The following is a 55,379-nucleotide window of genomic DNA, read 5'->3' as shown; positions in this document are numbered from 1 at the left end:
GCGGGCCGCGAAACTGCGTGCGGAGGCGGGGCGGTCGGGCGAGTAGCCGAGGCCGGAGCGCGCCCGGCCCTCAGGACGCTGTCGAGGTCGGGGAGGCGTCTGTCCGGGACTTCGAGCGGGCGCCGTCGCACACGAGGTTGACAGTGATCGTGACCGCAGCCCTGGGGGACGCCGCCGTGGTGGGCGGGAGGCCGGCTGCCGCCGTCCAGTTGCCCTTGCGCAGGGTGAGTGACGCGCCGCCCATGTCCGGACCGCTCTTCCAGCCGTGGTCGGAACGGGCACGGGCGAAGCCGGCCTTCAGTGCCGCGCCGGCCTTCGCCGACTCGCCCCGGCCCGTCAGCCGCTCGGTGCACTCGATCACGATCTGATCCTGCGGCGCCCGATCGAGCGTGACGCCCTCCGCCGCCAGCGCGGACGTCAGCTCGCGCACCGCGGTGTCCGCCGACAGGCGCGGTTCCGCGGATCGTGACGGAAGCGGGCCCTTGTCGTCGATGAGGCGGGTACAGCCCGTCGCGGCTGCCGTCGCGGTCACCGCCATGACCAGTGCCACGATGTGCGTCGTCACCTGACGGCGTCGCATGATCCCGTCCATCCCCTCGAAGCCCCCAACGGCAGACCAGTCTCCCATCCACGCGCTGCGGGGCTGCGGGGGCCGGTCCTGCGACGCGGTGAGCGTGTGTCCGAGGGGAATAGAGGCATCGGATCGGGACTTGGTTCTGTATATGACCGACACTTCGTTCAACCCGCGCACGCTCCTCGCCCAGAGCCGACTCGGTGTTCTCGCCACGATCAAGTCGGACGGCCTGCCTCAGCTTTCCCCCGTCATGCCCTTCTACGACGAGGAGGCCGGTGTTCTCGTCGTCTCGATGACCGAGGGGCGGGCCAAGACGGCGAATCTGCGGCGCGACCCGCGCGCCGCGCTGGAGGTCACCAGCGCCGACGGCTGGTCGTGGGCCACGGCCGAGGGCCCGGTGACGCTCGTCGGACCGGGAAATGACCCGAACGGCCCTGAGGTCGACGCCCTCGTCAACTATTACCGCGCCGCGTCCGGAGAGCATCCCGACTGGGACGAGTACCGGTCGGTGATGGTGGCGGACCGCAGGGTGCTCATGACGATGAATGTCACGCGCGTGTACGGGTCCCAGGCAGGCTGACGCGCCTGTCGGGTCACACCTCGTGAGCGAACTCCTCGCTATTGCTGCCCTCTGTGAATCCCCGGCCGGCGCTTCGCCCCCGATTACGCACAGTGCTACAAAGGGGATATGACGCAGTCCCTCGGGCGGCCTGCCGCCCGACAGGGGGGCGCTGTTTCCGGGGATCCACAGCCCTCCTGGGGACAGAGCCTCCGCTCCCTCGTCAGCGTGCACAGCGTCGCAGGCCAGGTGTTTCTGCTGCAGCTGACACTGACCGTGCTGCTCGTCGTCGCGGCCGGCACGGCACTCGTGCTCCAGGCCAGGGACTCCGCCATGAGGGAGGCCAGTCAGCGCTCGGTCGCGACCGCCGAGTCCTTCGCCCACTCCCCGGGGACGCTGGCCGCCATGAAGTCCGCCGACCCCGGCGCCGTGCTCCAGCCCAGCTCGGAGGCGACCCGCAAGGCGACCGGTGTCGGCTACGTCGTGACGTTCAGCCCGGAGGGCATCCGCTGGTCCCACCCCGACCCGCGTCTGATCGGCAAGCGCGTGGTCGGCTCGTTCGAGCCCGCGCTCGCCGGCCATACGGTCACCAGCACCTTCAACACATCCATCGGCCCAGCCGTGAACACGACCGTCCCGGTCACCGACACCGACGGCTCCGTCGTCGGTCTCGTGAGCGTCGGGATCACCGTGGAGAACGTGAACGCCGGGGTGTCGGACAGACTGCCCCTGCTCGTGGGGTCCGCCGTCGGCGCGCTACTCGTCGTGACGGCCGGTTCGGTCCTCGTGAGCAAGAGGGTGCGGCGTCAGACCCACGGCCTGGACCCCGCCCAGCTCTCGCGCATGTACGAGCACCATGACGCGGTCCTGCACGCCGTGAAGGAAGGCGTGCTCATCACCAGCGGGGACGGCCGCCTGCTGCTCGCCAACGACGAGGCGAAACGGCTCCTCGGACTGCCCCCGGGTGCGGAAGGGCAAGCCGTCGCGGAGCTCGGCCTCCCCCCGCACATGGCCGAACTCCTCGTCACGGAACGTGTCGTGACCGACGAGGTGCACCGCGCGGGCGACCGCCTGCTCGCGGTGAACGTGCGGTCGACCGCCATGTACGGAGGGCCCGCCGGCAACGCGGTGACACTGCGGGACTCCACCGAGCTGCGGGCCCTCGCGGGCAGGGCACAGGCGGCCAGGGAACGCCTGCAACTCCTGTACGACGCGGGCGTGCGCATCGGCACGACCCTGGATGTCGTCCGCACGGCGGAGGAACTGTCCCAGGTCGCGGTCCCCCGCTTCGCCGACGTCGCCTCCGTCGAACTCCTGGACGGTGTCATGCGGGGCGGTGAGCCCGGCGGAGACATCGCCGAAATGCGCCGCACGGCAGTGACGGGCATCTCGCGCAAGGACGTGTTCTACCCCGTGGGCGAACTGATCCGGTTCGTCCCCTCGACGCCGATGGCGAAGTCCATGAGCACCGGCCACGCGGTACTCGAGGAGGATCTGGGCGCGGCACGCGCCTGGCGCATGCAGGACCCCGAACGGGCCCGGCGCATTCTGGAACACGGCATCCGTTCACTGATCAGCGTGCCCCTGAAGGCGCGCGGCGTCGTGCTCGGCCTCGCGAACTTCTGGCGCGTGGAGGGCACCGGGTCCTTCGAGGCGGAGGACCTGTCGACCGCCGAGGAGCTGGCGGCCCGCGCCGCCGTGGCGATCGACAACGCCCGCCGCTTCACCCGCGAACACGCCATGGCCGTCACCCTGCAGCGCAGCCTGCTGCCCGGCGAGCTCCCCGAGCAGTCCGCGCTCGAGGTCGCCCACCGGTACCTGCCCGCCGAGGCGGGGGTCGGGGGCGACTGGTTCGACCTCATTCCGCTGCCCGGCGCCCGCGTCGCCCTCGTCGTCGGTGACGTCGTCGGGCACGGTGTGCGCGCGGCGGCCACGATGGGGCAGCTGCGCACCGCCGTCCACAACTTCTCGTCCCTCGACCTGACCCCCGACGAACTCCTGAGCCACCTCGACGATCAGGTCGCCCGCATCGACGCCGACGCGGCACGCGACGACGACAGCGAGGGCGACGGCGCCCGCATCGTCGGGGCGACCTGCCTCTACGCGATCTACGACGCGGTCACCGGACACGTGACAATGGCCTCGTCCGGGCACCCGGGCCCGGCCGTGGTCCTTCCCGACGGCATGGTCACCCTCCTCGACGTACCCGTGTCGCCGCCCCTCGGGCTCGGCGACAGCATGCCGATCGAGACTCTTGAACTGGTTCTGCCCGAAGGGTCCCAACTCGTGCTCTACACGGACGGTTTGATCGAGGACCGCCACCGCGATTTCGACACGGGCGTCGAGATGCTGCGCGCCGTCCTCTCCCACGGCGCGGACCGCACGCCGCAGGAGACCTGCACGCAGGTCCTCGACGCGGTGATGCCGGAACGGCCCGACGACGACGTCGCCCTGATGGTGGCCCGCACCCGGCTCCTCGACCCCGGCCGCGTCGCCGAACGGGATGTGCCCTCCGACCCGGCGGCTGTCGCACCCGTACGCTCCGGGTGCCTGCGCCAGCTCGAATCGTGGGGCCTTGACGAGATCGGGTTCTCCGCCGAGCTCGTCCTCAGCGAGCTCATCACCAACGCCATCCGCCACGGCACCCAGCCCGTCAAGGTCCGCCTGCTGTACGACCGCAACCTCATCTGCGAGGTCTCCGACGGCAGCAGCACGGCACCCCATCTGCGCCGGGCCGCCACCACCGACGAGGGCGGACGAGGACTGTTCCTCGTCGCCCACTACGCCGAACGCTGGGGAACGCGCTATTCGCCGCGCGGCAAGGTGATCTGGGCCGAGCTGTCCCCGCACGCCGCGGAGCCGGAACCCACAGCGGACCTCGGCGACGACTTCCTGGATCAGTGGGTCGAACCGGATTTCTGATTCGGTCAGTCGGTGTCCGTGGCGGCGAGGACGGCGAGCCGGCGACGGTCGGGCGAGAGCGCGGCGATGCCGTAGTCGGCGCAGACGTCGTTGTGGAACCACTCCGCGTCGGCCTCGAAGTGGAACCACGTGCTCTGGCTCGCGTGGCGCTCGACGTCCTCGGCGCTCGCGCCCTCGGCGGTCCCGCTGAGGCCTGCCAGCGAACGCCAGGCCCAGAGCCGTCCGTAGGCACCGTGTACGCCCTCGCCGTACATGCCGCCCATCGACGCCGTGGCGAAGAGCAGCCGCCAGATCTCGTCCACCGGGCGGGCCGCGATCTCGAAGCGGGCCGTGGGGCCGAGCCCGTCGACGCAGGGCATGGGAAGGGTCGGGAGGAGAGCGGGCACCTGCTCCGGCGTGATGGCCTCGTCGAGGCGGAAGACCCAGGCCCCGTGGCCACCCCAGTCCCCGGCCTCCGGGGCGGCGACGATGCTCGTGTGCACGGCCGTGGTGGCGACGTCCGGGAGCGCGGAACGCAGGGTCGTGCGCGGTGTGGGCGGATCCATCCGGCCCTCGGTGGGCAGGCCCGATCCGCCGCCTCTGGCGGAGCCGCGCAGTGAGCGGCTGGGGAAGTCGACGGCGGTCTCCATGGCGCGGAGCCGGTCGGGCAGCCACGCGAGGGCGGACCAGCCCGGCCGGACGATCGTCCAGGTACGCAGCGGCCGGAAGTCGTCGACGTCCACGCCGCGAAGGATCAACTCGTGGAAGAGACAGCCCCGCAGCTCGTCGAGACGGTCCGTGCGGGGGCGCTCGAACACGACGGCCGCCAGGTCGGCGGGCTCCTGGTGCTCGGCGAGGAGCGAAGCGACGATGCGCGGGTGGAGGCCGGTCGACGCCTCGTCGAGGAGCCGGAGCAACTGCGTGAGGCTGTCACGTCCGCGGGTGAGAGCAAGTACGCGTACGACATGGGCCAGATGGCGTCCGTACTCCCGTGCCCGCTCGGCGGCGGCCTCGTGCCGGTCGGCGAGCCGCGCCCCCAACTCCCGCAGATACGAGGTGTCACCGCGTGCCGCGCGCGCCTCGACCTGATCCCAGTCGAGGCGGACGGGGTCATCCATTACGTCTTCCACGATCGGTCACCCTACGGGGCGGGGTTCGCGCCGGGTCACGACGACCTGGACGTCGTCCTCGTAGACGACGTGGCCCGGGTCGGTGGACCGGACGACGCGGCATTCGACCCCGTGTGCGGCGAGGATCTCCAGGTAGCCGTCGACGCGCTCTATGAGGTGCGTCGCCGTCGGCTTGAACCAGGCGGTGGCCGTGGGGTTGACCGCCGGGTCGTAGACCGTCGGGTCCACGTTCGACGGGTCGGGGTACGCGAGGTCGTACCAGGCGTTGTTCTCGCGCCGGAAGAGTTCCTGCTCCTCGCTGAGCCTGCCCGCGCGGCCGAGGCGGTTGACCAGACCGAACACGCCCGTGAAGTGGCCCCGCTCGTTCGGCGTGACCGCCTGGAACCGTACGTACTCGGTGGGGCCGCCGCTGCCTTGAGTCGTCATCGGGCGATCTTCGCATGCCTGAGCCGACGGCTTCCGTGCGGCGGCCGGGCGGCTATGCCGGCCAGGCGGACAGGAACACGGGGGTCACGGACGCGGGGAAGCGGACCAGCGACCCGTCACGCGTCACCGGCACGGCGACCCCGAACGCGTCCACGGCGTGAGCCTCCGCATGCGGCCAGGGACGTTCGATCCGTGTGGGCGGCGCGTCCTCGCCGGTGAACACGTCCCCTGCCGTCCACACGACCTCCAGCGGGCCGCGCCCGGGCCGAGACACCTCGAAGACGTACAGGTGAGGACGGTCCCCGGCCGCGAGCCGGCGCACGCCGTCGGCGCCGTCCAGATGTCCGGCCAGACGGGCGAACGCGTCGGCCGAAGGATGGCGTACGGACAGCTCCGGTCCGTCGTAGTCGAGCAGGGCGAGCTTGCCGAACAGGAATCCCATCATGTTCAGCCGGTCGCGGTAGCCGGGGATCTCGGGCGCGAGGTTCCAGCACACGGTGCGGGTCACGCCGGCGGCCAGGGCGAGAACGTTGCGGGTCACGACCTGGCGGCAGTTGATCCGGTCCCTGCGCGCGGTGAGTTCCGGAGGGCAGTCCTCGAGGAACATCCGCAGAGAGTCGGGGAGTTCGGCCGCCCGGGCGTACAGCGCCCGCATGGTGCTGCGGTCCGGCGGCTCCGCCTGAGCACCGGTGGCGGGGGACGTGAACGCCGCCATCATCTCCCGCTGGAAGACGGCCTGCGCCTCGGGGAACTCGAACAGGGTCGGCCCGTTGTACTCACCGGCCACCACAGGCCGTTCGTAGCCGTGCCGGCGCATCATCGCGCGTACGGACTCCACGTGTTCCGGGATGTCGTGCGGGTCGCCGTACAGGTGCACGGAGAAGAGGTCGAACGCGTCGCGGCCGTGCTCCACCACGTGGTCGAAGAAGGCGCGCTCCTCGCTTCCGGGCGGGCTCGACAGCACGTCGTAGCCGCAGCCGCCGAGGACGATCCGCGCGCCGGGGTCGGCGTCACGCACCGCGCGCGTGAACGCCGTCAGCTGCTCGACGTACTCGGGCGCGGTGCCGTCCCAGAGGAGGCCCGTGTTGCTCGGCTCGTTGTTGCACTGCCAGTAGTCGATTCGGCCTCTGCAATGGGTCACCAGGTGGCGCACGAAGCGCGCGTACTGCGCGGTGTCACGTGCCGGCGAGGACGGGAGGAACGCCGAAGGGTTCCTGGTGGCCCAGGACGAGCTCGAACAGACCGTGACCCATGCCTCGTCGCCCGGGTCCAACTGGTCGAGGATCGCGTCCACCACGGTCCAGTCGTAGCGACCGGGCTCCGGCTCGACCTGTCCCCAGTAGACGTAGACACGCACCAGCGAACCGCCCAGTGCCCGGATCTGCGGGACGAAGGGATCCGGCTTGCCGAACATGCCGTAGCTGATCCCCCTGACGATGCCGAGCCGGATCCCGGCGGGTGCGGCGGTTGCCTCCATGACGCTCTCCTCACGCTTACGTTTATGTCATAAACACTAGCTGATGACATAAACTGTAACCATGAAGGACGAGCGGACAGCGGCCGGAGACTTCGGTACGCCCTTGATCTGGACCCGTGCGGAGCCGCCGAAGCGCCGGCAGAGCCCGCTGGAGCGGGACGACATCGTGCGGGCCGCGACGGCCGTCGCCGACGAGGGCGGAGCGGAGGCCCTGACCATGGCCGCGGTCGCCCGACGCCTCGGGCCGTACACACCGATGGCGCTCTACCGCCATGTGATGAGCAAGGACGGACTCGTCGACCTGATGCTCGACGCCGCCACCGCGGAGATTCCCGTGCCCGCGGAGCCGGGCCCCGACTGGCGCGCCGACCTGCGGGGGATCGCCACGGAGAGCTGGGCCATGGCGAAGAGGCACCTGTGGTTCGCGCAGCTCGTCCCGACCCGCCCCCCTCTGGGTCCCCATATGCTGCGCCGCACCGAGTTCCAGCTGCGGGTGCTCGTGGAGCGGGGCGCCGCACTGGGTGAGGCCGTCGCGTACGCCGCCCTGCTCGACCGCCATGTCTTCGGCGGCGCACAGCAGGAGGCCGAGGAACACGCCATGCGCCGCCGGCTGGGAATCGACACCCCGGAGCGGCTGACCGCGGCGGTCAACGCGGTCAGGGGAGTGGCGGAACAGGGCGGGCACGAACTGCTGGCGCGATGGATGGAGGAACCGTCCGGGCCCGACATGGACGAGCAGTTCGCCCTCAGTCTGACGTTCCTGCTCGACGGCATCGAGGCGCGTCTGCCGAACCCGGAAGCGTGTTAGGGGTCTGTGTCAGGGGTCTGGCGGGGGCGGGGCGTGGGGGAAAACCGGTGGACGGGTGCGGCGGCGAACGGCTGTGATGGCTCGGAACGCCTGCCGCTGAGGCGGGCCGGTGCGAGGAGCTGCGCTTGGCGACGACGGACTCCGCGGATGCCCGCCCCGCGATCGGCGAGGCTCTGGTCCGGAGTCTGGTCGACCGGGAGTTTCCCCGATGGGCGGGACTGCCGCTGAAGTTGGTGGACCCGGCGGTTCGGATCACGTGATCTACCGGCTCGGTGACGAGCTCTCCGTACGGCTTCCCCGGAGTGCGGGTGTCATCGGACAGGCCGCGAAGGAGTACGAGTGGCTGCCCCGGCTCGCGCCGCACCTGCCGCTCGCCGTCCCCGTGCCGGTGGGGGTGGGGGAGCCAGGGTTCGGCTACCCGTGGCCCTGGTCGGTGTCGAGGTGGCTGGACGGCGAGGTGGCGACCGTCGAGGCGTTGGCCGAATCGTCCGAGGCCGCGGTCCAGTTGGCGGAGTTCCTGCTCGCGCTTCAGCGGTTCACCCCACAGGCGGGACCGGCGGAGGGCGCCCTCGACGGTCTTCTGGACTGCTCCGGTGGCTCGTTGGCCGACCGTGACGCCGCGACGCGGGCGGCGATCGCGGAGGCCGGTGACGAGTTCGGCGCGGGAGCGATGACCGATGTCTGGGAGACGGCACTGAGCGCTCCGGCGTGGGACCGGCCTCCGGTCTGGTTCCACGGTGACTTCCACACCGGCAATCTGCTGACCGTCGATGGGCGTCTCAGCGCGGTCATCGACTTCGGCGGCTTCGGATCAGGTGACCCGGCCCGTGACCTCATGATCGCCTTCACTCTGATGTCGGCCGCGAGCCGGGCCGTGTTCCGCGAGGCGCTCGGCGTGGACGACGAGACGTGGACACGAGTCCGTGGGTGGGCCCTGGCCACCGGCCTGAACGCCTGCACCACGTACGCCGCCACGCATCCGAGGGTCGCCGTGCAGGCCACCCGTCAGATCGAGGCGGCCCTTCGGGGGTAGGGGCAGCATGCTGATTGAATCGGCGGGTTCGGGTGCGGGGGAGATGCGAGGGGGAGACGATGACGGCGTGTGTCGCCGACGAGCAGGAGCGGCTGCTGCGGGGGCCGAGGGACGACCTCGAGCGGGCTCGGCGGGATCCGGAGACGTGGCATGCCCTGGCATTCGCCGCGGACCGCACCGACGGAGGCCGCGTGATCGACCGCGGCTACGCCGCCCGCTCCGCGGTGCTGTGGGCGCTGCAGTACGACCATCGGCCCGAGGACCTGCCGCTTCTGCGGTTCCTCCTCCGACAACAGATCACCTTCTACCGGGAAGCCGTCCCCTGGGGTCTGGCGTCAGACCTGCTGCTCGCGGGGTTTCTGGTCGCCGAACAGCGGCAGGTGGAGGATCTGTGGCTGCACTGGAGCGCCAAGAGCATCAGCTTCGACACGGGCCTCGGCTACCGCATCCACCACCTGCTGACCGGCGGTGTCGCGGCGGCCGTCGAGGCGGTACGGGCCGCCGAACACCCCGATCGTGACCGCATCCTCGGCGACATCGCATCGGACTCGGGCTCGGGTCCGACCCGCTACACCGACACGGCAGTCGACGAGTGGCTCGATGAGCAACGCGCCCGGTTCCCGGCCACCCCGGCCGACGAGAGCCTCAAGGACTGGGCCTACCATGCCGCGCGCCTCGGGGAGCGCGAGGCGTCACGCCTCTTCATGACGGAGTGGGCCGCGGGCGAGCCACGTACCGGGGACGTGCTGAACACGCTGCAGTTCCACCTCGCCCAACTGGGCTTTCTCGCCGAAGCGGTTGAGGTGCAGCGCGAGGCCGTCGGGATCAGTGACGCGTCATGGCCGGGGGAGAGGGCCGGCCGGCTGCTCACCCTTGCCCGGCTGCAGCGGCGGGCCGACGACGCCTCGGGCGCGTGGGGCACACTCGAAGAGGCCACCGGCCACCTTCCGCCCGACAAGCAAGGGATGCGGCAGGGGCTGTGGCGGCTCTTCGTCAAGGAGTGCTTCCTCCTGGTTCCGCTCGCGCCCGACGACGGCACGGCTCGGCGGTGGCTCGCCGTCAGCGACCAGCACTTGGAGGGGATTCGCGGCTGTGGATGGACGGAGTCCTCGACGCGGCGCGGGCGGCCGCCGAACAGGCCGGAGATCCGCAGGCCCTCCATCGCCACCGCGCGCTGCGGCAGGCTGCGGATGCGGAGTACGAGAGGGAGACGGGCCGGCCCCCGCAGCGGACGTAACCCTCGGCCCCCCTGGCACAACAGCCCTGGACCTGCGCTAAAAAGGCGACAACGACTCATCAAGATTCCAGGGGCGAACGTGGCGGACCAGGGCATACCCGATGCAACTCTCGACGGTTACGTCCGTATCCTCGCCGCGGTCGCCGCCACCGGACGGCGTCTGACGCGCGACGAAGTCGAATCCCGCCGCGCCGTGGGCGAGCGCGCCGCCGAGGCGGGCCACGGTCTGCGCGCCCTCGTCGGCGCACACCTGGACGCGACGCGCACCCACTGGCCCGCCACCGCGGTGTCGCCCGACAGCGTGCTCGCCGCCGTCGCGCAGGCCGTGGACGCGTTCGCCGAGGGGTACGAAAGGGCGCAGCGCCTCGCCGTACGCCAGGAGGAGGCCGCACGGCGGGAGTTCATCGACGACCTGCTGTACGGGCGCAGCGACCTCGGCCGGCTCGCCCAGCGCGCCGAACACTTCGGGTTGCGCCTGTCGTTCGAGCACGCGGTGGCCGTCGCGCAGGGATCCGTCGCGTACGACGAAGGCGACGCGGTTCTCCGAGAGGTGGAGCGCGCGCTCATCGGCCGGTTCGGAGACCGCAGCATTCTGCTGACCACCAAGGACGGCCGTCTCGTCTGTGTCGCCCCGGGCGACCAGGACGAGGTCCTCACGTTCTTCGCCAAGCAGGCCTACGCCGCCACCGACGGGTGCCAGGTGGCGATCGGGCGCCCGCAGCCGGGAGCCGGTGGTGTCGTCCAGTCGTACGAGGAGGCGCTCAACGCCCTGGACCTCGCCGAACGTCTGGGACTCGACGCGCCCGTCCTGCGGGCCGCCGACCTCCTCGTCTACCCGGTCCTCACCCGCGACCGCCAGGCGATGGCCGACCTCGTGCACAGCGTGCTGGGCCCGATGCGTGACGCCCGCGGGGGAGCGCAGCCCCTCCTCGACACCCTCACCGCCTACTTCGACGCGGGCTGCGTCGGCGCCGAGGCGGCCCGCCGGCTGTCGCTGAGCGTGCGCGCTCTCACGTACCGGCTGGAACGTATCCACCACCTGACGGGCGCCGATCCCTCCGACCCGGTCCACCGCTACACGCTGCAGACCGCGGTGATCGGAGCGCGCCTCCTCGACTGGCCCTCCGTAGCCCTCTGAACCGTCCCTCACGGGCTACGCGTCGACGGATGCCCGCAACCGCGCCCTCGCCCGCGACAGGCGTGAGCGGACCGTGCCCGGTGCCACGCCCAGAATCTCGGCTGCGGCCTCGGAGCCCAGCTCCGACCAGCCGCACAGCAGGACGACATCGCGTTCGGCACGGTTCAGCCCGTACAGCGCCGTGCGCGCGGCGGCGACCTGCTCGGCGTCCGCGATGCGGTCGACCACCTCGTCCGCGAAGTCCGGCTGGTGTTCGCAGGCGGGCAGTCTGGCCAGGGCCGCACGGTGACGGCGGGCCGAGCGGGACTGGTTGCGCAGGACGTTCAGGCCGACCCCCAGAACGAAGGGCCGCAGCGGGGCGTCCTCGCGGCGCACCGTCTGCCGGAGCCGCCATATCTCCAGGAAGGTGAGCGAGACGACGTCCTCGGCCTGCGCCCAGTCGCCCGTCGCCCGCAGGGCCATGCGGTGCACCTCGGGGGAGGTGTCGTCGAAGAGCTCCGCGAAGGCGTCGGCGTCGCCCGCCCTGATCCGGGCGCGCAGTGAGTCCTTCATGACCGCATGTCTCCGTTCCGCGGCAGGTGTTGCGTGAGCCACGCCATGGTGCAGGGCGCCGGCGCAACACCGAACCACGCGGAGACGCCGTGACGGTGAACACCTGGTTGAGCGCTCAAAAAGAAGGGCGTGTGGCCGCAACACGAGAGGCCGACCGGACAGACCCAGACGTGACCAGGACTCCATACGCCGGAAATCGCGCAAGAACGTACACCGGACGGACAGCAACCGATGCCGCCGCGCAGTCGACGGGGACGGTGGAACAGAAGACCGCGCCCGGGGCCGGGCGCACCTCGCCCCCGCCCGGCGCGACCCGGTCCGGCCCTGCGCAGCGGCCGGACATCCAGGGGCTCCGGGCCCTCGCGGTCACGCTGGTCGTTCTGGGCCATGCCGGGGTCACCCGGCTGAGCGGCGGCTACGTCGGGGTCGACGTCTTCTTCGTGATCTCGGGCTTCCTCATCACGTCCTCGCTCCTGCGCGAACTGTCCGCCACGGACCGCATATCGATCCGTGCGTTCTACGCCCGCAGGGCACTGCGCCTGCTCCCCGCCTCGGCCCTCGTCGTCCTGGTGACCCTCGCCGGGTCGTGGCTGTTCCTGTCGAAGGTCCGCTTCGCCGAGTACATGAGCGACGCGTTCGCCAGCGCCCTGTATGCCGTCAACTTCCGCCTCGCGGCCACCGGCACCGACTACCTCGCGGAAGGCAGCCCTCCGTCCCCGTTCCAGCACTTCTGGTCGCTGGCCGTCGAGGAGCAGTTCTACCTGCTGTGGCCGCTGCTCCTGCTCCTGGGCCGGCGGCTGTCCCGGCGGCGCCGCGCGCTCCTGGCGACACCCCTGGTGGCGCTGTGCGTGGTGTCGTTCGGGCTGAGCGTCCACGTGACCGGGCGGTCCGCGCCCTGGGCGTACTTCGGGTCGCACACCCGCGCCTGGGAACTGGGCGCCGGAGCGCTGGTCGCGCTCGCCCTGCTCAGGCCTCCGCGCCTGCCGGCCGGCGTGGCCGTGGCGATGACGTGGGCCGGTCTCGCCTGCGTGATCGCCGCGGCGCTGCGTTTCGACGCCGACACGCCCTTCCCGGGAACGGCGGCGGTGGTACCGGTCGTCGGCGCCGCACTCGTCATCGTCGGCGGCACCTCGCCCGCGTGGCCGGGAGCGCGCCGGATGCTCACCGCGCGGCCGGTGACCTGGCTCGGCGGCGTGTCGTACAGCTGGTACCTGTGGCACTGGCCGTTCCTCGTCATCGGGCCGAAGGCGCTGGACAGGCCGGCCGGCACACACCTGGAGCTCGCCCTCGGTGCGGCCGCGCTGCTCCCGGCCTGGCTGACCCTGCGCCTGGTCGAGAACCCGGTGCGCTTCCACCGGGCCCTGCGCGGCCGCCCGGGCCGAGGCCTGCGGCTCGGCCTCGCCCTGAGCGCCGTCACCGCCTCCACCGCGCTGGTCGCCGCCGCCTTCCCGCCGTCGATCAGCTCCGGCGAGCCCGCCCCCGTACTCAAGGACGCCCTCGCCTCGGCCCCCGACCCCGGCGCGCGCCTCACACGGGCCCTCGGCACGACCGGTGTCCGCCTGCCGGACAACCTCACGCCGCCGCTGACGGGGATCACGGACGTACGGTCGGCCGTGTACCGGGACGGGTGCCACCAGAACTACGCCGCCACGAGCACGCCCATGTGCGTGTACGGAGACCGGGCCTCGAAACACGTCGTCGTCCTCTTCGGCGACTCCCACGCGGCCCAGTGGTTCCCGGCGCTCAACGTCCTTGCCGTACAGCACCATTGGAAGCTGATATCGATGACCAAGGCCTCCTGCAAGGCGGCGACGGTCACCACACTCAACGCCCACCGTCCCTACGCGACATGTGACCGCTGGCGCGCCGACGCGCTCGCGCGGATCGAGAAGCTCCGTCCCTCGCTCGTGCTCGTGTCCTCCTCCGACGCGGGCACCCCGGCTAAGACGATGCGCGACCCGCTCGCGGGATGGACCGACGGCTACGTCCGGACTTTCCGCCGGCTCGCGCCGTCCGGCGCCCGGGTCGTCGCGCTCCTGGACACACCCTGGCCCCGCGAGGACGTGCTCGACTGCGCTGCCATCCACCCGCTGCACCTGCGGGACTGCTCGGTCCGCGTGCCCCGGGCGCTGCACGACGTGACCCGCAGGAACGCCACGAAGGCGGCCGCACGTGCCACCGGCGTCGCCGTGATCGACCCGCAGCCCTGGCTGTGCACCCCGCACGGCGACTGTCCCGTCGCGGTGTACGACACCTTCGTCTACCGGGACGAGAGCCATATGGCCGAGGGCTACGCCAAAGCCCTGGCGCCGGTCCTGGGACGGGCGTTGGGGGTCATGAGCGGGAACCGAGCACCTGTCCGCCCAGGACAGTGACGTCGGCGCGGGTCAGGGCCGCCATGTCGGTGAACGGGTCGCCGTCGACGACGACGAGGTCGGCGTCGTAGCCGGTCCGGACGCGCCCTTTGCGGCCACCCAGACCGCAGGCCCTCGCCGCCACCGACGTCGCGGAGGCGAGGGCGTCGGCCGCGGCCATGCCGCCCGACACGAGGTCCATGACAGCCCGGGGCAGGCTGCCGTGCGGTGCGCCCGGGCTGATGCCTCCGTCCGTCCCGGAGATGATCGTGACGCCCGCCAGATGCGCGCGGACGACCCGCCGGCGCAACGCGTCATAGTCCAGGCCCGCTTCGCGCGCACGCTCCATGAGCTGCGGCGGAGGCACCGCGTCCGGCGCCCGGCCGAGCGCCGGGCACACCACGATGCCCTGGGCGGCCAGGGCGGCGATGGCCTCCTCGGGCACGTGCACGCTGTCGGCGGTGAGGAACCTGCAGTGCTCGATCCCGTCGACACCGGCGGCGATGGCGTCCCGGATCGACACCAGGGCGTGCGCGTGAGCGGTGACGGGCAGTCCCACGGCGTGCGCCTGCCTGACGACGAGCGCGAGCTCCTCGGCCGTGAACCGGCCCTGGTCGACAGAGGATCCAGGGGTAGTCATGCCGCCCCCGGCCATGATCTTCACGACGTCGGCGCCGCGCTCGGCCCGCTCCCGGACGGCGGCACGCAGTTCGTCGCTCCCGGACGCCTGACCGCCCTCGTGCCGGCAGTGACTGCCCCGGCTTGTGACGGGCGGCCCCGATGCCACCACTGTGGGCAGGCCGGTACGGGGGCGGCGCGCGCGCCAGTCCACGACCGACCACGCCACGTCCCCGAGGTCGCGCACCGTGGTGACACCGGCGGCCAGCTGAATCCGCAGGGACCGCTCGATCGTGCTGAACAGGTCGTCCTGGGACAGCGCGCCGAGCCGCTCCAACGCCCCCGGTTCACCGTCGCCGACGAGATGGACGTGCGCGTCGACGAGGCCGGGGAGGAGCGTGCCCGACGGCCGGTCGATGACCTCGACGCCCGTCGGGATCCCGAACCCGGCCGCCTCGACCCCGGCGATCCGCCCACCGTCCACGAAGACGATCCCGGCGCCCTCGACGACAGCGCGGCCGTCGAAGACCCGTGCGATGCGAAGAGCCAGCATGGCGGTCCTCCGGCGCGGGCGGGTGAGCGGCGCGTCGGGTACACCTGCGCGCCGGTCAATGGGCCAGGTCCCCCGCCGCCCTGTTCTGCCTGTTTCGGGGCCAGCTCACCACGCCGGACCTCCGGCGGCACGCCGCCCGATGCCATACGAGGCATGCCCCGTCGCCCGTGCGGTGAGCCGACCGGGGACCTAGGGCCTGTCCGGCGGATCTTGTCGCGGGCGCGGGGTCTGGCACGCCGACCTGCGGCGTTGTCGTCGGTTGCCAACGCTCCGCGTTGTCGCCCTCCTCCGCCTTGCATCTCGACGCACCAGACCCCGCTCACCAGCACAGATCAGCGCAGGCCCCCGAGTGCGACCTGATCCGCCGGACAGACCCTAGTGCGGCGACGCGACCGGGAACTCCGTACCGCAGGGGCCGCCGCCCTCCGCCTCGGCCAGGAAGACCTCCTGGCCCTCCAGCGTGAACGTGCGGTAGTGGCGGGCGATGCGGCGGGCCGAACGCGGGGCGTAATGGCACACGAAGCTGCGGCGGAACCGGTCCGTGCTCGTGTTCGGCTCGGAGCCGTGGACCAGGCTGCCGTTGAAGAAGAGGACGTCGCCCGGCTCCATGTCGACGGGCACGCGGGCGAGGCCGGCCGGCGGCGGCACGTACTCCCTCGTGAAATACGTGTCGGGGTCGGCCTCCTCGGGACAGAAGAGGTCCATGAGATGGGTGCCCGGGACGACTTCGAGCCCCCCGTTGTCGCGGTCCACATGGTCGAGCGCCACCCAGGCCGCGACGCAGGTGCCCGGCTCGACGCGCAGATAGAAGTTGTCCTGGTGCAACGCCTGCCCGCGCGCGCCGGGCGGCTTGAAGTACAGCATGCTCTGCGCTGCTATCGGCTCCTCGTCGATCAGCGCGGCGACGATCGCGGTGATCCTCGGGTCGAGCAGGTACCGCAGGGCGGTGTCGTCGATCAGGTGCGGGTGCATGATGCGCGGGTACTCGCGCAGCGGATCGTGCGGGCCGTCGGGATCCTGCGCCGACGGCTGGAAGTGCCCAGGTACTGGGCCCCGTTGGGGGTACTCCATGAAACCGGCGCTGAGCGCGGCCACCTCTTCGCGTGACAGGAGGCGGCGGGCGATCGCGTAGCCCGAGGACCGGAAGGCCGAGATGTCGACTGTGTTCATGCGACGACCGTAGAAGCGTCCTGGTGTGCCAGGCTATGCGCGTGTCCGCCACAGACCTTCGTGAAACTGCTGCGCCGCCCCCGGGCGTCCTGATCGTCGGCCGCCACGACGGGTCGCCCGACTACGCGGTCCGCAGGACGGCCGGCGCCCCGAGCTGGCTCCTGCTGTGGACGGAGTCCGGTGCCGGTCACGTCCGCCAGGGCGGCGCCGGGACGACCGCCGGCCCCGGGAGCCTGGTGCTGCTCGCGCCGGGCGTACATCACACGTACCGGACAGCGCCGGACGCCGAGCACTGGGGGCTGTGGTGGGCCCACTTCCTGCTGCGCCCCGGCTGGGAACAGCGCCTGCGCCCCTACGACCTCGGGAGCGGCTGCCACGTGATGCCCGACCTCCACCCCGGAACGCGTACCGGCGTCGCCGCGGCGCTGCGCCAGGCGCACGCCGACAGCCGCTGGACCGGCACGGGCGCTCCGCCCCGCCCGGTGAGCGCCACGCGCCGCACCGCGCCGGCCTCGGTGGCGACGGGACCGGATGCCACCGCGCTGGCCCTGGGATCCGTCGAACGCGCCCTGCTGCTCGCCACCTCCCCGTCCGGCGGCACCGGCCCCGGTGACGCGCGCGTGCGCCGCGCCCAGGCCCTGATCGACGCCGACCCGGCAGCCGCGCACACCGTCGACTCCCTTGCCGCGGCGGTGGCCCTGTCACCCTCCCGGTTCGCCCACCTCTTCGCCCAGGAGACAGGTTCCACGCCGATGCGGGCCCTGCGGGAGGCGCGGCTGCGCCATGCGGCGTGCCTGCTGACGAGCACCGAACTGACCGTGGCCCAGGTGGCCGCGGCCTCGGGCTTCGCGGGGCCCTTCCACTTCAGCCACGCCTTCCGCGGCAGGTACGGCACCCCGCCGAAGGCGTACCGGTCCGCCGCAGAGTGAGGGCCGGCCCACGGCACGGGCACGCTGTCACGCTTCGGCGGACGACATGCCCCGGGGGGCCACACCGCCTGCCCTGCGATGGCAGAGTCGTGCCCATGCTGACCTCGACGACGCCGTGGCGCAGACGCTGCGCCGCACCGGTACTCCTGCTGAGCGCCGCCGTGGCGCTGACCGGCTGCGGCACGGAGCGCGCCACGGACACGGCGGCCGGACTGCCGACCTCACTCGCGCGTTCGAGCCCGCCTCCCTCGGCTCCTCCCACTCCGACGTCTCCTCCCGCTTCCCCTTACGTGGAGCCCGGAGTCGTCGACGGCGCCCCTCACATCGGCGACAACAACGCCTACCGCCGCACGGGCACCATGTCGCCCGCCGGTGAGAAGGCCGCAAGGCGGGAAGCCGCCCGCATCGAGCCCGTGCTCAAGCGGCTCTGGGGACAGAAGGAGTGGGACCCCGAGAGCGTCCGCGCGGCGCTCCTCGAGCTCGGGTACGCGCAGGAGGGGAGCGGTGAAGCGGGCGAGCGGGCCGGCGGGACGCTCGGCGTACGGGGGATGGACGCGCGCTACGAGACCGACCACTACGTCACGCCCGACGGCGCACAGGTCGGCCTTCGCGTCCGTGCCGACGCGTGCGTCACGGCGTTCGTGCAGGAGACGAACTACGGGGTCGAGGTCAATGGCCCGTACCTGGAGACAGGCTGCTTCGAGCCGCCCTACGGCCACTGAGCGCGGGAGTGCTGTCCGGCGAGTGTCTGGGTGCCGATGACGCCGAGGAGCGCGAGGCGTTCGGCGTCCTGGGTGCCCGGCTCGGCGGTGTAGATGATGATCCGCAGGCCGGTGCCGGCGACGTTGAGGATGTCGCAGTCCAGCGTCAGGGCGCCCACCTCGGGGTGATCGATGGTCTTGCGTGACGCCTCCGCCTGTCCGACGGCTCCGGAGTCCCACAGCTCGGCGAAGCGGTCGCTGTTCACTCGCAGCTCCGCGATCAGCCGCCGCAGCCGCTGGTCCTGCGGATAGCGGCTCGCCGCCGCACGCAGGTCGGAGACCTGTGCGGTCTCGAGCGCGCGCAGAGACTCCGGCGTGTGACGGACGCGGCCGGCCGGGCCGAGGAAGGTGCGCCACACCGCGTTGCGCTCGTCGCCGTGCCGCTCACCCATCAGCGCCGTGTACAGGGGATTGGCCAGCAGCAGTGTCCAGGTGGCGTCGGAGACCGCGACGGGCGTCCCGGTCAGCCGGTCCAGCATCCGCTGGACGCTCGGCGTGATGAAGGCGGGCACCGTGCCCTGCCCCGGCGGCACGAGCCCGGCCGCGTGGAACAGGTGCTCGCGCTCGCTCGCGGACACGCGCAGCGCCCGGCCCAGCGCCTCCACGACCTGTTCCGAGGGGTTGGTCGCGCGGCCCTGTTCGAGGCGGGTGACGTAGTCGACCGAGATACCGGCCAGCATGGCGAGCTCCTCGCGGCGCAGCCCGGGCGCGCGCCGCCCACCGCCCACGGGCAGCCCCGCCGCCTCCGGCGAGACCCGGTCACGCCAGCGCCGCACCGTGTGCCCGAACTCCGTGGTCGCCATGACTCCACTGTGCACCGCCCGGCGCGGATCTACCTGGTACTGCGAGTCCCACCCGGTGAACCCGAACCCGTGACGATCGGGCGACGACCACAACCTGTCGAGGCCTTCGAAGGTCTACTCCGGTCAAGGCGGCCGAGCTCCGCTCCGTGAACTCGCCCGCGCCGAAAGCCTGTGAAGGGTGCCTGGCTCGTGTTCGTCTTTCTGGCACTGCCCGCTCTGCTCGCGATCCCCGTCTGGATCGTCGCGGTGGTCGTCAAGTTCATCTCCGTCGCGCTTCCCGGCCGCCGGGCGGACTGGTCACGAGATCTGCTGCGGTGGTGTGCCGCGATGGCGGCGGCAGCGGCGGTCGGCCTGTACGTGCTCGGGCTCGGCGCGGTGCAGCTGTCCGCGCACGAGTCGGAGAGCGGCGCCTCCTCGTCTCCGGCGCCCTCGTGCCGCGACACGGACGTCGACGACAGCACCCTCCAGCACCTGGTCGGGCACCGGACTTCCTACGTGCCGCTGCGCTTCGACTGCGTGCTGGACGACGGAACCACGTACCCCAGCAGCCATGGCTACGCGTGGCTGAACGGCCTCACCGCCGCGTTCGGTGTAACCGCCGGCGTACTGGTCGTGCCGGTCGGAACGTCTTTTGTCACGCGGCGTGTTGCTCTGCGAGCTGCATCAGCGGCTCCCCCTGCGGCAGGAAGCGGCCTCCGTGACGGCTTGGATCAAATCTGCCACCGGCCACCACCCTAGTGTGAACTCCGCTTCGTTCGAGGTGAGTTGCTGCGTTCCGTACGCGAGCGTCGTGGCCTCGAAGAAGCGGCACGTTCATTCTCGTCGGGTGTCACGTCCGAGTTGCCAGGACGGCACGGGACATGACCAGCGGCCCCCGACACGTGTCGAGGGCCCCTGTCGTCCGCGCGCGATCTACCAGAGGACTGGCAGGCGCTCGGGGATGCGCTTCATGAAGCCGGTGCGCCACACGAGTTGCTCGATCGGGACGGCGAGATCGAGGTTCGGCATCCGGTCGAGGAGGGTCTCGATCGCGATCTGCGCGTGTCGCTTCCCGAGGGCGGTGGCGGGGCAGTAGTGGCCGCCGCCGCCGAAGCTCAGGTGTGCGTTCGGGTTCGGCCGGTCCAGGCGCACGGTGTGGGGGTCGTCGAACTCGGCGGGGTCGTGGTTGGCGGCCTCGACGAGCACCAGGACGAGTTCGCCCTTCTGCACGGTGACGTCTCCGAGCTGCATCGTCTCCGTGGCGATGCGCGGGAGGCCGTCGGCGATGGACAGGTTGATGCGCAGCAGCTCGTCGACGGCGGCCGGGATCAGGTCCGGCTCGGCGACGAGCCGGGCCTTGAGGTCGAGGTTCTGGATGAGGGAGACGATCGCCATGGTGAGGAAGCCCATGACGGAGATGACGCCGGCGCCGAACATGGTGACGCCGACGGTGGCGAGCATCTCGTCTGTGAGGTGGTCGTACGCGGGATCCTCGCGCAGGGCGGCGAGTTCACCCATGAGACCGCCGGTGTCGGGGTCGTTGAGGCGCATCACCATGTGGGCCATGTCGCGGTCCCAGTTCATGGCCGCCGCGGGGATCTCGCGCGGGCTGTTCATGAACGCGACGTCGAGGGAGCCGTACAGTGCCGCGGAGTCGGCCTGTGGGATACCGAGGATGTAGCAGTGCAGGCCGGTCGAGTACGGGATGGTGAAGTCGTACCGGAGGTCGCTCGGGGCGCCGGTGGCCATGATCCGGTCGACGAGGTGCGCGGCATGCTCGCGAAGCCAGTCTTCCAGGCCCGGGGCTTTGGGGTTGAGGGCCTTCAACACTGCTTTGCGCAGGCCTGCGCCGGTGATGTTGCCCATGTTGTTGACCACCTCCGGGGGGATCGTCAGCGCGTACTGACGTGGCATCCCGGGCGCGGACGTGTCCTTGAGCGAATACCGGGCGTCGTCGAGGACTTGTCTGCACAGGGGATAGGAGGAGACGAGCCATGCTTCTGCGCCGGCGATGGTGCGGACTTTCTTGACCGGCTCACTGGTGATCAGGTGTGCGATCTCATGGGGGAGCCGTGTGCCGTTGGCGTCGAAGGGGAACCGGGGCAGCGGATCGGCGTCGTGGTTGACGGGGCAGCCGGTGATCGTGGTGGTGGTCATGCGGCGTGCTCCTGGTCGTCAGCGGCGGCGGGGGTGATGACGGCGTGTCCCTGGTTGCGGGAGGCGCGCAGGCCGGATCCGCGGGCGTACAGCAGGTCGGCCAGCGGGAGGGCCTGGTGGTAGAGGTTCAGGCTGGAGGAGACGCCCAGGATGGCCGGGGTGTCGAGGAAGAGAGGTACTTCGGCGCACACGTAGCGGATGCATGCCTGGCGTTGTTGCCGGGTGGCGCCGAGGCCGCCGACTTTCGTCTCGAGGAACCGGGCGGCGAGTTGGTCACACACGTCGCGGAACTCTTTGTCGTCCTTGAGCATGACGTCCAGCTCATCGCGGATCTTGCGGTAGGCGGGGATCTGTACGAGGTCCGACATGGGGCGTCCGCGCAGTCGCTGCCCCGATGGGTCCAGTGATCCGACGGCGGCTGTCACCTTGGCGCGTACGCCGCGCAGGTTCTTGACGGACTTGCGCTGCGCTTCGACGGAGCCGTAGCCGAGGGCTTCGAACTGTTCGGCTACGTGCATGTCGGTCCAGATCAGATCGACTTGACGGAAGTTGTCCAGGCCCCATGCGGCCAGATCGAGGACCCTTTGATGGGAGAAGTATCCGTTGCCCGAGGAGATGCCGATGACGGCGTGTTCGCCTTCGTCGTGGATGACGCGGCAGTGGGGTGTGTAGGGCTGTACGGCGAAGGTTTCGGTGCGAAGTGCAGTCGTCAACTTCTTTGACGTCCCTCGAAGTTGCTAGTCGCACAGGGCCTTGTGCCCCGGGTGTGGCAACTCGGTCACGACGCTAGCCGAGGGATGCGCTGGTTATCCAGGGTTACCGGCCAGTCACAGGATGAACAGAAGGTTTCGGAATCTTCTGTGCGAGTGCACCAACTCTCCCACCAACACAGGGAGTTCATAGGTTGGCGGTTCGCTCTCGTGTTCTACTTCCGTGGCGCGCGACATATCTAACCGTCCAGTCCTGCCCCGGGGTACACGTGGGCAGGATCAGAAGGGGCACGTTTTGTCTGGTACATCCAGAAGAAGACGCATAGTTTCACGCATAGCCGTCGGCGTGGCCATGCTGATGCTCGCAAGCACCGGCGCCGCAGCAAGCGCCGCCGACACAGCGGGTGCCGGGCAGCCGGACCCGAACGCCGCACCGTCCACCCGTCCCGCCGCCGGTCCCGAAGTGCGGTCGATCGCCGCGGCCGGTTCTCGCCCGGTATCCGGAAAGAACCCAGTCGCTTCGCCGTCGACGAAGAAGGACGCGGCCGGATTTCAGCGGGTCGTCTCACAGAAGAAGGTCCAGCTCAAGAACACCGTCACCGACGCCGACGGCGACAAGTCGACGCTGACGTTCGAGGTGTGGACGGCGGACGCGGCCGGTAAGCCGGTCACGAAGGTCAAGCTGAACGACACCACGTACGGCGTCATCGTCTCCCCCTACGTCGCCTCCGGGTCGCTCGTCACGGTGGACGTTCCCCCGGGGAAGCTGTCCCTGCACCAGAACTACGTGTTCCACACCTCGGCGTTCGACGGGTCCCTGTACGAGACGTCGTGGTCACCGTGGGCGCCGTTCCGGGTAGAGCCCCCGGTCGATCTCACGCTCCCCGCGCCCGACTACACGTCACCGGATCCCTCGGCACTCGACAACCCGCCGTCCGGACTCCAGACGAAGCCGCTCGGCGCCGGCGCAACGCTGGCCGCGAAGACGAAGCCCGCTGCCGAGCAGTGCAGCGCGAAGGACGACGACGGCCGTCAGGTGTGCTTCGGTAAGCAGCTCACGAAGGACGAGGCGCCCAAGAAGGTCGCCGAGAAGATGGCAGCCGCATCTGATGGGGTAGCCGAAATCCCGTGGTGCAACACGGACTTCCCGTCCATCCTGTCCACCCGGCAGACGCAGTGTGACGTGCGGTCGGTGCCGGTCGTCATCCGCACCGACGGTGTCCCTGACGCCATCGCGTACTTCATGTTCGTGCGGACCCTGGAACTCGACGGGGCGAACAGTTTCACCGAGCACCTCCTGATCGAGCCCGCGCAGCAGATCCCGCTGGACTTCGCCGAGATCGACCTGAACCTCGGGAAGCACTTCTGTCAGGGGTCGTGCAAGCCGATCCAGCCGGACGCCTCGGCGTGGAAGGGCAAGAACTGGTGGGTTCCCGGTGAGATGCACTCGGCGGAGATCACCACGCCGTACACCTGGGACGCCTCGGGCGTGAACACGCAGGAGCTGTTCAAGCCGGACGTGCAGATCGACGGTGCGATCCTGCCGTCGGACGGGAAGATCCGCCCGTTCATGACCGGCTACCAGTGGTCGTTGGACTACCGCGGGGACACGTCCGAGCTGGACCAGATCCGCTGTGACACCAAGGACGTCGACAAGGACGTCACCCCGGGCTGCGTGTTCGCCAACTCCGCACCCACGTACGAGTTCAACGCGAAGAAGTTCCCGCAGGCGGCAGCGCACGGCTGGCTGATCCAGACGTACAACCCGACACACCCCGGCTCCGAGGCTGAGCGCAAGCCGCTGTACTACATGGGCGACAACGACCAGAACAGTCGCAGCCGTGGCCGCATCTGCCCCACCGGGTGGGCCGCGGAGAACGGTGACGCTTCCGCCCTCACGGATGTCGCGGACGAACTGAACTGCGATGAGTTCGCGTTCGCCTCGTCGTACAACAGCGGCGGCATGTCGTCGACGGAAGGCGGCCTGAACCCGGCTCTGGTGCCGGGCAAGACCACGCCGACCGGTGACGCGTGCCTGGGCACCTTCGCCAAGAAGGTCGGCACGACGATGCACCTGTTCAGCCTGGACGGTACGGATCCCACGTTCAAGGAGGTGTGTGGCCGGTCCGCGATCTCCGGCAAGGAGAACCAGGAGTCCATGGGCGGCCACTTCTCCGCCTTCATGAAGGACATGCGGCTTCGCGACAAGGATGCCTATTGGCTGGACACCCGGATGACGCCCGGGATCACCTGCCACAACGGCGGAGGCACGCCGGTCATCTGCAAGCTGACCGCGCAGTGACCCCGTAGAGCAAAGGACCGGCCCCACCCCCGCCGGCCCGGGGTGGGGCCGGTCTCGTTGTGCCGGAGATCAGACGGCGGGCAGCGCCACGTAGGGCAGAGTGCCGGTGGTGACGGCGGTCTGGTCGATGAGCACTCCCGTATAGGTGCCGACCGCGGCGAACACGGGGCCCGCGATGTTCACCAACCGGTCTTCGTACGCGGGGATGTCTGCGTCGTCCTCGGGCCGTGGCCCCAGGACGGCCCCGGCCGCCTGGAGCGCGGTGTCGAGGGCGGATCCCTGTCCGGTGTCGGTGGTGAACTCGGCCCGGTAGGCGTTCCCGTCGCCGGGCGCGTGCACGATCATCCGCGGAGGGCTGAATTCGTTGAGGGTGATGCAGATGATTTCCTCGTCCGGGTAGGGGCGCATCGACTTCACGCCGCCCGTGTAGCCCGTGTACCAGGTCGCCCGTCCCCAGTTCTCCAGGACGTACAGCCAGTCGCCGTGTGTCCCGTACATCGCCGGGTGATGGTCGGCGGGTAGCGGGCCCCGGTCCTGGTAGGGGGTGCGGGCGGCCAGCTCGTCGAGGTCCGCACCGAGGCTGATGAGGAACTCGTCGTCGCTGTCGAAACCGCGGGCCAGGGTCAGGGAGATCCCGCTCAGCATCCCCCTGCCCGGCGCAGGCTGATCGCTGTTGGTGTGCTGCCCTATCCAGCCAATCGTGTCGGTCATGCACTGCACGCTACTCGAAAGGACCGACATCACCGGCGGGAACGGCCTACGTCTGGTGCGCAGTACGGTTCATCGGGCACCGGCAGCTCCGACAGCCCTGGAAGCCGCTCAGCGTCCCTGCGCGGGGTCAGGGAGCGGTGCGCTTCCCGCTGCCGCGCCGCTTCAGGGGCGCGCCCTTGCGGATCTTGGTGTTGATCAGCCACGTGTGTGCGGCAGCGGCCGGTGCCCTCGCCGGGTTGACTGCATACCCCGGCATGTAGTCACGCCTCACGCAGCCGGCCGGCGCGTACACCATGTCGCAGCCGCTCGGCCTTGGCGGCCGGCCTCTTGGTGTCGACGGCGCCCCAACTGGGCTCGGGCTGACAAGAGTTGTCGAAGTCCGGGTTCGGGCCGGTGTCCTTCGGTGCCGGCAGAGTGATGCCCACCGCGCGGTCACGGATGCGAAACTTCGCCCAGGGCGACCAGGTCGTCTCGTACCGGCTGCCGCCGAAGGCGGAGGTGCTCCGCCCAGGTTGCCGGGGCGGGACTTGGCCGGTCGGCCTCGAATTCCGACATGCATTCGATGTCGCGGCAAGTATTCCCATGGGGAGCGGCGGCGCCCGGGCAACCAGGCCAACCGGGCGAAGAAGGCAACCAGTTCCATCACGACGTGACGATCAACATGGTTTGATCAGGGTTGTGATCCGAGGGGTGAAGGTTGAATAACTCCCGTGCGGAGCAGGCGAGTTGGGGACGGAGTTCCGCTTCTCGGAAGGTTCCGGGGCGCGGATGGGTGGGGCGGTCATCGGGGACGGATGAGGGGCCGCCCAACGCGACTTGGGCGGCCCCTCATTCATCTCATTTCGCGCCTACGAGGCCCTTCTGCCCGCACTCATGCACTCAACTCGCGGCGGAGCCGAACCACTTGGACAGGTGAGTGAGCAGATCCTGCTGATCCTCGCCCACCCACGCCACGTGACCATCCGGCCGCAGCAGCACCGCGGGAATGTCCAGTTCCTCGCTGACGTCGACGACGTGATCGACGCGGTCCGCCCAGCCCTCCACCGAGAGGCTGCCTGTCGGGTCGAGGAGCAGCCCGCGTCCGTCGTGCATCAGCTCGTAGAGGCGCCCCTGCTTCAGCTCGACGTCCCGCATCCGACGGCCGAGCAGCTCGTGGCCCTCACCGAAGTCGTAGCTGACCCCGACCGCGGTGATGATCCCGGTCACGTACCGGTTCACCTCCTCGAAGTCCATCAGCCTCGAGAACAGATCCCGCAGTGCGGTCGCGCCCGGATCGGTCCCCAACAGGGTCATCTGCGCACGGGTGTTGTCCAGCACGCGGGCACCCACCGGGTGCCGTTCGGAGTGGTAGCTGTCCAACAGGCCTTCCGGCGCCCAGCCGTTGACCGCCGCCGCCAGTTTCCAGCCGAGGTTGAAGGCGTCCTGGACACCGAGGTTGAGCCCCTGACCGCCGGTCGGCGGGTGGATGTGCGCCGCGTCGCCGGCCAGGAACACCCGGCCGACCCGGTAGCGCTCGGCCTGCCGGGTGGCGTCACCGAACCGGGACAGCCAGCGCGGCGAGTGCACACCGAAGTCGGTGCCGGCCGTCGCGAGGAGCTGCTCCCTGAAATCGTCGAGGGTCGGCGGGGCCGCACGGTCCTCGGCCACATCCGCGGCGGGCACGCCGACGCGGTACATCCCGTCCCCCTGGGGGATGACACCGAACCGCAACTGGGTCTTACGGACCTCCTCGACAACGGCGGCGATCGTCGCCGGATCCTCGGTCGCCGCCATTTCGCCCAGCAGCGTCTCGATCGTGGCGGGCTCACCGGGGAAGTCGACGCCGAGCTGCTTGCGCACCACGCTGCGGCCGCCGTCGCACCCGACGAGGAAGCGCGAGCGCAGCCGTGTGCCGTCGGTCAATTCGACGGTCACCCCGTCCTCGTCCTGGCTCACACCGGCCACCTCGCACCCGCGCCGGATCTCGGCCCCGAGTTCGCGCGCCCGCTCGTCGAGCAGCCGCTCGGTGACCGGCTGCGAGGCCTGGACGCCGAAGGGGTGCGCGGTGTCCAACCGGTCCGGCCACGGCTTGACGATGCCGCCGAAGAGGCCGCCGACGCTGAACTTCTCACTGACCCCGAGGAACCGGTCCAGCAGGCCGCGCTGGTCCATCACCTCCACGCTGCGCGCGTGCAGGCCCTGCCCGCGGGACTCCTTGGTCGGCGCGGTCAACTTCTCCAGCACGACCACGTTCACGCCGTGCAGCCGCAGCTCACCGGCCAGCATCAAGCCGGTCGGTCCACTGCCGACCACGATGACGTCGATCATGAAATCCCCTACATGACGAGTTGAATGACGGCCGGCCGCGCCGCGAAGTCCGACGACGCGCACACGATCACGCGGGAGCGTACGTCGACAGAGGTGCAAGCACTTCGCGAATCCCCGATTTCCGCAGGTCCTGGCCTAAGTGGCTCTAACAAAAGCTGTCGATCATGTGACTGTTGGCTTGTCGGGTCGTTGGTCTGTTCATGGGGAAACGTCAGTCGCGGCCATGGATCGTGTCGGACGAACTGTGGTCGCTCATCAAGCCGTTACTGCCCAAGCCGGTCCCGAAGCTGGTTGAGGGCCGACCGCGAGTGCCGGACCGCCAAGCGTTGTGCGGGATCCTGTTCGTCCTGCACACCGGTATCCAATGGGAGTACCTGCCCCAGGAGTTGGGCTTCGGCTCAGGCATGACTTGCTGGCGGCGCCTGGCCGCCTGGAACGAGGCCGGCGTGTGGGACAAGCTCCACGTAGTGCTGCTGAAGGAACTGCGGTCGAAGCACCAGCTGGACTGGTCTCGGGCGGTGATCGACTCTTCCCATGTCCGGGCGGCCCGGCGGGGCCCAAAAGCGGGCCCAGTCCGGTCGACCGCGCACGTCCGGGCAGCAAGCACCACGTCATCACCGACGGGCAAGGGATCCCGCTTGCGGTGTCGCTGACTGGTGGAAACCGTAATGACGTCACGCAGTTGCTGCCCCTGCTCGACAAGATTCCCGCCGTCGGCGGTGTTGTCGGCCGGCCACGGCGTCGGCCCGACCTGCTCTTCGCTGACCGCGGCTACGACCACGACAAATATCGGCGCCTGGTGCGGGCACGTGGCATCCGCCCGGTGATCGCCGAACGCGGTCAACCGCACGGCTCCGGTCTGGGTGTCTTCCGTTGGGTCGTCGAGCGGACGATCTCCTGGCTGCACGGCTTCCGCCGCCTACGCATCCGCTGGGAAAGACGCGACGACATCCACGAGGCCTTCCTCGGACTCGCCACCTGCCTCATCACGCACCGCCACGTCCAACGCCTTTGTTAGGACCTCTAAGGGCTGTCCCGTAAATGATCTACGACATGCCGGTTGACCAGCGACGCTGTGCCTCATCTGGTGTGGGTGAGGCTCTATAGGCGGGCGATGCCGAGCACGGCATGGTGAACGCCTTCGTCCTTGAGGCGGCAGCCGCGGAGGATCTTGCAGAGAGCGGAGAGGTGCCGTCGGGACTGAGTGTCAGCGGGGGATGCTCTGTCCCGCTTCGGTGAGGGTCAGCGTGAGGCGCCCCAGCCACTCACCGGATTGCGGATACTCCCAGTTCTCGACGTCCGCCAGGACTGCGGGAAGGTCCTGCTTCGGGATGGGGAGACCGGGCTGCTGCCCGAGAGAGCCATCCGGCGCTGTCCAGGGCACGAGCCGACACACTTCGATCCATCCTCTGTCGACGAGGGGAAGGAGGATCGAGACGAGAGCCGAGGCGGGCCCTGAGACCAGCGGCTCGTCGAGGTCGCCCCAGACGCCGGGGAGGATGTCGATCTCGGTGGCGTTGATCATGAAGGCGCGTTCGGCGGAGGACAGCCGGTCTGTCGCGGGATAGATCACGTGCAGAGTGTCGCAGCTCAGGAGGACGGCCGACGAGAGCCCCCGGTGGCTCTCTGAAGAAGTGGTCACGTGGACGAGATGATCTTAATGTGACTGGTGTGATCACGGCGTCGGAGCCGTCCTGGATAGCCCCGTTCTCCGGGCTGAGCCCGCGCGCCTTCGGGAAGCTGGTGACGGTACTGCGTCGCGCAGGTGCGGACTCGGTCCGCAAGGGCCGCCCATGGAGCCTCCCGTTGGAAGACCGGACCTTGCTGGTCACCGCGTACTGGCGAACGAACCTGACCATGCGACAGCTCGCTCCGCTGTTCGGGATCTCGAAATCGGCAGCGGACCGCATCATCGACCACCTGGGGCCGATGCTCGGGCTCCAGTCGCGCAAGCGGTTCGCCAAGGATGCCGTGCTCATCGTGGACGGCACTCTGGTCCCCACCCGGGATCACACCATCGCCGAGCGGTCGAAGAACTACCGGTACTCCACCAACCACCAGGTCGTCATCGACGCCGAAACCCGCCGGGTCGTCGTGGTCGGCCGGCCGCTCGCCGGGAACCGCAACGACTGCAAGGCATGGGAAGAATCCGGCGCTAAGGCCGCCGTCGGCAAGACCCTCACCATCGCCGACGGCGGCTACCCCGGCACCGGACTCGTCATCCCTCACCGCCGGCAGCGAGGCCAGACCGAACTCCCGGACTGGAAAGAGAACCACAACAAGTCCCACAAGCAGGTCCGCGCCCGCGTCGAGCACGTCTTCGCCCGCATGAAGACCTGGAAGATCCTCCGCGACTGCCGCCTCAAAGGCGACGGCGTCCACCACGCCATGCTCGGCATCGCCCGGATGCACAACCTCGCCCTCGCCGGGTAGACCCACGGACCACTCGGTCAACCTCACCCGAGCGACTCGCAGATCATTTACGGGACAGCCCTTACGAGCTCGTGCACGGTAGGCGGGGAGGCGTCGAGGATGGCGGCGGGACTCGGTGTTCACCTCTGCCGTGTCGACGTCAGGTCCGCGGTCTGCTGATGAGACAGCAGGCCCGCGACGGCCTGGACGGTGTCGCTCATGTGCTCGCGGCGTCCGAGGTGGCGGGCCAGGGCCCGCCAGTTCTTCAGATGGGCGATGCCGTGCTCGACCCGGATACGACGTGAGGAGTGTGCCTTGCGCTGTCGCTCGTGTATCTCCTCGTACCAGTCCGGGGCGTTCTTCTTGAACTTGCGGTGTGGTGGTGTCACCACCCGGCCGCCGGTCTGCGCGCCCAGTCCCTGGTAGCCGGCATCGGCGAGGACCTCAATCGCAGGCCCGTCGGCCAAGAGCTTGACCAGCCCTAACTGGCGGGCGTGGGTGATGTCAGCGCAGCTCGCGGGCCGTGCCGGGCTGCACCACAGCACGCGCCCCTCGCCGTCCGTGACCACCATGGACTTGACGGCGTTCTGCTTGTTCTTGCCGGAGATGAACGTATCGCGGTCCTTGCGTCCGGCGGCGGGCCGACGGACCCGGATCTCGGTGCCGTCGATGATGCCGGTCGACCCGCTCGAGCCGAGGTGGTCGACGACGTCGGCCAGAGACCGCAGCCGCACGTCGGGGCTGACGGTGCAGCCTCTCTCAGCGAGCAGGGGCCGTACCTCACCGATGGCCCGGGTGATGGTGGAGCGGTCCACGCCGAACCAGCAGGCCAGCACGTCGTGGGTGACCCCGTGACGAAGATGGACGAGCGTGGCCAGGAGCCGGTCGACGAACACCAGCCGGTGCTTCGCGCCGGCGCCCACGGCCCGTTTCCGCGACCGGGAGGTGAGCCGGGCCTGGTGACGCTCCTGCCACAACGGGCCGACCTCCTCAACGAGTTCAGCGATCACTACCTCAGTCAGGCCCGTGATCCGCCGATTGCTGATGATCACCGCACGTGTTGAGTTCCCCACCACCTGACCATGATCAACCATCGAGGCTCGACGCCTCCCCGCCTACCGTGCACGAGCTCGTTAGGCCGGCCATTCTGCTCCAGTACCGGGGCCTTGCCGCAAGGCCCCCCGTGCGCTATATGTTGAGGAGGGCAAGGGAGTGGTCACTCTCCTTGCCCTTTGTCGTCTGACGAGCAGTCGAGGTCGGTCAGGCCCCTACGGCGACCACGGCAGCAGTACTCGCTCCCACAACGTCACTACGACGCACGCCGGTTGACTCGGCCGGAGTACCCCGGGCCGCTCGCGCGCAGCCGAGAACTACTGCATTGCTTGCATCTGCCGGGATCCTCGGAGCGGACTGAATTTTGAGTACGCGAAATCTGTCTGTGCTGAAGAGTTGGGCGCGGTTCGTGAGATTGCAACCGAGAGCAATGCATATTGATTTCCCTGTGAAAGGGATATGCGCCTGGCCCGTACCGGACTTCTCCGATACGGGCCGTCGGTGGGTGGTGCGGGCTAGTTGACGGCCGCCAGGTCGGTGATCTTGCGGGTCTGGAGGTCCGACTGGACCTTGATCTTGGTGACCTCGGCGTTCGTCCCGTCGCTCCAGGTCAGCGTGACCAGCGAGGTCGCGTGCCCGGCGCCGGAGCCCGTGTAGTCGACCTTCCACTTCACGGGCACGTTCTGCGCGAACAGGATGCCGTCGGCGTGCTCCTTCGCCTCGAACGCGGCAACCTTCTTCTGCGCCGCCGCCGACAGGTAGAAGGCGCGCAGCGCCTTGGCGTTGGCGCCGGCGGCCGGGTCCTCGTTGTCCCAGATCGAGTCGATGTACGCGCCGTAGAAATCGGCGACGCGGCCGGTGGTGCTGCGCGGGTCGCCCTGGGACGGAGCGGGGGCGGCCGCGACCGCCGTGGTGTGGGCGGACGTGCCGGCCAGGGCCGGGGTGATCGCGGTGAGGGAGAGCGTGGCCGCGATGGCCGCGGAGGCGAAGAGAGCGGTGCGGGTGCGAGCGTGCATGGTCGGTGAAACCTTCCCCGTCATTCGGTGCCGCAGTGAATGCTGCGGGCTTCTGGTCACGGGATAAGACTGCACTCGCGGTCCGCCAGTTCCACCATTCTTCGAATTCTTTTGTGCGCGGTAGCGCGAATGGTATTCATGAAATGGTTGTGCGGTCGGATGCAAAAATGACGGCAAAATCGCGCCTGAGTGCGGGGTTCCTGAGTATCCGTACTCAGGCCGCGATCCGGTCGGCGCGGAAGCATGGGGGCATGTTGGGCTGGGTGGTCGATCTTGTCCTGGCGGCGGTGGTCACCGGCCTCGAAGCGGCGGCTCTGGCGTTGTTCTGGTTCCGGGAGAGCCTGAAGGTCTGGGCGGCGCAGGGGCGTTCCGTGCCTGACGGGACACTTCGGCTCGTCGTGGTGCTGAGTGTCGGCTCGGCGCTGCCCGGCCTGGCCGCTGTCGGCTTTTTCGAGGTGGGCCTGAAGGCGGCAGCCGTCTCGCAGGCCCTGGTGGCCTCGTTGCTGGGCTCGGTACTTGCGCTGGGCCTCGCTACGGAGGCCGGCCGGTGGTTCTCCCGGAGCCGGCGGAAATGAGGCGCGAGGACACTGGTTGGTCTGCGCGAGGGGCATGGCGCAGGCCGGCGGCGACGTTGTCCGTCGGCCGGTGTCTCCCTAGGTTGACCCGATGGGTCCCTTCGACAGACTGACCGGCACCAGACATCCCGACGCCGGTGTCGTACCGTGCCCGGCCGCAGAAGTCCGGGCCGCGCTGCTCGCGATCAACGGGCCCGACGTGCCGTACGCCGTAAGCAACGGCACCTCTGCCGAGCGTGCCGACCTCGTCGCCGAGTGGCGGGCCCTGGAGCCGGCCTGGCGCACCTTCTTCTCCCGGAGTCGGCTGAGCCGGACGCTGCGGACGAGGATGCGCCTGGACGCGGAGAGCCACGAGGTGCGCGCACTCGACGAGCAGTGGGAGGTCACGTGGGCCGGGGACACGCCCAGGCCGGCCCGGTCGCGTGAGTACTCCCGGGGGCAGGTGACCGTGGTGAGCCGGCAGTGGGAGGCCCAGCGGGGGCCGGACGGCCGTCTGCGCAAGACGGAGGTGTTCCGCTTCGACCCCGCCGAGATGAAGGTCCCGTTGCAGGACGCGGTCCTCGGCGCGGGGTGGACGTGGCGCGGAGTGGTGTTCAAGCTGTGAACCGGCCGGCCGGCCCGCTACTCCCTTGGCCGACGCCCCGACGCCCCGACGCCCCGACGCCCCGACGCCCCGACGCCCCGACGCCCCGACGAGGCGTCAGGTCGTCTGTGTGAGTTGGCCGTTGATCAGCGTGGTGAGCTCGGCCAGTTCGTCCTGCGTCAGGTCGGTCAGAGGCGGGCGCACCGGACCCGCGCTGTGGCCGACCGCCGTCATCCCGGCCTTCACGATGCTCACCGCGTAGCCGGGCCGCCGGTTGCGGATCTCGGTGTACGGCAGGACGAAGTCGTCGAGGAGCTTGATGACGGTGTCGTGCTTGCGCTCGCGGACGGCGCCGTAGAACTCGAGGGCGAACTCGGGCAGGAAGTTGAAGATGGCCGACGAGTAGGTGGTGACGCCGAGTTCGAGGTACGGAAGGGCGAACATCTCCGCGGTGGGCAGGCCCCCGATGTAGGTGAGGCGCTCGCCGAGGCGGGTGTGGATCCGCGTCATGGCGTCGATGTCGCCGACGCCGTCCTTGTAGCCGATGAGGTTGGGGCAGCGGTCGGCCATCCGGGCGAGGGTGGGCGCGGTGTAGACGGCGTTGGCGCGGCTGTAGACGATGACGCCGAGCGATGTGGAGCGGCACACGGCCTCCACGTGGTCGGCCAGACCCTCCTGTCCGGCCTCGGTGAGGTACGGCGGGAAGAGCAGGATGCCGTCGGCGCCCGCGCGTTCCGCGGCCTGCGCGTACTCGACGGCCGTGCGGGTGCCGTAGCCGGCCGGGGCCAGGACGGGCGTGTCCTCGGGGGCGCTCCGCACGGCTGCGGCGACGACGCGCTCGACCTCGGAGCCCGTCAGGGAGAAGAGCTCGCCGGTGCCGCCCGCGGCGAACAGGCCGCCCACCTCGTACTCGGCCAGGCGCGTGATGTTGTCGCGGTAGGCGCTCTCGTCGAAGGAGAGTTCGTCGGCCGTGAAGTGGGTGACGGGGAAGGACAGGAGGCCGGTTCCGATGCGCCGGCCGAGTTCTGACGGTGTGTAGGACGACGTCATCTGCGTTCTGCTCCTGGAGTCGGGGTGAGGCGCGACGAGTGCCCCTGGTGACGACGTTACGAGCAACGACTCATGCTGGTCCAACACTGATTTCGCATCCGGTGATACCGGGTCGGTATGACGCGTGGAAGGTGCGGACATGGCTCGTCCGCGCCCCCCATGGGGTGGCGCGGACGGGAGAGGGCGTTGCGTGACGAGGTGTCAGTGGCGCTTGCCGGTCTCGTGGGTGGCCTGGGTCCAGGCGCGGGCCTGGTCGGTGAGGGTGATGCCGAGGCCGGGGCGGGACGGGACGTGCATGCGGCCGTCGCTGATGGTGAGGCGCTCGTTGAACAGCGGCTCCAGCCAGTCGAAGTGCTCCACCCACGGCTCGATCGGGTAGGCGGCCGCGAGGTGGAGGTGGATCTCCATCGCGAAGTGCGGTGCGAGCTGGAGGTTGTGGTGCTCGGCGAGCGCGGCGAGCTTGAGGAACTGCGTGATGCCCCCGATGCGGGGCGCGTCGGGCTGGATGATGTCCGCCGCGTTGTGGCGGATCAGCTCGTAGTGCTCGGCGACGCTGGCGAGCATCTCGCCGGTGGCGATGGGGGTGTCGAGCGACGCGGCGAGCGCGGCGTGACCCTGCGCGTCGTAGGCGTCGAGCGGCTCCTCGATCCAGACGAGGTCGAATTCCTCCATGGCCCGGCCCATCCGCTGGGCGGTCGGCCGGTCCCACTGCTGGTTCGCGTCGACCATCAGCGGGGCGCCGTCGCCGATGTGCTCGCGGACGGCGGTCAGGCGGCGCAGATCCTGCTTGCGGTCGGGGTTGCCGACCTTGATCTTGATGCCGCCGATGCCGCTGGCCAGGGAGGCGGATGCGTTGTCGAGCACCTGCTCGGTCGGGGTGTGCAGGAAGCCGCCGGAGGTGTTGTAGCAGCGTACGGAGTCGCGGTGGGCGCCCAGGAGTTTGGCCAGTGGCAGGCCGGCGCGCCTGGCCTTGAGGTCCCACAGGGCCACGTCGTACGCGGCGATGGCCTGCGTGGCCAGACCGCTGCGGCCCACCGAGGCGCCGGACCACGCCAGCTTCGTCCAGATCTTGCCGATGTCGCTGGGGTCCTCGCCGAGCAGGTTGTCGGCGATCTCCCGGGCGTGGGCGAACTGGCCGGGGCCGCCGGCCCGCTTGGAGTAGCTGAAGCCGATGCCCTCGTGCCCCTGCTCGGTCTCCAGTTCCACGAAGAGGAACGCCACTTCGGTCATGGGCTTCTGACGCCCGGTGAGGACCTTGGCGTCGCTGATCGGCGTGGCCAGCGGCAGGGTGACCGAGGAGAGCTTGATCCAGGAGATCCTGTCGAGCGTCGCCTCGCCTGCGACGTGCGCTGCGTTGGTGGTCGTGTGGGTCTTCGTCACCACTTCGTGTCCCTGGGGTGTGAGGCGGATGCGACCGGCCGGCATGCTGCGCGCGCCCGGCCGAGTCGGCGGGTGGGGGCGGGCTGCTGTCGGCGCGGGCTGCTGTCGGCCGTGCGGCCGACGGAGGCGTTGACTCCTCTTGAAGCTAGAGTCGGCGATTGATCCACGTCCAAGACCAATTTTGCATGCGCTGATACCCGGAGAGAATCATTGTTCACGCTGGCACAGCTCGTGAGCTTCGTGGCGGTGGCCGAGGAACTGCACTTCACCCGCGCCGCGGAGCGCCTCCGGATGACCCAGCCCCCGCTGAGCCGGCAGATCCAGCTCCTCGAGCACGACCTCGGCGTACAGCTCCTCGACCGCACCAACCGCTCCGTCCGGCTCACCCCGGCGGGCCGCACGTTCCTCAACGAGGCACGCCACATCCTGCGCCAGTCCGAGCACGCGGCCCTCGCGGTACGGCAGGTGTCGGCCGGCGAGGCCGGAGCCATCGCCATCGGGTTCACGGCGGCCAGCGCGAACTCGGCCCTCGGCACGCTGCTCGAAGTGGCCCGCTCGGCCATGCCCCGCGTGGAGGTGGTGCTGCGTGAACTGGTCACCCGCGACCAGCTGGAGGCCATCACCGCAGGCTCCCTCGACCTGGGGATGATCCGCCCCGCGAACACCGGGCCCGACCTGGAGACCCGGTCCGCGGTCAGGGAGGGGCTGCTCGCCGCCCTGCCCACGGGTCATCCGCTCGCCGCGCGCGAGGGCGACCTGCGCGTGGAGGACTTCGACGGGGAGGAGGTCCTGATGTACTCGCCGGTCGAGGCCCGCTACTTCCACGAGCTGCTCGTCAGCATCTTCCGTGCCGCCCAGGTCACACCCGTCTTCACGCAGTACCTCAGCCAGGTGCACAGCATTCTGGCGATGGTGAACGCGGGCTGGGGCATCGCCCTGGTCCCGGAGGCCGCGGCGCAGATGAGGTTCGGCGGGATCACCTACAAGCCGCTGTCCCTGACGGATCCCAAGCCGGTCGAGCTGAATCTGGTGTGGCGCAGGAACAACGACAATCCGGCGCTGGAGGCCCTGCTCCGCCACCTGTGACGAAGGCAAGGGGCGACCGGTCCAGTAGCCCCCGCTCGCACTCACCGCCAGTCGGGCGCCCCCGAGCGGGGTGACAGCAGCGCCTCGATCTTCGTCTGTACGTCCCGCATGACGGCGACGACGCATTCCTGGCGCTCCCCGGTGAGGCGGGCGACCGGAACCGAGCAGCTGATGGCATCGACCGCCGGAGCGTCGTACCGCAGGGCGAAGCCGAAGCCCGCGATGCCGGTCACCGTCTCCTCGAGGTCGATGGCGTAGCCCCGTTCGCGGATGCCTGCGAGGTCGGCGAGCAACGCGTCGCGGTCGGTGTGGGTGTTCTCCGTCAGAGCGGCCAACGGGGCGGTGGCGAGCGGTAGCTCGCTGTCCGCACGCTCGGCGAGCAACGCTTTTCCGAGGGCGCCGGCGTGTGCGGGGACCCGGCGGCCCACGCGGCTGATGGTGCGCAGGTACTCGTGGGACTCGCGGGTCGCGAGATAGACGACGTGCGGACCGTCGAGCCGCGCCAGGTGGATCGTCTCGCCGAGCGCGTCCGACGCCTCGTCGAGATACGGGCGCACGGCACGCACACGTGGGTCGTTGTCGAGGTAGCTCGTGCCCGTGAGAAGGGTGCGGATCCCGATGCCGTACAGCGAACCGGTGGTGTCCGTACGCACCCAGCCGCACTCGACGAGGGTCCGCAGCAGTTGGTACATGCTGCTGCGCGGCACGTCGAGCTCCTCGGCGAGTTCGTCCAGGCGCGCCGGCCGGTCGCCCCTCGCCGCGAGCAGTTCCAGCAGCGCGACCGTGCGCAGCGCCGACTTCACCCCACGGACCCCTGTAGTCACGCGCGTTCCCCCTGCCTCTCGGTGCCGGTCATCGTAAATCCGCGGGGCTTCACCCATTGACCCGACCAGTTCACCGACTTAGCCTCCATTCTCATACATGGACGCCATCTGCATATGGGGATCAGATCTATGAACGAGGTCGGCACGCAACCCGAGGATGTCGCGCAGAAGCTGCGTGACGGGATGGCGAAGGGGGTGCTGTCCTTCCCGCTCACGAGCCTCCGGGACGACGGCAGCCTCGACCTGGACGCCTACCGGACCTACCTGACCGCCCAGTTGGCCAACGCGCCGGGCATGGTCTTCCCCGCCTGCGGAACGGGGGAGTTCTTCTCGCTGGACGAGGAGGAGTACCGGGCGGTCGTCAGGGTGACGGTCGAGGTCGCCGACGGGCGGCTGCCGGTGGTCGCCGGCATCGGCTACGGCTGGTCGCAGGCGCTGCGGTTCGCCCGGATCGCGCAGGAGGAGGGCGCCGACGCGCTGCTCGTGCTGCCGCACTACCTGGTCGGCGCTCCGCAGGACGGGCTGGTGGAGCAGCTGCGCCGGATCGCCGCGGGCACCCGGCTGCCGCTGATCGCGTACCAGCGCGACCAGGTCACCTTCAGCGCGGACACCCTGCGCCGGATCGCCGGGATCCCCACCGTCGTCGGCCTGAAGGACGGGCACAGCGACCTGGACCGGCTCCAGCGCCTGACACTCGCCGCACCCGACGGCTTCCTCTTCTTCAACGGCGCCGCGACCGCCGAGATGCAGGCCCGCGCCTACGCCACCGTCGGCGTGCCCGCCTACTCCTCCGCGGTCCACGCGTTCGCGCCCGAAATCGCGAAGGCCTTCTTCACCGCGCTGCGGGCGGGCGACGACGAGGCGACGAACAAGCTCCTGCGCGACTTCTACGTTCCCTTGGTGGAGCTGCGCGACCGTGTCCCGGGCTACGCCGTCTCCCTCGTCAAGGCCGCGGCCCGGCTGCGCGGCCTCCCGGTCGGCCCCGTGCGCGCCCCGCTCACCGACCCGTCGCCCGCCGACCTCGCGGATCTCGAGAAGGTGCTGGACGCCGGACTGAACCTGGTCGGAGCCGTGCGGCGCGTCAACTGACCGCCGGACACGCGCAGTCGAAGCCCCACTGCTTCGCCGCGCTCAGCTTCGTACCAGCCCGACCCGCGATCCACAGTTCGATCCACAGTTCAAAGGGGAACTGACTTGCCTCTCGTCGTAGTGGGAATCAGCGTTCTGATTCTGCTCTTCCTCATGACCAGGCTGAGAATGAACGGGTTCGCCGCCCTCCTCCTCGTGGCGGTCGGCGTCGCCCTGGTGCAGGGCATTCCGGCGGCGACGATCCCCGACGTCCTCTCGGAGGGCATCGGCGGCCAGATCGGCGACACGATGCTGACCATCGGCCTCGGCGCCATGGTCGGCCGCGTCATGGGGGACTCCGGAGCGGCGCAACGAATAGCCAACCGGCTCCTCGACGCCTTCGGGCCGCGCTGGGTGCAGGTGGCCATGGTGGTCACGTCCATGCTCATCGGCGTCACCATGTTCTACGAAGTCGCCTTCATCATCATCGTGCCCATCGCGTTCACCCTGGTGCGGGTCACCGGCGCGAAGCTGCTGTGGGTCGGGCTGCCGATGTCCATCGCCCTGTCCACCATGCACAGCTTCCTCCCGCCGCACCCCGGCCCCACCGCCGTCGCCGCGACCTTCCACGCCTCCGTCGGACACACCCTGTTCTACGGCCTCTTCATCGCCGTGCCGGCCGGAGCGCTCATCGCCCTCGCGTGGCCGCGCCTGCCGTTCGTGAAGGCGATGAACCCGTCCATCCCCAAGGGACTGGTCAGCGACCGCGAGTTCACCGACGAAGAGATGCCCGGCATGGGCTGGTCGCTGCTAGTGGCCCTCTTCCCGGTGGTCCTGATCGCGGGTGCCGCGGTGATCGACATGGTCACGTCCGGCGAGAGCCCGTTCCTGCACGCGGTCGCGTTCATCGGCTCGGCCCCGATCGCACTCATGCTGACGCTGCTCCTGGCGATCTGGGCGTTCGGGCCGCGCATCGGCCGCAGCCTTACGGAGGTCAGCGCCTCCTGCGCCTCGGCGGCCCAGGCGATGGCGATGATCCTCCTGGTCATCGGCGCCGGCGGCGCCTTCAAGAACGTCCTCGTCGAGGGCGGGATCTCCGACTACATCAAGGACGTCACGGACAGCTGGGCCATCTCGCCCCTCATCCTGGCCTGGCTCATCGCGGTCATCCTGCGCGTGGCCCTCGGCTCGGCGACGGTCGCCGTCGTCACGGCGTCCGGCGTGGTGCTTCCGCTCCTGGCGGGCAGCGGCATCCACCCCGAGATCATGGTTCTCGCCGTCTCCTGCGGGTCGATCGCGTTCTCCCATGTGAACGACCCCGGATTCTGGCTCTTCAAGGAGTACTTCAACCTCTCGGTCATCGACGCGATCAAGGTCAGGACCACGTACACGACCGTGCTCGCGGTGCTGGGCCTGGGCGGCGTACTTGCCATGGAATGGGCGTTGGACTTCCTGAGCCTGTGACACACATCGATCCGCACACCTTCCGACCACAGGAACCGCAATGACCTTGAGCAAGCAGACGACCGTCACCGCGTTCGCCGTCTATCCGGTCGCCGGCCGGGACTGCATGGAACTGAATCTCTCCGGCGCGCACGGCCCCTACTTCACCCGCAACATCGTCGTCCTCCAGGACTCGGAAGGCCGCACGGGCCTGGGCGAGGTGCCGGGCGGCGAGAAGATCACCCAGACCCTGCGCGACGCCGAGTCCCTCGTGGTCGGCGCGAAGGTGGGCGACTACAAGCGCGTCCTGCGCGAGATCGGAGCCAGGTTCGCCGACCGCGACGCGGGCGGACGAGGCGCCCAGACCTTCGACCTGCGCACCACCGTCCACGCCGTCACCGCCGTCGAGTCGGCGATGCTCGACCTTCTGGGCCAGCACCTCGACGTCCCCGTCGCGGCGCTCCTCGGCGACGGCCAACAGCGCGACTCCGTAAGGGTGTTGGGCTACCTCTTCTACGTCGGTGACCCCGACCGCACCGACCTGGAATACGTCCGCGAACCCGACTCGGCCGTCGACTGGCACCGCGTCCGGCACGAAGAGGCCCTGACACCCGACGCGATCGTCCGCCAGGCCGAGGCCGCTTACGACCGGTACGGATTCCGCGACTTCAAGCTCAAGGGCGGAGTCCTGGCAGGCACCGAGGAGGTCAGGGCCGTCCAGGCGCTGAAGGACCGCTTCCCCGAGGCCAGGATCACCCTCGACCCCAACGGCGCGTGGTCGCTGCGCGAGGCGATCGAGCTGTGCACGCCCCTGTCCGGCACCCTCGCCTACGCCGAGGACCCCTGTGGTGCCGAAGGGGGCTACTCCGGCCGGGAGATCCTCGCCGAGTTCCGCCGCGCCACGGGCCTGCCCACCGCGACCAACATGATCGCCACGGACTGGCGCCAGCTCACCCACGCCCTGGCGCTCCAGTCGGTCTCCATCCCCCTGGCCGACCCGCACTTCTGGACCATGCAGGGCTCGGTCCGCGTGGCCCAGCTCTGCAACGCGATGGGCCTGACCTGGGGCTGCCACTCCAACAACCACTTCGACATCTCCCTCGCGATGGTGACCCACTGCGGAGCCGCCGCCCCCGGCGAGTACAACGCCCTCGACACGCACTGGATCTGGCAGGAGGGCCTGGAGCGCCTCACCACCGCCCCGCCCCGGATCGTCGACGGTGAGATCGCCGTGCCCGACGCCCCGGGCCTGGGCGTCCAGCTCGACATGGACCGACTGCTCGCGGCCCACGACCTCTACAAGACGAAGGCCCTGGGGGCACGCGACGACGCCGTCGGGATGCGGTATCTCGTCCCGGACTGGCAGTTCGACAGCAAGCGCCCGTGCCTCGTCCGCTAGCGATCGGCGGGCACACGGTCATGGGGACCGGCTGCGATGGCGTACGGTGGTGTCTACCGACGCGGGGTGGAGCAGCTCGGTAGCTCGCTGGGCTCATAACCCAGAGGTCGCAGGTTCAAATCCTGTCCCCGCTACTGATGGACAAGGCCCGGATCCTTCTGGATCCGGGCCTTGCTGTGTCTGCAGGGTGTGCCCTCGGCCGAGCCGGCGCGGAGATCTGCCCTCGGCCGCAGCCCTCGGCCGTGTTGGTGGTCGCGGACGGCCGTCGTGGCAGAGAAGGTGACAACTGCACCCCAGTCGGGCCTTTCCGGCTGTCGACCTCGGTGCGATCACCCGGCCCGGCGCCGCGAACCAAGGAGCACCATGGACGACGACAGCGCACCCCGCCACGCCGCGGAAAAGGCGCGCGCCTCCGCGCTCGTGCGTCGCCCGAAGCTGTGGCTGGTGCCCACGATTCTGACCGGGATGCTCGCACTGCTGCTGTCCCTGCTCTACATGGGCGGCATCGTGAACCCGAACCGGGACTTGCGGAACCTGCCGATCGCGCTCGTCAACTCGGACCGGGGCAAACCTCTGCCCGGGCAGAGCCAGAACCTGGGGACGCAGGTCGCACGGGCCGCCCTCGCCGACACCTCCGGCGGCAAGGTCGACTGGCATCCGCTCACCCGCGGTCAGGCCCAGGACGAGCTCGAATCAGGCAAGGTCTACGGCGCCCTGGTCATCCCCCCGGACTTCACCGACACCATTGCCGCGCTCACCACCAGCAAGGCCACGCAACGACCGACGCTGACCGTACTGACCAACCCCGGCATGGGCAGCCTCGGCTCCTCCCTGGCCGGCAGGATCAGCACGACGGCGGCCGAACAGACCTCCCGGACCATCGGGAAGCAGCTGACGGCGGCCGACGCCGACCGGCAAGTCACCCCCACCGCACGCCTGTTGCTCGCCGATCCGATCGCCGTCACCACGCAGGTGGGGCACCCCATCGGAGACCACAGCGGCCTGGGCCTGAGCGCCTTCTACTACACCCTGCTGCTCGTCCTGACCGGGTTCCTGGGCGCCAACCTCACCAGCATGGGCGTCGACACCGCTCTCGGCTACGCCGACAGTGAGATCGGCCCCTGGCACGCCCGCCGCCCCACCGTGCCGATCAACCGCACGCAGACGCTGCTGCTGAAGATGGTCATGACCGTCGGCATCACCCTGCTCACCACCACATTGATCATGCTGGCCACCGTCGGGATCCTCGGCATGGACGCCTCCCACCTGCCACTGCTGTGGGTCTTCTCCTACTGCGCCACGCTGGCGGTCGGCATGGGCGTCCAGGCCATCAACGCGGCCTTCGGCGGGATCGGGCAGCTCGTGTCCATGTTCGTCTTCATCGTCCTCGGCCTGCCGTCGTCCGGAGCGACCATTCCGCTGGAGGCGGTCCCCGGTTTCTACCGTTTCCTCGGCATTTTCGAACCGATGCGGCAGCTCAGCGGCGGAGTCCGTTCCATCCTCTTCTTCGACGCGCGAGCCGATGCCGGTCTCCTGCGCGCCTGGGTCATGATCGCGGTCGGCGCCGTCATCTCGCTGGCCTTCGGGTTCGCGATGACCAGGTACTACGACCGGAAGGGGCTGCACCGCCTGACCCCGCAGCCGTCCGAGTGACGCCACGGCTGCGTGACCGGCGGGGACAGGTCCGGGGCTTACGCGGCCTTCACAACCTCGCCACGTATCGCCGCGGACCACTCGATGACGAGAACTTCGTACTCCCGGCGCTGCTCCGCGCTCAACCGGCCACCGCTGCACAGCATCAGGCAGCGAATCTCTTCGTTCAGATCGTCGGCGGACCGCACGGAACCAGGGATCGGAGTGGTGGACATGTGAAGAAGCCTAGAGGGTCGATGTGACAATCGGCGTCCCTGCGCCACGCGGCGGAGGTGGGGACTTACTCCGCAGGCAGCTCTGACCTGGGAAGTTGGGCGAGAAGTCGACCACTCCCGGCGAAACTGTGACCTTGGCCTCACATAGTGTCGCGGCGCTCAGGGCCGCTGTGCGTGGCTCAGGAGGGCGAGTTGGTGTCCGCGTCGGTGTCGTCGTTGCCGGGTTCGGGGTTGCCGGGTTCCGGGTCGGTCGGCGTGGGTGTTCGGCGGGCCAACATCACCGCCAGGGCGATGACGGCGGTCAGGGACATGGCGAGCCCGCCCAGGCTTGTGATCGCGCCGGAAACCCACCGCCACGCCTGCTCGACCCAGGCGAAGCTGCCGTCGGGCGGGGCCGCCACCTCGACGTGAGTGGTCGCGGGCGGTTCCTCGAGGAGCACGGTGTCGCCGTCCTCGTAATAGGCGGTCACCGTCACGGACAGGGTTACCGTCCCAGCCTTCTCGGCGCTCACGTCCCACAGCCATGTCGCCGTGTCCTTCTTGGAGATGACGGTCTGACGTTCCGACGACAGTGGCGTGCACCGCACTTGGGCACCCGAGCAGTGCAGCCTCACGCCGATATCGGCGCCGGCAACGGTCCGGGAGTGTGTCTCACTGGATCCGCCCGAGCGCCAACTGCCCTGGATCGTGGCCCGGTAACGGAGCGGATCGCCGCCGGCCACGAGATGCAGCGACTTCGTACTGGTGCGGGCGAGTTCACCTGTGAAGAGCTGCTGCCGTGCCGTCTTGATCTCGTCGATGTAGGTCTTCTGGGTACCGTTCCCGGTTTGGCCGTTGCCAGGGTGGCCGCTCCCGGGTTCGCCGCCGCGGCCGAGGAACAGGAGCAGCCCGGAGACGAGGGCGATCAGAACCGCGAGACCCGTCCAGGGGAAGCAGCCGGAGCCGAGGCGGGATGCGACCGGTGCCGGAGAGTACGGCGGCTGCGGCCCCTCATGTTCGGCCATGGCTGCCTCGCCCTCCCGTAGGTGTCGACTGATGCCGAGCCCGCCTCCGCATGCGTCTTCATGGTCACTCAACTCCCATGTCCGACGCTTGCGTTCAGTCGGATCCTCGGTCGTACCGTCATGGTCGGCCGACGTCGCCGAAGACGTGGACCTGGGGAGCGAAGGCCCGTACGGCTCGTTCGAGGCGCCCGGTGTCCACCTTGCACAGCGCCATGGAACGCGTGGACCCCTTGGTTCCTCTGAAGGACTCGACGAAGGCGGGATCCACCTGTGTCGACAGATACGCGTCCAACTCGCGCAGAGCCGGGGACGTGGCCGGTTGCGGTGGTGGGGCGGGCCCCCTGCGGTGACGCACGTCGAGTTCGGCGTGCCGAAACCGTCCCGGCCCCCGCATGCCGTCCCAGAACGTGACGGACACGATCTCCGGCCAGGGAAGAAACTCCGGCCTGCGGAAGATCAGCAGGCCGCCCAGAGTGATGCCGCGGGGGCCGATGTGTACAGCGGTCCGCCGTAGGGCGGCGGCCGGCAGGACCAGGGCCACGTAGGGCGTGAAGATCAGCTCGATGTGATCGTTCCCCGGAGGTTCGGCGCCAGGGACGAATCCCACGCCGATGAGCACGGCGAGCGCCAGAGCCAGCCAGGCCGGGGCGGTCCACGTGTAGCGGATCTCGTAGCAGGCGCCGGGTTCGTCCATGAACCGAATGCTCCCGCGCGCCCTGAGCCCGTTCAACAAGCTTTCGGTCAGCGTCTGTTCAGGATGAGGCAGGGCTGCCGAGGCTCCGAGGCGGTGTGCTCTGCGCGGGGTGACGCCCGGCGCCCCGGACAGACATGCCAGGTGATGGGCCACCCCACGCCCGCCGCCCTCGGCGTGGCAGGTAAAATCCCTCGTGGACTGCGCCCGCCCCACCAGGGCAGACGCAAGGTCAGAACCACTGTTGATCACAGAGGTGTGCTCCGCGCAGCTACGACCGTTCCTTCTCCCGTCGTCCTGCCGGCCGAGAGCCGCCTGCCCCAGAAAACGTCACCGTGAGCACTGATTCCCTGCTGCGCCCGCAGCCGCAGCCCACTCCTGCCCCCGATTCGCCCCGTCGGCCGCGCCGGGCCGGACGGGCACCGGCCCGCCCCACCGCGGCGGCGGCCTTCCACAGCATCAGCGCGGTCACCGCGGTACTGCTCGGCCTCGTGGCGATCGGGGCGATGATCCATGAGCCGGTCCTGATACCGCCGCTGGCCGCGAGCGCAGCCCTCGTGCACAGCGCGCCCACCCTGCCCCTGGCCCAGCCCCGGAGCCTCGTCCTGGGGCATCTGCTCGGCGCAGGGTCCGGTTACGCGGTCCTCGCGCTGACGCACAGCAGCCCGTGGACGGCGGCACTGGCGGGCGGCATCACCCTCGCCGCGACGATGCTCGCCCGTACCCCGCACTCGGCGGCCTGCGCCACTGCCGTGATCGTGGTGCTCCAGACGCCGGCTCCCGGGCGCTTCGTGCCGCTGCTGTTCGGCTCCACCGTGCTGCTCGCCCTGACCGGGTTCGCGGCTTCTCGCGTACGGCGCGGGGCGCCCAAGTACCCGGCGTACTGGTGGTGACCTCCGGGACGGCGTGCCCGGCGCCGGACCAGCCGGAGAATTGACGCGGAAACGCGGAAGTCCAGGCCGGCCCGGTGCGGGCCGACCTGGACTTCGGGATCATGCGTGATCAGGAGAGGTCGAACCGGTCCAGGTTCATGACCTTGTCCCACGCGGAGACGAAGTCCTTCACGAACTTCTCCTTCGCGTCATCGCTCGCGTAGACCTCCGCGACCGCGCGCAGCTCGGAGTTCGAGCCGAAGACGAGGTCGGCACGGGTGCCGGTCCAGATGACCTTGCCCGAGGCGTCGCGGCCCTCGAAGGTGTCCGCGTCGCCGGCCGTCGAGCTCCACGTCGTGTCCAGGTCGAGCAGGTTCACGAAGAAGTCGTTGGTCAGCGACCCGGGGGTCGTGGTGAGGACGCCGTGCGCCGACTTCCCGTAGTTCGCGCCGAGGACGCGCAGGCCGCCGATGAGGACCGTCAGCTCGGGGGCGCTCAGGTCGAGCAGGTTCGCCTTGTCGACGAGCAGGTACTCGGCCGGCAGGCGGTTGCCCTTGCCGAGGTAGTTGCGGAACCCGTCCGCGGACGGCTCGAGCGCGGAGAACGACTCCACGTCCGTCTGCTCCTGCGTGGCGTCGGCACGTCCCGGAGCGAACGGCACCTGGATGTCGAAGCCCGCGTCCTTCGCGGCCTTCTCGACGCCGGCGGCACCGGCGAGCACGATCACGTCGGCGAGCGAGATCTGCTTGCCACCGGACTGGGCGCTGTTGAAGGTCTGCTGGACCCCCTCCAGCTTGCGCAGCACGGCCGCCAGCTCGTCGGGCTGGTTGACCTCCCAGCTGCTCTGCGGCTGGAGGCGGATGCGCGCGCCGTTCGCGCCGCCGCGCTTGTCGCTGTTACGGAAGGACGAGGCCGACGCCCATGCCGTGGACACGAGCTGAGACACCGTCAGGCCCGAGGCCAGGATCTGGCCCTTGAGCGCGGCGACGTCGGAGGCGTCGACGAGCGGGTGCGTCACCGCGGGGAGCGGGTCCTGCCACAGCAGCTCCTCGCTCGGGACCTCCGGGCCGAGGTAGCGCACGACCGGGCCCATGTCGCGGTGGGTCAGCTTGAACCACGCGCGGGCGAAGGCGTCCGCGAACTCGGCCGGGTTCTCGTGGAAGCGGCGCGAGATCGGCTCGTAGGTCGGGTCGAACCGGAGCGAGAGGTCCGTCGTGAGCATCGTGGGGGCGTGGCTCTTCGACGCGTCGTGGGCGTCGGGTACGGACCCCGCACCCGCGCCCTCCTTCGGCCGCCACTGGTGCGCGCCGGCGGGGCTCTGGAAGAGCTCCCACTCGTAGCCGAAGAGGATGTCGAAGAAGGTGTTGTCCCACGTGGTCGGGGTGTTCGTCCAGATCCCCTCGAGGCCACTGGTGATCGCGTCGCCACCCTTGCCGGTGCCGTACGCGTTCTTCCAGCCGAGGCCCATCTCCTCGATCGGGGCGGCCTCGGGGGCCTCGCTGACGTCCTCCGCGGGGCCCGCGCCGTGGGTCTTGCCGAAGGTGTGGCCGCCGGCGATCAGGGCGACCGTCTCCTCGTCGTTCATCGCCATCCGGCGGAACGTCTCGCGGATGTCACGGGCCGCGGCGAGCGGGTCCGGGTTGCCGTTGGGGCCTTCCGGGTTGACGTAGATGAGGCCCATCTGGACCGCGGCGAGCGGGTTCTCCAGCTCACGGTCACCCGTGTAGCGCTCGTCGCCGAGCCAGGTCTTCTCGGGACCCCAGTAGACGTCGTCGTCGGGCTCCCACGCGTCGACACGTCCGCCGCCGAACCCGAAGGTGTCGAAGCCCATCGTCTCCAGGGCGACGTTGCCCGTGAGGACCATGAGGTCGGCCCACGACAGGTTCTTGCCGTACTTCTTCTTGACGGGCCACAGCAGACGGCGGGCCTTGTCGAGGTTCCCGTTGTCCGGCCAGCTGTTGAGCGGGGCGAAGCGCTGCTGCCCGGTGTCGGCGCCACCGCGGCCGTCGCTGATCCGGTAGGTGCCGGCGCTGTGCCACGCCATGCGGATCATGAACGGGCCGTAGTGGCCGAAGTCGGCGGGCCACCAGTCCTTCGAGGTGGTGAGCACCTCCGTGATGTCCTGCTTGACCTCGGCGAGGTCGAGGGTCTTGAACGCCGCGGCGTAGTCGAACTCCTCGCCGAGCGGGTTGGCCACGGCGGGGTTCTTGGCAAGGATCTTCAGGTTGAGCCGTTGCGGCCACCACTGGCTGTTCGCGCCGTTGCCCTGCGTCGGGTGCGGGGCGCTGCCGTGTACGACCGGGCAGCCTCCTCCGTCCTGTGTTTTCGCGTCTGTGACGATCGCATCTTGGTTCTCAGACATGGGGAATCCTTCCGGACGGGGCGGATCACACTGCTCAGGAACTACGGCGGTGGAACGGGTGGGGCGCGGGCCCCTTGGACGGCCTCAGCCTCGCCGATCCGGACGATCGTGGGGATCGGGGTGATCGTCTCGATCGGGCGGATCGTGTCGATCGGGAGGCCGTGGTCTTCCGGGACGGGTCGACACTACGGCTCAGAGTGAGGCGAAGCGGCACGAATCCGGCCGCGTCGGGTGCGGGGAGGGCCTCAGGCGGCACGAGGAGAGCAACGACCGACGCACCATCGCGCGCCCCTCGGAGGTGATCAACTTCTGTCTCCTGCCGCACTGGAGTCTTCCTGTCCCTTGGCTATCGCCATAACCGATCCTACGATGGACAGAATCCAAGTCAAGAAGTGCACCAAACGCATTTCCCATGGGACCGGGAGTGCGCCGGTCAACCTCGGGTGTCCCACCGAACCTGAAAAGGTGAACCGATATGAGTGGCCTGCTTGAGCGACTGCGGGGGCGTGGCTGGCGGATGACCTCTCAGCGGCGCGTCGTGGCGGAGGTTCTCGACGGTGATCACGTGCATCTCACGGCCGACGAGGTGCACGCCCGCGCGGTGCAGCGGCTGCCCGAGATCTCCAGAGCGACCGTGTACAACGCGCTGGGCGAGCTGGTCGCACTGGGCGAGGTCATGGAGGTCTCCACGGACGGCCGCGCGAAACGCTACGACCCGAACGCGCACCGGCCGCACCAGCACCTGGTGTGCTCCGGCTGCGGCATCATCCGCGACGTCCACCCGACCGGCGACCCGCTCTCCGGCCTCCCGGCGCAGGAGCGGTTCGGCTTCGACGTGTCCAAGGCCGAGGTGACCTACCGGGGACTGTGCCCGTCCTGCGTCTGAAACCAGCTGGGTGACGGCCCCTGCGCCCCTGCGGAGCCGGAGCCGGAGCCGGAGCCGGAGTCTGTGCTGGTGCCGACGACCGGGCCGGCGGCCGGAACAGGGCCTACCGCGAAGGGGGCGCTGTAGCCGCGTACACCGGTGTCCCGGGCCGTGACCTCGACGGTGTAACCGGTGCCGTCCGGCGCCGGGGGCACCGCCGTGACCAGTTCACTCGTCGGCTTGCTGCTCGCCTTCGAGGCCAGTTTGAACAGGCGCCGTGTCCCGCCCGAACCGTCGTCCTGCGCCAGCCAGACGTCGACCTCCTGCCCGGTGTCGTTGCGCCAGCCGACGAAGAGACTGCTGTTCACGGGGTGCACGGAGTCGGCGGCCGGGGACGTGACGGTGATCGTGGCGGCGGGCGGTTCGGAGACCGCTGGGGCCGCCCCACCGAGCGAGACAAGCAGGGAGGCGGCGGTGACGGACAGGATCCTGTTGCGGAGCATGTGACGACCTCGTTCCGGTGGCGGGAGGTACGGCCATACCCCTCCCACATGTCCTCGGCGGCGAGCGGGTGAGCCCGCAAGCTTCACCCCATGGGGTGCCGCTCCGATCCACAATCTGCCGGTGCGCCGATGAGATTCGGCGGACGATGAGTCCTGTGAAGCAGCGGACGCACGCGGCGTCCGGCCGAGGAAAGGACGACGCCCCATGCCCACGCTCACGGACGTGCTGAAGGACAAGGTCGCGGTCATCTACGGCGGAGCCGGCTCCCTGGGAGCGGGCGTGGCACGGGCGTACACGGACGCCGGCGCGCGGGTCGTCCTGGCGGGACGCACGGAGGACACCCTGCGGAAGGTCTCGGCCGAGGTGGGTGCGGAGTACGACGTCGTCGACGCCCTGGACGAAGCGGCCGTGGAGGCGCACGCGGACGCGGTGGTCGAGCGGGCCGGCCGGATCGACATCTCCTTCAACCTCGTGCCGCGAGGCGATCTGCAGGGCATCCCCCTCACGGAGATGTCCGTCGACGACTACACGCGGCCGGTCGTACAGGGCATCGCCTGCCAGTTCATCACCGCGCGAGCAGCCGCCCGGCGCATGGTCGCCCAGGGCGGGGGAGTGATCCTCTCCCTCGACAGCGGTTCCCGGCACGGCACCCCGATGCTGGGTGGCACCGGCGCCGCGGACGGCGCGACGGACGCGCTGATCCGCCAGCTCGCGCAGGAGCTGGGCCCGTCCGGGGTGCGTGCCCTTGGCATCTGGACCGCCGGCGTTGCGGACACGCTGACACCGGAGAAGCTGGCCGGGGCCGGCGCACCGGCCATGGACGAGGCGGCATTGCAAGGGGTCCTCGCGCACCTCGACAGCCTGCGCATGACGAAGCGTTCGCCGCGCATCGCGGACATCGCCGCGCTCGCGACCTTCCTCGCGTCCGACGCCGCCCCCTCGGTCACGGGTACGTGGATCAACGCGACGGCCGGGATGTTCCCGAGCTGACCGTCCGCCCCTGCCGGGCTGCACGAGCGACGAGAGCCTGTTCGTGCGTGAGCCGTGGTGGCACGCCAGAGCGTCGGCTCAGGCCGGTGGAAGCGGCCTGGCCCGAGTGCGTGGCACGCGCTCGGGCCAGGTGGCGAGACCGTCGCCGAACCGCCTCAGCCGGTCATCGTGTCGACGACCGCCTTCGCGCTGCGGTCCGCCGTCGTCGCCGAACCGAGCTCTGCCGTCGGGACCTTGAAGGTCTCCCGCAGGCCCCAGGCGCACAGGGCCAGGACGACCGCGGCCGCGCCGGAGTAGAGGCCGACACCGATCGGGTCGCCGTCGAAGGCCAGGAGCAGGGCCGTCGCGGCGGTGGCTGCCGTGCCGCCGCCGAGCGCCGCACCGGTCTGGTACGTGGCGGAGATCGACGAGTAGCGGGTGCCGCCGGGGAACTGCTCGCCGAGGAAGGCGGGGATGCAGCCCTGGGGAGCGGCCATCAGCACGTTCACCAGGACGTAGGCGACGGTCGCCAGCGCCAGGACGTGACCGTTCACCATGGGGAAGTAGGCGAAGAAGAACGCCCCGTACGCGAGGGTGCCGAGGATGACGACCGGCTTGCGGCCGACGCGGTCGGAGAGCCTGGCCATGAGCGGGACGGCCACCGTGAACGCGATCGAGCCGGCCACCTGGAGCAGGAGCGACTCCGTGTAGTCGTAGCCGAGTTCCTCGGCGTACGTCACGGTGAAGATGGAGCCGATGTAGGCCAGGGTGTTGTAGCCGAAGGCGACGCCGATGGCCAGGAGCATCTGGCGCGGGTGGCGCCTGATGGAGTCGAGGATCGGCACCCGGGGAGCGTGCTCGGCGCGGCGTTCCTCCTGGGGCATACGGCTGCGTGCCACGACACCGATCAGAACGAGCAGACCGCCCAGCCAGAACGGCACTCGCCAGGCCCACGCCTTCAGATCCTCCTGCGGCAGCAGGGTGATCAGGGCGAAGACGCCGGTTCCGAAGAGGCTGCCGATGCCGATTCCGGCGCTCGTGAAACTGCCCCACAGGCCGCGGCGGTCCTCCGGAGCGTTCTCGATGCCATAGAGGGACGCGCCGCCCCATTCACCGCCGGCCGCGAAGCCCTGGATGAGGCGGAGCGCCACGACCATCACCGGCGCGGCGACGCCCACACTCCGGTAGCCGGGCAGACAGCCGATGAGGAAGGTGCTGCTCCCCATGATCACGAGAGTGAGGATCAGCATGGACTTACGGCCGATACGGTCGCCGAAGTGGCCGATCACGATGCCGCCGAGGGGACGGGCGACGAAGCCGCTGCCGAACGCGGCGAACGCCACGAGGGTGCCCACCGTGTGGTCGAAGCCGGGGAAGAAAACGCTCGGGAAGACGATGGCGGCGGCGAGGCCGTAGATGATGAAGTCGTAGAACTCCAGGGCGGTTCCGAAGCCGGAGATGAAGAAGGTGCGCGTGGCGGTGGCCACCTGTGCCTTCAGGCCGGGCCGGACGGTGTCCGTCATGGCAGGTCCTTCCAGGGGACGGGGTGGGGCGGAGCGGATGGGGAAGGAACGCCTGGGGTGGGGAGGCCCAGGGGGTCAGAAACGGGTGAGGCCGAGCTGGGCGGCTTCGTCCGGCGTACCGGCCACGTAATCGAGGGCGCAGTCGGCGACATCGAGGCCGACGGTGAGCAAGGTGCCCCACTGCTCGTGGAGGGGCTTGCCTTCGTCCGGCCGCATGCAGATGACGGCGTCCGGCCCGGGGCCGCCGCACAGCGCCTTCGCGCGCTCGGCGGGGGCGAGCCCGGGCAGTGTGGAGCGGACCGCGCGCAGGTGCGCGAAGCGTTCCGCCGTCGATGACTCGGGGGAGTGGACGTCCCCGGCGCCGAGTCCGGCGTCGAGGAAGTGATTGGTGTGCAGCAGCCAGCCGTCGTCACCGGCGGGGACCACGGCGATTCCGGCGGGGGAGAGTTCGAGGCTCGCGGCGGCGCCGGCGGTGACCACGGTGAGCGAGGTCGAGGCGCTGACGCGTGCGGTCGACGCGAGCTCCACGGCCTGGCCGAGGGTGTCCGCCTCGTCGAGGATGTGGCGGGCGATCGCGTGCACGGGAACGCCGCCGGAGTCGGAATCGGCCTGGTGGAAAAGGATGTTGAAGTGCACGCCGAGGCCCGCGCTGTTGACGCCGATCTTGCCCGCGGCGCCGAACTCGGTGAACAGCTTCACCGTGCGTCCCTCGCGCGGGGTCAGTTCGTGCAGCAGGCCGTCCGGCACGAGCGAGTCGTGCCAGTCCCACGTCTGTATCGTCTCGGGCCGGCGTCCCGCGGGCGCGAACACGGCCGTCGAGCACTCGCCCTCCGGGGCCGGCCGGCAGGCGGCGAGAATCTCGGTACGGGCTCCGACGGCGGCCACCGTCCAGCGCTCGGCACCGGCGGCGTCGGCGCAGGCGTCGGACTCCTCGGCGAGGCCCGGCGCCCAGGCGCGCAGGGCCGCACGGCTTCGTTCCGCGATGTCCCGCACCCGGTCCGCCGGGATGCCCAGCAGCGCGAAGTGCTCCAGGTACAGCTCGCCGGCCCGCCGGATCTGAGCGCCGTATCGGGTGCCGAGGACCGATCCGCGTTCTTCGGGATCGACCGTCTCGGTCTTAAGGGTGTGCAGCTCCACGGGGGATCCTTCCGGGCATGGCGTGGGGACGTGGTCACCCCCCGACGCCGCTGACGAGTTCGGTGCGGCGCGGATCACGCTAGAAAGGTAAAACGTTTTATACAATGCCGGACAGGTATTGGTTCTTCGAGAATTCGGGCGGGACCGTGGCGCGGACACAGGGCATCACCATCAAGGACGTGGCCAGGCGGGCCGGAGTCTCCATCACCGCCGTGTCGCACGCCCTCAACGGCAAGGGCACTCTGAGCGCGGCCACCCGCGAGCACATCCGTGCCGTCGCCGACGACATGGGCTACGAGGCCGACGCACTCGCCCGTGGTCTGCGCCGCTCCACGATGGGGGCGGTGGGCCTGGTACTTCGTTCCCTCGACGCCCTGGGTGACTACACCCCGGCGGGCGTGGACGTCTTCGAGCGGTTCGTGGGCGCGGCCGCCTCACAGGCGCTGGCCAGAGGGCTGAGCCTCATGCTGGTGCCGGACCTGACGCGGACGCCGGTGCCACCGCTCACGTTCTCCATGGACGGCTACATCGTCACCAACCCCCACCTGGACGACCCCGTCGTCGCGCTCCTGGAGAAGCGGGGCATCCCCTACGTCACCTACGGCCGCGTCCCCGGGCGCCCGGACTTCCCGCACTGGGCGTCGGAGGACGACGTCGCCTCCGCTCGCATGGTCCTGTCCCATCTGGAGGGAGCGGGTGCGCGCAGCATCGCGCTGGTGCGTGGTACCGACCCGAACGCATGGAACGTCGAGCACGAGCAGACCTACCTGAGCTGGTGCGCCGAGCGCGAAGTGCCGTCCCGGCTGTACACGCTGGCCGAGCGCGCGGGTGTCGAGGGCGGTGTGGGGCTGGCTGCGCAGATCGCCGAGGACGGTGTGCCGGACGCGGTCTTCTGCCTCACCGGGAGGCACGCGGCCGGCGTGCAGCAGGGGCTCATGGCGCGCGGAGTGAAGGTGCCGGGGCAGACCCTGGTGGTGACGGGGTCGGACTCCGAGCACGCGCGCAACAGCCGGCCGGCCATCTCGGCCGTCGAACTCAATCCTGTGGAGAGCGTGGGGGCCCTGCTGGACATCCTCCAGGCGCTGATCACCGGCGAGGAGGCGGCGTCGCCCCGGGTGACCGCGGCTCGTTTCCGGCCCAGGGCGTCGACGCGGAAGTAGCGGGGCGCCCCTCGCGGCGCGCCCTGCTCCCTTGAGCCGCACGTCCCGCATTCCTGGTGAGAAGTCCCGTCCGCTGTTCACTTTCGGCGCGCGGTCCCATGTCCCTGCGGAGGCGCGAGCGGCTCGGCCGCCCGGGGGTGAAGTACCGCCCGTCGACCAAGTCCAGGGCGGTCCGTACCGCCCCGAGCACGACGGTCTCCCGGTCCAGCGCGGAGGCGGCAGCCGGGGCCCCTGATGCAGACCCGCTCCCGTTCCTCGGTGATGTGTCCGAGCGCGATGCCGGCGGAGCGGGAGATGCCGCCGCCTAGTACGACGAGCTGTGGGTCGACGGTGAGACACCGGGCCACGATTCCCTGCGCGTCCGCGGTCGAGAAGCGCTCGACCGCGGCCTGCGCGAGCGGATCGCCGGCCCGGGCGCGAGGCGAACACCCGCTCCGCCACGTCCTCGGCTCCGGCTGTCGACGCGCAGCCAGGTCCTCGCCTGCCGACGCACAGATCGGGTGGACGGGCAACAAGACAACCGTGGAACGCGAGTCGCCAAGCCTCCCGAGCGCCGTTGCCACCGCAGGTGAAGGCCAACCGCGCCTGGGGCGACCTCTGCGTCAACGGGATCACCACCCGCTGACGGAATCCCCGGGGTCCGACGCCACGCCCCTGATGGGTGCAATGAATCGCGCGCGGCGGGTGACAGGGGTGTTATTGGTCCGGAAGTACCGTCATCTCACTTGAGGAGCAGAATGCGTATCCGGACCCTTATCGTCACTGCCGCCCTGGGTGCTGCCACCGTCCTCGCGGGTGCCGGCGTGGCCAGCGCCGACAACGAGGCGGACGGCGTCGCCGGCAACTCGCCCGGTGTCATCTCCGGCAACGTCATCCAGGTGCCGATCGGCATTCCGATCAACGCCTGCGGTGACTCCGTCAGTGTCATCGGTCTGCTGAACCCCGCTCTCGGCAGCGGCTGCGCCAACGGCTGATCCGGCGCCGGAACACCACGGCTGGGCCCGCCCGGGTCACTCTGGGCGGGCCCGGTTCCGTACCGGGTCGTCCGGGGCGCGGTGACCTGACCGCTGCCGCGTAAAATGGACCGGCAGGTCCACAGTGGCAGCGAGGAAATCCATGATCACCAGCGGGACGACGGTGGTGCGCCTGACCGCGAAAGGCGCCGCGACCCGGCTGCGCATCGTCGAGGGCGCCGCCGCCGAGATCAGGGAACGGGGCGCCGCGACGACCACGCTCGACGACATCCGCGCCCGCACCGCGACCAGCAAGAGCCAGATCTTCCACTACTTCCCGGGCGGCAAGGACGAACTGCTCCTCGCCGTCGCCGCCCTGGAGGCGGAGCGGAT

The 55,379-nt window shown here is 70.0% G+C and carries 52 protein-coding genes, 1 tRNA gene and 2 pseudogenes (2 of these 55 running past the window's edge); 27 read left to right on the top strand and 28 right to left on the bottom strand.

Translation table 11 applies throughout. The features are described 5' to 3' along the window. A protein-coding gene (locus tag OHO83_RS03995) for a DUF1330 domain-containing protein (RefSeq protein WP_266678833.1) crosses the window boundary here: on the top strand, positions 1 to 46 show its final stretch. 308 nt of this gene lie to the left of the window's left edge; 46 of the gene's 354 nt are visible here — the last part of the coding sequence; its start codon lies beyond the left edge, outside the window; the stop codon is at positions 44 to 46. Between the two features lie 24 nt (positions 47 to 70). On the opposite strand, the gene OHO83_RS03990 is transcribed toward OHO83_RS03995, so the two are convergent. Continuing rightward, positions 71 to 580 (bottom strand): hypothetical protein, encoded by a 510-nt coding sequence (locus tag OHO83_RS03990; protein WP_266678835.1) that lies wholly within the window; start codon positions 578 to 580, stop codon positions 71 to 73. 142 nt (positions 581 to 722) lie between these two features. Between OHO83_RS03990 and OHO83_RS03985 the strand changes: the two genes are divergently transcribed. Both OHO83_RS03985 and OHO83_RS03980 read left to right on the top strand, forming a co-directional pair. Next, on the top strand, positions 723 to 1,154 hold the full coding sequence (locus tag OHO83_RS03985) for a PPOX class F420-dependent oxidoreductase (RefSeq protein WP_330278685.1): 432 nt from the start codon (positions 723 to 725) through the stop codon (positions 1,152 to 1,154). A 108-nt stretch (positions 1,155 to 1,262) separates the two neighbouring features. After that, positions 1,263 to 4,055, top strand: a complete 2,793-nt coding sequence (locus OHO83_RS03980) for a SpoIIE family protein phosphatase (RefSeq protein ID WP_443066028.1) — start codon at positions 1,263 to 1,265, stop codon at positions 4,053 to 4,055. A 5-nt stretch (positions 4,056 to 4,060) separates the two neighbouring features. Here OHO83_RS03980 and OHO83_RS03975 read toward each other — a convergent pair whose 3' ends face one another. From OHO83_RS03975 to OHO83_RS03965, 3 genes are read right to left on the bottom strand one after another with little or no spacing between them, the layout of a single operon-like run. After that, positions 4,061 to 5,152: a DUF6183 family protein gene (locus tag OHO83_RS03975; protein ID WP_330278683.1), complete on the bottom strand. Its 1,092-nt coding sequence runs from the start codon at positions 5,150 to 5,152 to the stop codon at positions 4,061 to 4,063. An 18-nt stretch (positions 5,153 to 5,170) separates the two neighbouring features. After that, positions 5,171 to 5,590: a hypothetical protein gene (locus OHO83_RS03970; protein WP_330278682.1), complete on the bottom strand. Its 420-nt coding sequence runs from the start codon at positions 5,588 to 5,590 to the stop codon at positions 5,171 to 5,173. Between the two features lie 52 nt (positions 5,591 to 5,642). Further along, entirely contained in the window at positions 5,643 to 7,067 is a 1,425-nt protein-coding gene (locus OHO83_RS03965; RefSeq protein WP_330278681.1) for a hypothetical protein, read from the bottom strand. A 61-nt stretch (positions 7,068 to 7,128) separates the two neighbouring features. On the opposite strand from OHO83_RS03965, the gene OHO83_RS03960 reads away from it, so the two are divergent. From OHO83_RS03960 to OHO83_RS03950, 3 genes and pseudogenes are all read left to right on the top strand, one after another. Then, entirely contained in the window at positions 7,129 to 7,875 is a 747-nt protein-coding gene (locus OHO83_RS03960) for a TetR/AcrR family transcriptional regulator (protein WP_266678843.1), read from the top strand. Positions 7,876 to 8,000: 125 nt separating this feature from the next. Then, positions 8,001 to 8,908 (top strand): annotated as a pseudogene (locus tag OHO83_RS03955) (aminoglycoside phosphotransferase family protein). 1,316 nt (positions 8,909 to 10,224) lie between these two features. Then, positions 10,225 to 11,283, top strand: a complete 1,059-nt coding sequence (locus OHO83_RS03950; RefSeq protein ID WP_266678846.1) for a PucR family transcriptional regulator — start codon at positions 10,225 to 10,227, stop codon at positions 11,281 to 11,283. A gap of 15 nt (positions 11,284 to 11,298) precedes the next feature. Here the strand turns inward: OHO83_RS03950 and OHO83_RS03945 are convergent, their stop codons facing one another. Continuing rightward, positions 11,299 to 11,835 carry an RNA polymerase sigma factor gene (locus OHO83_RS03945; protein ID WP_266678848.1) on the bottom strand — a complete coding sequence of 179 codons (537 nt, stop codon included), beginning with the start codon at positions 11,833 to 11,835 and terminating at the stop codon, positions 11,299 to 11,301. A 257-nt stretch (positions 11,836 to 12,092) separates the two neighbouring features. Between OHO83_RS03945 and OHO83_RS03940 the strand changes: the two genes are divergently transcribed. Next, entirely contained in the window at positions 12,093 to 14,210 is a 2,118-nt protein-coding gene (locus tag OHO83_RS03940; protein WP_330278680.1) for an acyltransferase family protein, read from the top strand. Here OHO83_RS03940 and OHO83_RS03935 read toward each other — a convergent pair. Together OHO83_RS03935 and OHO83_RS03930 are read right to left on the bottom strand one after the other, a co-directional pair. Then, positions 14,170 to 15,360 carry a metal-dependent hydrolase family protein gene (locus OHO83_RS03935; protein WP_330278679.1) on the bottom strand — a complete coding sequence of 397 codons (1,191 nt, stop codon included), beginning with the start codon at positions 15,358 to 15,360 and terminating at the stop codon, positions 14,170 to 14,172. The two genes, OHO83_RS03940 and OHO83_RS03935, sit on opposite strands and share 41 nt — an antisense overlap. A gap of 375 nt (positions 15,361 to 15,735) precedes the next feature. Beyond that, positions 15,736 to 16,530, bottom strand: a complete 795-nt coding sequence (locus OHO83_RS03930) for a phytanoyl-CoA dioxygenase family protein (RefSeq protein WP_330278678.1) — start codon at positions 16,528 to 16,530, stop codon at positions 15,736 to 15,738. Positions 16,531 to 16,565: 35 nt separating this feature from the next. Between OHO83_RS03930 and OHO83_RS03925 the strand changes: the two genes are divergently transcribed. Beyond that, a complete protein-coding gene (locus OHO83_RS03925) occupies positions 16,566 to 17,459 on the top strand; it encodes an AraC family transcriptional regulator (protein WP_330278677.1) in 894 nt (297 codons plus the stop codon). Between the two features lie 95 nt (positions 17,460 to 17,554). Then, positions 17,555 to 18,181, top strand: coding sequence for a hypothetical protein (locus OHO83_RS03920; protein WP_330278676.1), 627 nt, complete (start codon positions 17,555 to 17,557; stop codon positions 18,179 to 18,181). Here OHO83_RS03920 and OHO83_RS03915 read toward each other — a convergent pair. Next, positions 18,169 to 19,023: a helix-turn-helix transcriptional regulator gene (locus tag OHO83_RS03915; protein WP_330278675.1), complete on the bottom strand. Its 855-nt coding sequence runs from the start codon at positions 19,021 to 19,023 to the stop codon at positions 18,169 to 18,171. The genes OHO83_RS03920 and OHO83_RS03915 overlap by 13 nt on opposite strands. A gap of 189 nt (positions 19,024 to 19,212) precedes the next feature. On the opposite strand from OHO83_RS03915, the gene OHO83_RS03910 reads away from it, so the two are divergent. Then, complete coding sequence (locus OHO83_RS03910) at positions 19,213 to 19,761, top strand: hypothetical protein (protein ID WP_266678860.1); 549 nt, start codon at positions 19,213 to 19,215, stop codon at positions 19,759 to 19,761. Positions 19,762 to 19,935: 174 nt separating this feature from the next. Here OHO83_RS03910 and OHO83_RS03905 read toward each other — a convergent pair whose 3' ends face one another. Next, positions 19,936 to 21,159 (bottom strand): cytochrome P450, encoded by a 1,224-nt coding sequence (locus OHO83_RS03905; RefSeq protein ID WP_330278674.1) that lies wholly within the window; start codon positions 21,157 to 21,159, stop codon positions 19,936 to 19,938. Beyond that, on the bottom strand, positions 21,156 to 21,872 hold the full coding sequence (locus OHO83_RS03900) for a tRNA-dependent cyclodipeptide synthase (RefSeq protein WP_330278673.1): 717 nt from the start codon (positions 21,870 to 21,872) through the stop codon (positions 21,156 to 21,158). Before OHO83_RS03900 ends, OHO83_RS03905 begins: the two co-directional genes overlap by 4 nt. Before the next feature lie 349 nt (positions 21,873 to 22,221). Between OHO83_RS03900 and OHO83_RS03895 the strand changes: the two genes are divergently transcribed. Beyond that, positions 22,222 to 24,171: a hypothetical protein gene (locus OHO83_RS03895; protein WP_330278672.1), complete on the top strand. Its 1,950-nt coding sequence runs from the start codon at positions 22,222 to 22,224 to the stop codon at positions 24,169 to 24,171. 69 nt (positions 24,172 to 24,240) lie between these two features. On the opposite strand, the gene OHO83_RS03890 is transcribed toward OHO83_RS03895, so the two are convergent. The 4 genes from OHO83_RS03890 to rox all read right to left on the bottom strand — a co-directional run bounded on the left by OHO83_RS03890 (position 24,241) and on the right by rox (position 27,189). Continuing rightward, the gene (locus OHO83_RS03890) at positions 24,241 to 24,882 is read right to left on the bottom strand and encodes a hypothetical protein (protein ID WP_330278671.1); all 642 of its coding nucleotides are present in this window, start codon (positions 24,880 to 24,882) and stop codon (positions 24,241 to 24,243) included. 127 nt (positions 24,883 to 25,009) lie between these two features. After that, positions 25,010 to 25,138, bottom strand: a complete 129-nt coding sequence (locus OHO83_RS03885; protein ID WP_330278670.1) for a hypothetical protein — start codon at positions 25,136 to 25,138, stop codon at positions 25,010 to 25,012. 4 nt (positions 25,139 to 25,142) lie between these two features. Then, on the bottom strand, positions 25,143 to 25,307 hold the full coding sequence (locus tag OHO83_RS03880; protein WP_330278669.1) for a hypothetical protein: 165 nt from the start codon (positions 25,305 to 25,307) through the stop codon (positions 25,143 to 25,145). 454 nt (positions 25,308 to 25,761) lie between these two features. Then, entirely contained in the window at positions 25,762 to 27,189 is a 1,428-nt protein-coding gene (gene rox / locus OHO83_RS03875) for a rifampin monooxygenase (RefSeq protein WP_266678872.1), read from the bottom strand. A gap of 200 nt (positions 27,190 to 27,389) precedes the next feature. Here rox and OHO83_RS03870 point away from each other — a divergent pair. Beyond that, positions 27,390 to 28,207, top strand: a pseudogene (locus OHO83_RS03870) (IS5 family transposase). A gap of 189 nt (positions 28,208 to 28,396) precedes the next feature. Here OHO83_RS03870 and OHO83_RS03865 read toward each other — a convergent pair. Continuing rightward, positions 28,397 to 28,831: a hypothetical protein gene (locus OHO83_RS03865; protein ID WP_330278667.1), complete on the bottom strand. Its 435-nt coding sequence runs from the start codon at positions 28,829 to 28,831 to the stop codon at positions 28,397 to 28,399. Positions 28,832 to 28,851: 20 nt separating this feature from the next. Between OHO83_RS03865 and OHO83_RS03860 the strand changes: the two genes are divergently transcribed. Then, positions 28,852 to 29,622 (top strand): transposase, encoded by a 771-nt coding sequence (locus OHO83_RS03860; RefSeq protein ID WP_330278666.1) that lies wholly within the window; start codon positions 28,852 to 28,854, stop codon positions 29,620 to 29,622. 119 nt (positions 29,623 to 29,741) lie between these two features. Here OHO83_RS03860 and OHO83_RS03855 read toward each other — a convergent pair whose 3' ends face one another. Then, positions 29,742 to 30,611 (bottom strand): transposase family protein, encoded by an 870-nt coding sequence (locus OHO83_RS03855; RefSeq protein ID WP_330278665.1) that lies wholly within the window; start codon positions 30,609 to 30,611, stop codon positions 29,742 to 29,744. Between the two features lie 558 nt (positions 30,612 to 31,169). Further along, on the bottom strand, positions 31,170 to 31,670 hold the full coding sequence (locus OHO83_RS03850; RefSeq protein ID WP_266678874.1) for a hypothetical protein: 501 nt from the start codon (positions 31,668 to 31,670) through the stop codon (positions 31,170 to 31,172). Positions 31,671 to 31,921: 251 nt separating this feature from the next. Here OHO83_RS03850 and OHO83_RS03845 point away from each other — a divergent pair, with 251 nt between their 5' ends. Together OHO83_RS03845 and OHO83_RS03840 are read left to right on the top strand one after the other, a co-directional pair. Next, positions 31,922 to 32,245: a DUF6234 family protein gene (locus OHO83_RS03845; RefSeq protein ID WP_330278664.1), complete on the top strand. Its 324-nt coding sequence runs from the start codon at positions 31,922 to 31,924 to the stop codon at positions 32,243 to 32,245. A 91-nt stretch (positions 32,246 to 32,336) separates the two neighbouring features. Next, positions 32,337 to 32,849 carry a hypothetical protein gene (locus OHO83_RS03840; protein ID WP_330278663.1) on the top strand — a complete coding sequence of 171 codons (513 nt, stop codon included), beginning with the start codon at positions 32,337 to 32,339 and terminating at the stop codon, positions 32,847 to 32,849. Positions 32,850 to 32,945: 96 nt separating this feature from the next. On the opposite strand, the gene kdgD is transcribed toward OHO83_RS03840, so the two are convergent. Continuing rightward, complete coding sequence (gene kdgD, locus OHO83_RS03835; RefSeq protein ID WP_330278662.1) at positions 32,946 to 33,878, bottom strand: 5-dehydro-4-deoxyglucarate dehydratase; 933 nt, start codon at positions 33,876 to 33,878, stop codon at positions 32,946 to 32,948. A 201-nt stretch (positions 33,879 to 34,079) separates the two neighbouring features. After that, the gene (locus OHO83_RS03830; protein WP_330278661.1) at positions 34,080 to 35,261 is read right to left on the bottom strand and encodes an L-talarate/galactarate dehydratase; all 1,182 of its coding nucleotides are present in this window, start codon (positions 35,259 to 35,261) and stop codon (positions 34,080 to 34,082) included. Positions 35,262 to 35,468: 207 nt separating this feature from the next. Between OHO83_RS03830 and OHO83_RS03825 the strand changes: the two genes are divergently transcribed. Then, positions 35,469 to 36,344 carry a LysR substrate-binding domain-containing protein gene (locus OHO83_RS03825; protein WP_266678880.1) on the top strand — a complete coding sequence of 292 codons (876 nt, stop codon included), beginning with the start codon at positions 35,469 to 35,471 and terminating at the stop codon, positions 36,342 to 36,344. 41 nt (positions 36,345 to 36,385) lie between these two features. Here the strand turns inward: OHO83_RS03825 and OHO83_RS03820 are convergent, their stop codons facing one another. Further along, the gene (locus OHO83_RS03820) at positions 36,386 to 37,147 is read right to left on the bottom strand and encodes an IclR family transcriptional regulator (protein ID WP_443066092.1); all 762 of its coding nucleotides are present in this window, start codon (positions 37,145 to 37,147) and stop codon (positions 36,386 to 36,388) included. Between the two features lie 135 nt (positions 37,148 to 37,282). On the opposite strand from OHO83_RS03820, the gene OHO83_RS03815 reads away from it, so the two are divergent. From OHO83_RS03815 to OHO83_RS03795, 5 genes are all read left to right on the top strand, one after another. Next, the gene (locus OHO83_RS03815; protein ID WP_266678884.1) at positions 37,283 to 38,257 is read left to right on the top strand and encodes a 5-dehydro-4-deoxyglucarate dehydratase; all 975 of its coding nucleotides are present in this window, start codon (positions 37,283 to 37,285) and stop codon (positions 38,255 to 38,257) included. Positions 38,258 to 38,362: 105 nt separating this feature from the next. After that, positions 38,363 to 39,700: a gluconate:H+ symporter gene (locus tag OHO83_RS03810; protein WP_330278659.1), complete on the top strand. Its 1,338-nt coding sequence runs from the start codon at positions 38,363 to 38,365 to the stop codon at positions 39,698 to 39,700. 40 nt (positions 39,701 to 39,740) lie between these two features. Beyond that, entirely contained in the window at positions 39,741 to 41,078 is a 1,338-nt protein-coding gene (locus OHO83_RS03805; protein WP_330278658.1) for an enolase C-terminal domain-like protein, read from the top strand. A gap of 60 nt (positions 41,079 to 41,138) precedes the next feature. Further along, a tRNA-Met gene (locus tag OHO83_RS03800) sits at positions 41,139 to 41,212 on the top strand. A 229-nt stretch (positions 41,213 to 41,441) separates the two neighbouring features. Next, positions 41,442 to 42,731, top strand: coding sequence for a YhgE/Pip domain-containing protein (locus OHO83_RS03795; RefSeq protein ID WP_330278657.1), 1,290 nt, complete (start codon positions 41,442 to 41,444; stop codon positions 42,729 to 42,731). A 38-nt stretch (positions 42,732 to 42,769) separates the two neighbouring features. Here OHO83_RS03795 and OHO83_RS03790 read toward each other — a convergent pair whose 3' ends face one another. From OHO83_RS03790 to OHO83_RS03780, 3 genes are all read right to left on the bottom strand, one after another. Next, positions 42,770 to 42,946 carry a hypothetical protein gene (locus OHO83_RS03790; RefSeq protein ID WP_165914507.1) on the bottom strand — a complete coding sequence of 59 codons (177 nt, stop codon included), beginning with the start codon at positions 42,944 to 42,946 and terminating at the stop codon, positions 42,770 to 42,772. 179 nt (positions 42,947 to 43,125) lie between these two features. Beyond that, on the bottom strand, positions 43,126 to 43,950 hold the full coding sequence (locus OHO83_RS03785) for a hypothetical protein (protein WP_330278656.1): 825 nt from the start codon (positions 43,948 to 43,950) through the stop codon (positions 43,126 to 43,128). Between the two features lie 118 nt (positions 43,951 to 44,068). Beyond that, on the bottom strand, positions 44,069 to 44,644 hold the full coding sequence (locus OHO83_RS03780; protein ID WP_266678894.1) for a hypothetical protein: 576 nt from the start codon (positions 44,642 to 44,644) through the stop codon (positions 44,069 to 44,071). 332 nt (positions 44,645 to 44,976) lie between these two features. Between OHO83_RS03780 and OHO83_RS03775 the strand changes: the two genes are divergently transcribed. Beyond that, positions 44,977 to 45,534, top strand: coding sequence for an HPP family protein (locus OHO83_RS03775; RefSeq protein ID WP_266678896.1), 558 nt, complete (start codon positions 44,977 to 44,979; stop codon positions 45,532 to 45,534). Between the two features lie 109 nt (positions 45,535 to 45,643). Here OHO83_RS03775 and katG read toward each other — a convergent pair whose 3' ends face one another. Next, positions 45,644 to 47,875 carry a catalase/peroxidase HPI gene (gene katG, locus OHO83_RS03770; protein WP_266678898.1) on the bottom strand — a complete coding sequence of 744 codons (2,232 nt, stop codon included), beginning with the start codon at positions 47,873 to 47,875 and terminating at the stop codon, positions 45,644 to 45,646. 475 nt (positions 47,876 to 48,350) lie between these two features. Here katG and OHO83_RS03765 point away from each other — a divergent pair, with 475 nt between their 5' ends. Next, on the top strand, positions 48,351 to 48,761 hold the full coding sequence (locus tag OHO83_RS03765) for a Fur family transcriptional regulator (protein WP_266678900.1): 411 nt from the start codon (positions 48,351 to 48,353) through the stop codon (positions 48,759 to 48,761). On the opposite strand, the gene OHO83_RS03760 is transcribed toward OHO83_RS03765, so the two are convergent. Beyond that, positions 48,731 to 49,243 (bottom strand): hypothetical protein, encoded by a 513-nt coding sequence (locus OHO83_RS03760; protein WP_330278655.1) that lies wholly within the window; start codon positions 49,241 to 49,243, stop codon positions 48,731 to 48,733. The two genes, OHO83_RS03765 and OHO83_RS03760, sit on opposite strands and share 31 nt — an antisense overlap. Positions 49,244 to 49,448: 205 nt before the next feature. Here OHO83_RS03760 and OHO83_RS03755 point away from each other — a divergent pair, with 205 nt between their 5' ends. After that, complete coding sequence (locus tag OHO83_RS03755) at positions 49,449 to 50,234, top strand: SDR family NAD(P)-dependent oxidoreductase (RefSeq protein WP_330278654.1); 786 nt, start codon at positions 49,449 to 49,451, stop codon at positions 50,232 to 50,234. A 155-nt stretch (positions 50,235 to 50,389) separates the two neighbouring features. Here the strand turns inward: OHO83_RS03755 and OHO83_RS03750 are convergent, their stop codons facing one another. Together OHO83_RS03750 and OHO83_RS03745 are read right to left on the bottom strand one after the other, a co-directional pair. Continuing rightward, the gene (locus tag OHO83_RS03750; RefSeq protein ID WP_266678906.1) at positions 50,390 to 51,736 is read right to left on the bottom strand and encodes an MFS transporter; all 1,347 of its coding nucleotides are present in this window, start codon (positions 51,734 to 51,736) and stop codon (positions 50,390 to 50,392) included. Between the two features lie 75 nt (positions 51,737 to 51,811). Further along, complete coding sequence (locus tag OHO83_RS03745; RefSeq protein WP_330278653.1) at positions 51,812 to 52,873, bottom strand: C45 family peptidase; 1,062 nt, start codon at positions 52,871 to 52,873, stop codon at positions 51,812 to 51,814. A 104-nt stretch (positions 52,874 to 52,977) separates the two neighbouring features. On the opposite strand from OHO83_RS03745, the gene OHO83_RS03740 reads away from it, so the two are divergent. Then, positions 52,978 to 54,033: a LacI family DNA-binding transcriptional regulator gene (locus tag OHO83_RS03740; protein WP_266678910.1), complete on the top strand. Its 1,056-nt coding sequence runs from the start codon at positions 52,978 to 52,980 to the stop codon at positions 54,031 to 54,033. Positions 54,034 to 54,110: 77 nt separating this feature from the next. Here the strand turns inward: OHO83_RS03740 and OHO83_RS46890 are convergent, their stop codons facing one another. Further along, positions 54,111 to 54,596: an ROK family protein gene (locus OHO83_RS46890; RefSeq protein WP_353963514.1), complete on the bottom strand. Its 486-nt coding sequence runs from the start codon at positions 54,594 to 54,596 to the stop codon at positions 54,111 to 54,113. A 174-nt stretch (positions 54,597 to 54,770) separates the two neighbouring features. Here OHO83_RS46890 and OHO83_RS03735 point away from each other — a divergent pair, with 174 nt between their 5' ends. Both OHO83_RS03735 and OHO83_RS03730 read left to right on the top strand, forming a co-directional pair. Further along, positions 54,771 to 55,007 (top strand): chaplin, encoded by a 237-nt coding sequence (locus tag OHO83_RS03735; RefSeq protein WP_266678912.1) that lies wholly within the window; start codon positions 54,771 to 54,773, stop codon positions 55,005 to 55,007. 142 nt (positions 55,008 to 55,149) lie between these two features. Continuing rightward, on the top strand, positions 55,150 to 55,379 hold the 5' end (the start) of the coding sequence (locus tag OHO83_RS03730) for a TetR/AcrR family transcriptional regulator (RefSeq protein WP_266678914.1). 400 nt of this gene lie beyond the right edge of the window; 230 of the gene's 630 nt are visible here — the first part of the coding sequence; it begins with the start codon at positions 55,150 to 55,152; its stop codon lies off the right edge, out of view.

The organism is Streptomyces sp. NBC_00569 (assembly GCF_036345255.1).
In the GTDB taxonomy this organism is placed as follows: Bacteria; Actinomycetota; Actinomycetes; order Streptomycetales; family Streptomycetaceae; genus Streptomyces.
This window is presented reverse-complemented; position numbering and strand designations above follow the sequence as displayed.

What these genes read in the sequence shown, in the direction of transcription:
- OHO83_RS03990 (WP_266678835.1), bottom strand. Translation starts at nt 580, where the DNA reads ATGCGACGCCGTCAGGTGACGACGCACATCGTGGCACTGGTCATGGCG.
- OHO83_RS03985 (WP_330278685.1), top strand. Translation starts at nt 723, where the DNA reads ATGACCGACACTTCGTTCAACCCGCGCACGCTCCTCGCCCAGAGCCGA.
- OHO83_RS03970 (WP_330278682.1), bottom strand. Translation starts at nt 5,590, where the DNA reads ATGACGACTCAAGGCAGCGGCGGCCCCACCGAGTACGTACGGTTCCAG.
- rox (WP_266678872.1), bottom strand. Translation starts at nt 27,189, where the DNA reads ATGATCGACGTCATCGTGGTCGGCAGTGGACCGACCGGCTTGATGCTG.
- OHO83_RS03735 (WP_266678912.1), top strand. Translation starts at nt 54,771, where the DNA reads ATGCGTATCCGGACCCTTATCGTCACTGCCGCCCTGGGTGCTGCCACC.
- OHO83_RS03915 (WP_330278675.1), bottom strand. Translation starts at nt 19,023, where the DNA reads ATGGCGACCACGGAGTTCGGGCACACGGTGCGGCGCTGGCGTGACCGG.
- OHO83_RS03780 (WP_266678894.1), bottom strand. Translation starts at nt 44,644, where the DNA reads ATGGACGAACCCGGCGCCTGCTACGAGATCCGCTACACGTGGACCGCC.
- OHO83_RS03960 (WP_266678843.1), top strand. Translation starts at nt 7,129, where the DNA reads ATGAAGGACGAGCGGACAGCGGCCGGAGACTTCGGTACGCCCTTGATC.
- OHO83_RS03795 (WP_330278657.1), top strand. Translation starts at nt 41,442, where the DNA reads ATGGACGACGACAGCGCACCCCGCCACGCCGCGGAAAAGGCGCGCGCC.
- OHO83_RS03925 (WP_330278677.1), top strand. Translation starts at nt 16,566, where the DNA reads ATGCGCGTGTCCGCCACAGACCTTCGTGAAACTGCTGCGCCGCCCCCG.
- OHO83_RS03755 (WP_330278654.1), top strand. Translation starts at nt 49,449, where the DNA reads ATGCCCACGCTCACGGACGTGCTGAAGGACAAGGTCGCGGTCATCTAC.
- OHO83_RS03895 (WP_330278672.1), top strand. Translation starts at nt 22,222, where the DNA reads ATGCTGATGCTCGCAAGCACCGGCGCCGCAGCAAGCGCCGCCGACACA.
- OHO83_RS03840 (WP_330278663.1), top strand. Translation starts at nt 32,337, where the DNA reads ATGGGTCCCTTCGACAGACTGACCGGCACCAGACATCCCGACGCCGGT.
- OHO83_RS03975 (WP_330278683.1), bottom strand. Translation starts at nt 5,152, where the DNA reads ATGGATGACCCCGTCCGCCTCGACTGGGATCAGGTCGAGGCGCGCGCG.
- OHO83_RS03815 (WP_266678884.1), top strand. Translation starts at nt 37,283, where the DNA reads ATGGGGATCAGATCTATGAACGAGGTCGGCACGCAACCCGAGGATGTC.
- OHO83_RS03980 (WP_443066028.1), top strand. Translation starts at nt 1,263, where the DNA reads ATGACGCAGTCCCTCGGGCGGCCTGCCGCCCGACAGGGGGGCGCTGTT.
- OHO83_RS03765 (WP_266678900.1), top strand. Translation starts at nt 48,351, where the DNA reads ATGAGTGGCCTGCTTGAGCGACTGCGGGGGCGTGGCTGGCGGATGACC.
- OHO83_RS03850 (WP_266678874.1), bottom strand. Translation starts at nt 31,670, where the DNA reads ATGCACGCTCGCACCCGCACCGCTCTCTTCGCCTCCGCGGCCATCGCG.
- OHO83_RS03945 (WP_266678848.1), bottom strand. Translation starts at nt 11,835, where the DNA reads ATGAAGGACTCACTGCGCGCCCGGATCAGGGCGGGCGACGCCGACGCC.
- katG (WP_266678898.1), bottom strand. Translation starts at nt 47,875, where the DNA reads ATGTCTGAGAACCAAGATGCGATCGTCACAGACGCGAAAACACAGGAC.
- OHO83_RS03790 (WP_165914507.1), bottom strand. Translation starts at nt 42,946, where the DNA reads ATGTCCACCACTCCGATCCCTGGTTCCGTGCGGTCCGCCGACGATCTG.
- kdgD (WP_330278662.1), bottom strand. Translation starts at nt 33,878, where the DNA reads ATGACGTCGTCCTACACACCGTCAGAACTCGGCCGGCGCATCGGAACC.
- OHO83_RS03785 (WP_330278656.1), bottom strand. Translation starts at nt 43,950, where the DNA reads ATGGCCGAACATGAGGGGCCGCAGCCGCCGTACTCTCCGGCACCGGTC.
- OHO83_RS03905 (WP_330278674.1), bottom strand. Translation starts at nt 21,159, where the DNA reads ATGACCACCACCACGATCACCGGCTGCCCCGTCAACCACGACGCCGAT.
- OHO83_RS03760 (WP_330278655.1), bottom strand. Translation starts at nt 49,243, where the DNA reads ATGCTCCGCAACAGGATCCTGTCCGTCACCGCCGCCTCCCTGCTTGTC.
- OHO83_RS03920 (WP_330278676.1), top strand. Translation starts at nt 17,555, where the DNA reads ATGCTGACCTCGACGACGCCGTGGCGCAGACGCTGCGCCGCACCGGTA.
- OHO83_RS03740 (WP_266678910.1), top strand. Translation starts at nt 52,978, where the DNA reads ATGCCGGACAGGTATTGGTTCTTCGAGAATTCGGGCGGGACCGTGGCG.
- OHO83_RS03930 (WP_330278678.1), bottom strand. Translation starts at nt 16,530, where the DNA reads ATGAACACAGTCGACATCTCGGCCTTCCGGTCCTCGGGCTACGCGATC.
- OHO83_RS03935 (WP_330278679.1), bottom strand. Translation starts at nt 15,360, where the DNA reads ATGCTGGCTCTTCGCATCGCACGGGTCTTCGACGGCCGCGCTGTCGTC.
- OHO83_RS03885 (WP_330278670.1), bottom strand. Translation starts at nt 25,138, where the DNA reads ATGCCGGGGTATGCAGTCAACCCGGCGAGGGCACCGGCCGCTGCCGCA.
- OHO83_RS03965 (WP_330278681.1), bottom strand. Translation starts at nt 7,067, where the DNA reads ATGGAGGCAACCGCCGCACCCGCCGGGATCCGGCTCGGCATCGTCAGG.
- OHO83_RS03750 (WP_266678906.1), bottom strand. Translation starts at nt 51,736, where the DNA reads ATGACGGACACCGTCCGGCCCGGCCTGAAGGCACAGGTGGCCACCGCC.
- OHO83_RS03890 (WP_330278671.1), bottom strand. Translation starts at nt 24,882, where the DNA reads ATGACCGACACGATTGGCTGGATAGGGCAGCACACCAACAGCGATCAG.
- OHO83_RS03805 (WP_330278658.1), top strand. Translation starts at nt 39,741, where the DNA reads ATGACCTTGAGCAAGCAGACGACCGTCACCGCGTTCGCCGTCTATCCG.
- OHO83_RS03845 (WP_330278664.1), top strand. Translation starts at nt 31,922, where the DNA reads ATGTTGGGCTGGGTGGTCGATCTTGTCCTGGCGGCGGTGGTCACCGGC.